The organism is Nonomuraea thailandensis (assembly GCF_024172165.1).
Taxonomy (GTDB): domain Bacteria; phylum Actinomycetota; class Actinomycetes; order Streptosporangiales; family Streptosporangiaceae; genus Nonomuraea; species Nonomuraea thailandensis.
Genome location: NZ_JAMZEB010000002.1, coordinates 4,020,571 through 4,077,292, shown reverse-complemented (window position 1 = coordinate 4,077,292; position 56,722 = coordinate 4,020,571). Strand labels below are relative to the sequence as shown.

Annotated in this window: 50 protein-coding genes (2 of these 50 running past the window's edge); 23 read left to right on the top strand and 27 right to left on the bottom strand. The window is 73.9% G+C overall.

All coding sequences use genetic code 11. From position 1 onward, the window contains the following. The 4 genes in view from HD597_RS22215 to HD597_RS22200 are tightly spaced (at most 31 nt apart) and all read right to left on the bottom strand, a layout consistent with a single transcriptional unit that may run on beyond the window. Positions 1-732: the 5' portion of an FAD-dependent oxidoreductase gene (locus HD597_RS22215; RefSeq protein WP_253744601.1), read on the bottom strand. The gene continues 465 nt to the left of window position 1, outside the view; 732 of the gene's 1,197 nt are visible here — the first part of the coding sequence; its start codon is at positions 730-732; its stop codon lies beyond the left edge, outside the window. 31 nt (positions 733-763) lie between these two features. Then, the gene (locus HD597_RS22210) at positions 764-2,155 is read right to left on the bottom strand and encodes an aldehyde dehydrogenase family protein (RefSeq protein WP_253744600.1); all 1,392 of its coding nucleotides are present in this window, start codon (positions 2,153-2,155) and stop codon (positions 764-766) included. Further along, positions 2,152-3,429: an acyl-CoA dehydrogenase family protein gene (locus HD597_RS22205; RefSeq protein WP_253744599.1), complete on the bottom strand. Its 1,278-nt coding sequence runs from the start codon at positions 3,427-3,429 to the stop codon at positions 2,152-2,154. The genes HD597_RS22210 and HD597_RS22205 overlap by 4 nt, the downstream gene beginning before the upstream one ends. Positions 3,430-3,438: 9 nt before the next feature. Beyond that, positions 3,439-5,001 carry a flavin reductase gene (locus HD597_RS22200; protein ID WP_253744598.1) on the bottom strand — a complete coding sequence of 521 codons (1,563 nt, stop codon included), beginning with the start codon at positions 4,999-5,001 and terminating at the stop codon, positions 3,439-3,441. 106 nt (positions 5,002-5,107) lie between these two features. On the opposite strand from HD597_RS22200, the gene HD597_RS65905 reads away from it, so the two are divergent. Next, positions 5,108-5,896 carry an IclR family transcriptional regulator gene (locus tag HD597_RS65905; protein ID WP_253744597.1) on the top strand — a complete coding sequence of 263 codons (789 nt, stop codon included), beginning with the start codon at positions 5,108-5,110 and terminating at the stop codon, positions 5,894-5,896. A gap of 82 nt (positions 5,897-5,978) precedes the next feature. Here the strand turns inward: HD597_RS65905 and HD597_RS22190 are convergent, their stop codons facing one another. Beyond that, a complete protein-coding gene (locus tag HD597_RS22190; RefSeq protein ID WP_253744596.1) occupies positions 5,979-6,686 on the bottom strand; it encodes a hypothetical protein in 708 nt (235 codons plus the stop codon). A gap of 245 nt (positions 6,687-6,931) precedes the next feature. Between HD597_RS22190 and HD597_RS22185 the strand changes: the two genes are divergently transcribed. Next, positions 6,932-7,780 (top strand): phytanoyl-CoA dioxygenase family protein, encoded by an 849-nt coding sequence (locus HD597_RS22185; protein ID WP_253744595.1) that lies wholly within the window; start codon positions 6,932-6,934, stop codon positions 7,778-7,780. Between the two features lie 3 nt (positions 7,781-7,783). Here the strand turns inward: HD597_RS22185 and HD597_RS22180 are convergent, their stop codons facing one another. After that, positions 7,784-8,146: a hypothetical protein gene (locus tag HD597_RS22180; RefSeq protein WP_253744594.1), complete on the bottom strand. Its 363-nt coding sequence runs from the start codon at positions 8,144-8,146 to the stop codon at positions 7,784-7,786. Between the two features lie 75 nt (positions 8,147-8,221). Between HD597_RS22180 and HD597_RS22175 the strand changes: the two genes are divergently transcribed. Next, positions 8,222-8,686 carry a MarR family winged helix-turn-helix transcriptional regulator gene (locus HD597_RS22175; RefSeq protein ID WP_253744593.1) on the top strand — a complete coding sequence of 155 codons (465 nt, stop codon included), beginning with the start codon at positions 8,222-8,224 and terminating at the stop codon, positions 8,684-8,686. Between the two features lie 71 nt (positions 8,687-8,757). Continuing rightward, positions 8,758-9,711 (top strand): LLM class flavin-dependent oxidoreductase, encoded by a 954-nt coding sequence (locus HD597_RS22170; RefSeq protein ID WP_253744592.1) that lies wholly within the window; start codon positions 8,758-8,760, stop codon positions 9,709-9,711. Here the strand turns inward: HD597_RS22170 and HD597_RS22165 are convergent. Together HD597_RS22165 and HD597_RS22160 are read right to left on the bottom strand one after the other, a co-directional pair. Continuing rightward, positions 9,681-10,220, bottom strand: coding sequence for an LOG family protein (locus HD597_RS22165; RefSeq protein ID WP_253744591.1), 540 nt, complete (start codon positions 10,218-10,220; stop codon positions 9,681-9,683). The genes HD597_RS22170 and HD597_RS22165 overlap by 31 nt on opposite strands. A gap of 42 nt (positions 10,221-10,262) precedes the next feature. Next, complete coding sequence (locus HD597_RS22160; RefSeq protein WP_253744590.1) at positions 10,263-12,152, bottom strand: S9 family peptidase; 1,890 nt, start codon at positions 12,150-12,152, stop codon at positions 10,263-10,265. Between the two features lie 191 nt (positions 12,153-12,343). Here HD597_RS22160 and HD597_RS65900 point away from each other — a divergent pair, with 191 nt between their 5' ends. After that, the gene (locus HD597_RS65900; protein ID WP_253744589.1) at positions 12,344-13,714 is read left to right on the top strand and encodes a cytochrome P450; all 1,371 of its coding nucleotides are present in this window, start codon (positions 12,344-12,346) and stop codon (positions 13,712-13,714) included. Positions 13,715-13,720: 6 nt separating this feature from the next. Here HD597_RS65900 and HD597_RS22150 read toward each other — a convergent pair whose 3' ends face one another. Then, entirely contained in the window at positions 13,721-14,422 is a 702-nt protein-coding gene (locus HD597_RS22150; RefSeq protein WP_253744588.1) for a helix-turn-helix transcriptional regulator, read from the bottom strand. 118 nt (positions 14,423-14,540) lie between these two features. Here HD597_RS22150 and folE point away from each other — a divergent pair, with 118 nt between their 5' ends. The 3 genes from folE (at position 14,541) to HD597_RS22135 (ending at position 16,768) form a co-directional block, all read left to right on the top strand. Continuing rightward, positions 14,541-15,191, top strand: coding sequence for a GTP cyclohydrolase I FolE (gene folE / locus HD597_RS22145; protein ID WP_253744587.1), 651 nt, complete (start codon positions 14,541-14,543; stop codon positions 15,189-15,191). An 85-nt stretch (positions 15,192-15,276) separates the two neighbouring features. Further along, the gene (locus HD597_RS22140; RefSeq protein WP_253744586.1) at positions 15,277-15,633 is read left to right on the top strand and encodes an ArsR/SmtB family transcription factor; all 357 of its coding nucleotides are present in this window, start codon (positions 15,277-15,279) and stop codon (positions 15,631-15,633) included. Positions 15,634-15,757: 124 nt separating this feature from the next. After that, positions 15,758-16,768: an alcohol dehydrogenase catalytic domain-containing protein gene (locus HD597_RS22135; protein WP_253744585.1), complete on the top strand. Its 1,011-nt coding sequence runs from the start codon at positions 15,758-15,760 to the stop codon at positions 16,766-16,768. A 207-nt stretch (positions 16,769-16,975) separates the two neighbouring features. On the opposite strand, the gene HD597_RS22130 is transcribed toward HD597_RS22135, so the two are convergent. The 5 genes from HD597_RS22130 to HD597_RS22110 form a co-directional block, all read right to left on the bottom strand. Further along, positions 16,976-17,350, bottom strand: a complete 375-nt coding sequence (locus HD597_RS22130) for a helix-turn-helix domain-containing protein (RefSeq protein ID WP_253744584.1) — start codon at positions 17,348-17,350, stop codon at positions 16,976-16,978. 29 nt (positions 17,351-17,379) lie between these two features. Then, the gene (locus HD597_RS22125) at positions 17,380-18,153 is read right to left on the bottom strand and encodes an isocitrate lyase/PEP mutase family protein (RefSeq protein WP_253744583.1); all 774 of its coding nucleotides are present in this window, start codon (positions 18,151-18,153) and stop codon (positions 17,380-17,382) included. Next, positions 18,146-19,558, bottom strand: a complete 1,413-nt coding sequence (locus tag HD597_RS22120) for an MFS transporter (protein ID WP_253744582.1) — start codon at positions 19,556-19,558, stop codon at positions 18,146-18,148. Before HD597_RS22120 ends, HD597_RS22125 begins: the two co-directional genes overlap by 8 nt. 21 nt (positions 19,559-19,579) lie before the next feature. Then, positions 19,580-20,635: a sigma-70 family RNA polymerase sigma factor gene (locus tag HD597_RS22115; protein ID WP_253744581.1), complete on the bottom strand. Its 1,056-nt coding sequence runs from the start codon at positions 20,633-20,635 to the stop codon at positions 19,580-19,582. Between the two features lie 115 nt (positions 20,636-20,750). Next, entirely contained in the window at positions 20,751-21,209 is a 459-nt protein-coding gene (locus tag HD597_RS22110) for a hypothetical protein (protein WP_253744580.1), read from the bottom strand. A 374-nt stretch (positions 21,210-21,583) separates the two neighbouring features. Here HD597_RS22110 and HD597_RS22105 point away from each other — a divergent pair, with 374 nt between their 5' ends. Beyond that, positions 21,584-24,724 carry an AfsR/SARP family transcriptional regulator gene (locus tag HD597_RS22105; protein WP_465263880.1) on the top strand — a complete coding sequence of 1,047 codons (3,141 nt, stop codon included), beginning with the start codon at positions 21,584-21,586 and terminating at the stop codon, positions 24,722-24,724. A gap of 38 nt (positions 24,725-24,762) precedes the next feature. On the opposite strand, the gene HD597_RS22100 is transcribed toward HD597_RS22105, so the two are convergent. Beyond that, positions 24,763-25,128, bottom strand: coding sequence for a YybH family protein (locus tag HD597_RS22100; protein ID WP_253744578.1), 366 nt, complete (start codon positions 25,126-25,128; stop codon positions 24,763-24,765). Positions 25,129-25,224: 96 nt separating this feature from the next. On the opposite strand from HD597_RS22100, the gene HD597_RS22095 reads away from it, so the two are divergent. Then, positions 25,225-26,124 carry a LysR family transcriptional regulator gene (locus HD597_RS22095; RefSeq protein WP_253744577.1) on the top strand — a complete coding sequence of 300 codons (900 nt, stop codon included), beginning with the start codon at positions 25,225-25,227 and terminating at the stop codon, positions 26,122-26,124. Between the two features lie 254 nt (positions 26,125-26,378). On the opposite strand, the gene HD597_RS22090 is transcribed toward HD597_RS22095, so the two are convergent. Then, positions 26,379-26,966: an RICIN domain-containing protein gene (locus HD597_RS22090; RefSeq protein ID WP_253744576.1), complete on the bottom strand. Its 588-nt coding sequence runs from the start codon at positions 26,964-26,966 to the stop codon at positions 26,379-26,381. Between the two features lie 256 nt (positions 26,967-27,222). Here HD597_RS22090 and HD597_RS22085 point away from each other — a divergent pair, with 256 nt between their 5' ends. Continuing rightward, on the top strand, positions 27,223-30,924 hold the full coding sequence (locus tag HD597_RS22085) for an nSTAND1 domain-containing NTPase (RefSeq protein WP_253744575.1): 3,702 nt from the start codon (positions 27,223-27,225) through the stop codon (positions 30,922-30,924). A gap of 10 nt (positions 30,925-30,934) precedes the next feature. Here the strand turns inward: HD597_RS22085 and HD597_RS22080 are convergent, their stop codons facing one another. Beyond that, complete coding sequence (locus HD597_RS22080; RefSeq protein ID WP_253744574.1) at positions 30,935-31,528, bottom strand: ankyrin repeat domain-containing protein; 594 nt, start codon at positions 31,526-31,528, stop codon at positions 30,935-30,937. A gap of 211 nt (positions 31,529-31,739) precedes the next feature. Next, on the bottom strand, positions 31,740-32,327 hold the full coding sequence (locus HD597_RS22075) for a GlcG/HbpS family heme-binding protein (RefSeq protein WP_253744573.1): 588 nt from the start codon (positions 32,325-32,327) through the stop codon (positions 31,740-31,742). 205 nt (positions 32,328-32,532) lie between these two features. On the opposite strand from HD597_RS22075, the gene HD597_RS22070 reads away from it, so the two are divergent. From HD597_RS22070 to HD597_RS22060, 3 genes are all read left to right on the top strand, one after another. Beyond that, positions 32,533-33,786, top strand: a complete 1,254-nt coding sequence (locus HD597_RS22070) for a sensor histidine kinase (RefSeq protein WP_253744572.1) — start codon at positions 32,533-32,535, stop codon at positions 33,784-33,786. Continuing rightward, the gene (locus HD597_RS22065; protein WP_253744571.1) at positions 33,783-34,406 is read left to right on the top strand and encodes a response regulator; all 624 of its coding nucleotides are present in this window, start codon (positions 33,783-33,785) and stop codon (positions 34,404-34,406) included. The genes HD597_RS22070 and HD597_RS22065 overlap by 4 nt, the downstream gene beginning before the upstream one ends. Before the next feature lie 97 nt (positions 34,407-34,503). Beyond that, the gene (locus tag HD597_RS22060; protein WP_253744570.1) at positions 34,504-35,718 is read left to right on the top strand and encodes an MFS transporter; all 1,215 of its coding nucleotides are present in this window, start codon (positions 34,504-34,506) and stop codon (positions 35,716-35,718) included. Between the two features lie 32 nt (positions 35,719-35,750). On the opposite strand, the gene HD597_RS22055 is transcribed toward HD597_RS22060, so the two are convergent. The 4 genes from HD597_RS22055 to HD597_RS22040 all read right to left on the bottom strand — a co-directional run bounded on the left by HD597_RS22055 (position 35,751) and on the right by HD597_RS22040 (position 41,617). Then, positions 35,751-38,240 carry an excinuclease ABC subunit UvrA gene (locus HD597_RS22055; protein WP_253744569.1) on the bottom strand — a complete coding sequence of 830 codons (2,490 nt, stop codon included), beginning with the start codon at positions 38,238-38,240 and terminating at the stop codon, positions 35,751-35,753. 79 nt (positions 38,241-38,319) lie between these two features. Next, positions 38,320-38,835 (bottom strand): pyridoxamine 5'-phosphate oxidase family protein, encoded by a 516-nt coding sequence (locus tag HD597_RS22050; RefSeq protein WP_253744568.1) that lies wholly within the window; start codon positions 38,833-38,835, stop codon positions 38,320-38,322. A 93-nt stretch (positions 38,836-38,928) separates the two neighbouring features. Beyond that, a complete protein-coding gene (locus HD597_RS22045; protein ID WP_253744567.1) occupies positions 38,929-39,927 on the bottom strand; it encodes a helix-turn-helix domain-containing protein in 999 nt (332 codons plus the stop codon). 46 nt (positions 39,928-39,973) lie between these two features. Further along, on the bottom strand, positions 39,974-41,617 hold the full coding sequence (locus HD597_RS22040; protein WP_253744566.1) for a serine hydrolase: 1,644 nt from the start codon (positions 41,615-41,617) through the stop codon (positions 39,974-39,976). 216 nt (positions 41,618-41,833) lie between these two features. Between HD597_RS22040 and HD597_RS22035 the strand changes: the two genes are divergently transcribed. From HD597_RS22035 to HD597_RS22015, 5 genes are all read left to right on the top strand, one after another. Further along, the gene (locus HD597_RS22035) at positions 41,834-42,772 is read left to right on the top strand and encodes a helix-turn-helix domain-containing protein (protein WP_253744565.1); all 939 of its coding nucleotides are present in this window, start codon (positions 41,834-41,836) and stop codon (positions 42,770-42,772) included. 203 nt (positions 42,773-42,975) lie between these two features. Further along, positions 42,976-44,199 (top strand): formaldehyde dehydrogenase, glutathione-independent, encoded by a 1,224-nt coding sequence (gene fdhA, locus HD597_RS22030; protein WP_253744564.1) that lies wholly within the window; start codon positions 42,976-42,978, stop codon positions 44,197-44,199. A gap of 225 nt (positions 44,200-44,424) precedes the next feature. After that, positions 44,425-45,774 carry a sensor histidine kinase gene (locus HD597_RS22025; RefSeq protein ID WP_253744563.1) on the top strand — a complete coding sequence of 450 codons (1,350 nt, stop codon included), beginning with the start codon at positions 44,425-44,427 and terminating at the stop codon, positions 45,772-45,774. Between the two features lie 29 nt (positions 45,775-45,803). Beyond that, a complete protein-coding gene (locus HD597_RS22020) occupies positions 45,804-45,956 on the top strand; it encodes a hypothetical protein (protein WP_253744562.1) in 153 nt (50 codons plus the stop codon). Positions 45,957-45,975: 19 nt separating this feature from the next. Then, positions 45,976-46,437 (top strand): hypothetical protein, encoded by a 462-nt coding sequence (locus HD597_RS22015; RefSeq protein WP_253744561.1) that lies wholly within the window; start codon positions 45,976-45,978, stop codon positions 46,435-46,437. Between the two features lie 63 nt (positions 46,438-46,500). Here HD597_RS22015 and HD597_RS22010 read toward each other — a convergent pair whose 3' ends face one another. Further along, positions 46,501-47,088 (bottom strand): GNAT family N-acetyltransferase, encoded by a 588-nt coding sequence (locus tag HD597_RS22010; RefSeq protein WP_253744560.1) that lies wholly within the window; start codon positions 47,086-47,088, stop codon positions 46,501-46,503. A 106-nt stretch (positions 47,089-47,194) separates the two neighbouring features. Between HD597_RS22010 and HD597_RS22005 the strand changes: the two genes are divergently transcribed. From HD597_RS22005 to HD597_RS21995, 3 genes are all read left to right on the top strand, one after another. Beyond that, on the top strand, positions 47,195-48,409 hold the full coding sequence (locus HD597_RS22005; protein WP_253744559.1) for a sensor histidine kinase: 1,215 nt from the start codon (positions 47,195-47,197) through the stop codon (positions 48,407-48,409). Continuing rightward, on the top strand, positions 48,406-49,068 hold the full coding sequence (locus tag HD597_RS22000) for a response regulator (protein ID WP_253744558.1): 663 nt from the start codon (positions 48,406-48,408) through the stop codon (positions 49,066-49,068). The genes HD597_RS22005 and HD597_RS22000 overlap by 4 nt, the downstream gene beginning before the upstream one ends. Before the next feature lie 97 nt (positions 49,069-49,165). Further along, complete coding sequence (locus HD597_RS21995; RefSeq protein ID WP_253744557.1) at positions 49,166-50,599, top strand: serine hydrolase domain-containing protein; 1,434 nt, start codon at positions 49,166-49,168, stop codon at positions 50,597-50,599. A 9-nt stretch (positions 50,600-50,608) separates the two neighbouring features. On the opposite strand, the gene HD597_RS21990 is transcribed toward HD597_RS21995, so the two are convergent. Beyond that, positions 50,609-52,531 carry a serine/threonine-protein kinase gene (locus HD597_RS21990; protein WP_253744556.1) on the bottom strand — a complete coding sequence of 641 codons (1,923 nt, stop codon included), beginning with the start codon at positions 52,529-52,531 and terminating at the stop codon, positions 50,609-50,611. Between the two features lie 267 nt (positions 52,532-52,798). Here HD597_RS21990 and HD597_RS21985 point away from each other — a divergent pair, with 267 nt between their 5' ends. Further along, complete coding sequence (locus HD597_RS21985) at positions 52,799-54,190, top strand: cellulase family glycosylhydrolase (RefSeq protein WP_253759444.1); 1,392 nt, start codon at positions 52,799-52,801, stop codon at positions 54,188-54,190. Positions 54,191-54,225: 35 nt separating this feature from the next. Here the strand turns inward: HD597_RS21985 and HD597_RS21980 are convergent, their stop codons facing one another. The 3 genes in view from HD597_RS21980 to HD597_RS21970 are tightly spaced (each overlapping or abutting the next) and all read right to left on the bottom strand, a layout consistent with a single transcriptional unit that may run on beyond the window. Further along, a complete protein-coding gene (locus HD597_RS21980) occupies positions 54,226-54,645 on the bottom strand; it encodes a lasso peptide biosynthesis B2 protein (protein WP_253744555.1) in 420 nt (139 codons plus the stop codon). Next, entirely contained in the window at positions 54,642-54,923 is a 282-nt protein-coding gene (locus tag HD597_RS21975; RefSeq protein WP_253744554.1) for a lasso peptide biosynthesis PqqD family chaperone, read from the bottom strand. The genes HD597_RS21980 and HD597_RS21975 overlap by 4 nt, the downstream gene beginning before the upstream one ends. Next, positions 54,920-56,722, bottom strand: the 3' portion of a protein-coding gene (locus HD597_RS21970; protein WP_253744553.1) for an asparagine synthase-related protein. The gene runs 30 nt beyond the window's last position; only the last 1,803 of its 1,833 coding nucleotides appear in the window; the start codon falls outside the window, past its right edge — the gene reads right to left on this strand; its stop codon occupies positions 54,920-54,922. Before HD597_RS21970 ends, HD597_RS21975 begins: the two co-directional genes overlap by 4 nt.

The window sequence follows — 56,722 nt, the reverse complement described above, 5'->3', positions numbered from 1 at the left end:
GACCGCGCGCAACCGCGCCGGCAGCCTGGCCAGCTCCTCGTCGTCGGCGCTGCCGTCCGGGGTGGGCAGCAGCACCCGCCAGTGGTCGGGGGTGCGCAGCAGGACCAGCCACTCGTCCGGGTCGAAGACGTAGTTGATCGGCGCCAGCCCCGGCAGCAGGGCCTCCAGGTCCTCGTGCACGGAGGCCACCAGGAACCGCTCCGGATAGGTGCGGCCCTCGAACGGGATGCCGAGGCTGCGGCGTACGGCGGAGTGGGCGCCGTCGGCCCCGATCAGCCAGTCACCCGAGAAACGCCCGCCGCCCGCGGCCGTCACCCGCACCCCGTCCCCGAGCGCGGTGACCTGCGCGACCTCCTGCCCGAACAGCACCTCGCCGCCGTGCCGCACGACGTGCTCACACAGGATCGGGGTGAGCTTGCTCTGCTCGCACTGCACGCGGAACGGGTACGGCGTGTCCCCTGCCAGCACCGAGAGGTCGAGCGTGGCGATCGGGCCGCCGCGCCGGTCGCGGTACTGGAAGGTCCTGGCGACCAGGCCCCGCGTCATGAGCTCGTCCAGCACCCCGAGCGAGGCCAGCATCTCCAGCGTCGGCGGATGGAAGGTGGAGGCCCGCGACTCGCCGGCCAGCCCCGCCCCGGCCTCCAGCACGGTCACCGGCACCCCGCCGCGCGCCAGCGTGAGCGCCGCCGCCAGCCCCACCGGCCCGGCCCCGGCCACGAGCACCCGCCTCACAGCTCCGCCTCCGCCGGCCGCCGCATCCGCCTCACGGCGCCCGCTCCACGCCCACCACCCGTGCCCCCGTGAAGAACAGGACGGTCTCCGCCGTGCCCTCCTCGCCCAGCCCCGACAACCCCCAGGCGGGCCGCGGCGTGAACAGGTGCAGGCTCATCACGCTGGAGCCGTTGACCTTCACCTCACCCGCCCTGACCCGCCGGGCCAGCGCCAGCGCCCGCTCCTCGTCCGCGCCCACCACGTATCCCTCCAGCCCGTAGCGCGAGGCGTTGGCCAGCGCCACCGCCTCCTCCACCGTGTCGTACGGCACCACGGCCGCCACCGGCCCGAACACCTCGCCGGCCAGATCCGCCCCGGTGATCAGCGTCGGCGGCACGAAGTTCCCCTTGTCCGGCACGTTCCCGTACGCCGTCGCCCGCCCTCCCGCCGCGGCCACCGCCTCCCGGACCCGTCGCACATGAGCGGAGTGCACCAGCGGCCCGAACTGCGTCTCCTCCGAGAGCGGATCGCCCGCCCGCAGCGCCGCCAGCCGCTCCCCGGTGGCCTCAACCAGCTCGCCGAGCCGCCCGCGCGGCACGATCAGCCTGCCCAGCGCCCTGCACCACTGCCCGTTGAGCGTGGTCAGCAGCTCGGCGGCGGACCGCGCGGCCGCCTCTGTCGCCGCGTCCGGCATCACGACCAGGGGATTGTTGCCGCCCAGTTCGAGCTGGGCGGGGCGCAGGCCCGCGGCGCAGGCCGCGGCGACCGACCGCCCGCCCGCCAGGCCGCCCGTGAACGACACCGCGCCGATCCTCGCGTCCCCGGCCAGCAGCGCGCCGGTGCGCGGCCCGCCGTGGACGAGCTGGAAGACCCCGGGTGGCAGCACCTCGTGCAGGACCTCGGCCAGCACCTGGGTGCCGTGCGGGGCGTACTCGCTCACCTTGACGATCACCGGGCAGCCCGCCGCGAGCGCGCTGGCGGCCTTGTGCGCGACCATCGGCGCGGGCGCGTTCCACGGCACCAGGCACAACGCGGGCCCCCATGGCAGCCGGTGCACCTCGACCCCGTCCCGCACCGACAGCAGCAGCCCCGCCCGCACCTGCGCGGCGGCCAGCGCGAACGCCCCATGGACGATCGCGCCCAGCGAGACGGTCTGCCGGATCGGCACCCCGGTCGCGAACGACTCCAGCCGGGCGATCTCCCCGGCCCGCCCGGCCAGCGCCCGCGCCGCCTCCTCCAGCACCTCGGCCCGCCGCCCGGCCTCCGCCCACGGCAGCGCCACCCGCCCGGCGGCGGCCAGCGCCTCCTCGACCCGATCCGGCGACGAGCCGAGCGCCCGCCCCCGGGGCTCGCCCGTGCCCGGGTCCTCCAGGTCGAAGCCCAGGTCGTCCGCGCAGTCCGTCCACACCCCGTCCACCAGGTCGCGGGTCCGCGGCGTGATCATGGCCGGTCCGCCACGGCGAACAGCTCGTTCTCCTTGGCCTGGGTGACGAGCTGGGCGACCTCCAGCCTGCCGCGCTCGGCGGGGAAGGTCATCACCAGCCCCATCGCCAGGTCACGCAGCGCCCGCCCGACGACGCCGCCCATCATCGCGCCGGACGTGCCCGACGCCTTGAACGCGCCCAGCGCCACCTGGAAGCAGCACTCCGTCACCGACCCCTTGCCCAGCCGCCACTGCAGGAACACCTCCTCCTTGGGCCGCAGCGGCGGCTGCGCCGTCTCCAGCAGCAGCTGCCTGCGCAACCACAGGTAGGCGGTCTCCAGCTGGACGGTCATCTCGCCGATGAGCTGCTGGTGCATGGGGGAGGAGGCGATCGGCCGCCCGGTGTCGGCGAAGGTCTTCCTGGTGAGCTGCTCGATGACGACGTCGTAGACGTTCTGCGCGCAGCCGGTGTAGACGGCCGCGATGGCGAGCTGGTTGCCGACGAAGCTGCCGCGGCTCATCCGCAACATCCGGGTGAACGCCCCCGGGACGGTGAGGGCCTCGTCCTCCGCGACGAACACCTCCTCCAGCCGGATGCCGTTGTTGGCGGTGGCGCGCATCCCGAGGCCGTCCCACGGAGCCCGCACGGACACGCCGGGAGCGTCGCGCGGCACGAAGAACGTCGCCAGCCCCTCGGCGTTGTCGTGGCCCTCCAGCCTGGCCGTGGTCAGGTAGTAGTCGGCCACCCCGGTCGCGCAGCCGAAGGACTTCTCGCCGTCGAGGATCCAGCCGCCCGCCGTGCGGCGGGCCGTGGTGGCGATCGTGATGTTGGCGGCGGCGCTCTTGACGGACTCGGAGGCGAAGTTGGCCAGCCACACGCCCGAGGCCATCCTCTTCAGCAGCTTCCCGGCGAACGCCCGGACGGCCGGGATCTCCGCGTCGGTGAACAGGCCCGCCTCGACCGCCTCCAGCGGGAGCAGCCCGCGCGAGGCGCTGGTGTTGTGGAAGAAGTAGGCCAGCGCGGTGGACGGGCAGGCGGTGCCCATGGCGTACGTGGCCGCCGCCAGGTCGCGCAGCGTGCCGCCGAGGCCGCCGTGCTCCTGCGGCACCACCAGCCCGAGCAGCCCGGCCTCCCGCAGCAGCGCCACGTGCTCGACGGGGAAGCGGGCCTGTTCGTCGGCCTTGGCGGCGGCGGCGCGCAGCGCGGGGAGCACCGACTCCACGCGCTGGGCCCGGTCACGTTCGGCCTCGGTCATGTCGTCGACGAGCCGTTCACCCGTCAGCCTGTCGGTCACGTTCTCCCCTTAGAAGTGCGGTCTGTGCGCTCGGTCCGCGAATCGATGGTTCTGTCCCGAACGATCGTCGGCCCTGTCCGCGGGCCGGTCCGGACGCTCGTCGGCCCTGTCTGTGATCCGTCCCGGACGCTCGACGGTCGCGTCCGCGGGCCGTCCCGGATGCCCGGCGGGTCCGTCCGCGGAACCGTCCCGGACGCCCGGAAGGTCCGTCCATGAGTCCGTCTCGGACGCGCGGCGGGCCCGTCCCGGCGATGCCGAGCCCCAGGAACGCTCCAGCTCCGCCGCGCCCGCGACCAGGGCCGCCCGGTCCGCGGCGCCGGCCACCTCCAGCTCCCCGGCCAGGAGCAGGACGTCCTCGGCCGGCAGCGCCCCGTCCACGCCGCCCAGCGTGGTGTCGAACCGCCACACCCCGCTCTTCATCGCCACCAGCGCGTTGACCAGGCCGATGCCGTGCCGCTCCCGCAGTCCGACGCGGAGCGCGGCGTCCCCTGCCGCGACGGCCGCCTCCTGCAGGAGGTGCCGAAGCCGGAGCGGCGTGGCGGGGGAGGCGCCCTCCTCCAGCGCGACCTCGTCGCACCCGAGCCCGGCCAGGCGCGCGACCTCCGCCACCACGTACTCCTCGCGGCCCGCGGCGAACGCGTCGGGCAGCCGCCCGACCACCGTCATCCCGGCCCGCCGCGCCGCCCGCACCAGCGCGCCACACTCCTCCGCCCGCACCCCCGCCTGGATCCCCGCCTGCGCGTCCGGCCCCGGGCTCGCTTGTGGCCGTCCGCCCGCGCCCGTTCCGGCGGCCGTTCGGGGTCGGGCCGTGTCGGGCCGGTGCCGCGGCGGAGGGGCGCAGGCCCGGAACTCCACCACCCCCGCGCCCGCCGCGGCCACGGCCGTGACCTGCTCGGGACGGGTGATCAGGGCGGACGCGGTGGCGGGGTCGAGGTCTCCGGGCGAGGGCGCGCCGCCGTACAGGTCGAGGAGCCGGACGCGGACACCGGCGGCGCGCAGCCGCCGCGCCAGCGCGGCCGCCCGCGGCGCGGGGACCCCGCGGGCGCGCAGGACGGCGAGCAGCCCCGTGTCGGCGACCGAGATCCGCTCGGGCAGCGGGTCGGCGAGCTGGCTCCAGGCCCGCGAGTGGAACAGCACGGGCGGCACCCGCCGAGGCGTCGCGGCGGCGACCACCGAACCGACGAAGATCGTGTGATCACCTCCCGGGTACGCGTGCGCGACCCGGCAGTCCAGCCACCCGACGGCGTCGGCCAGCACGGGCGACCCGGTCCGCCCCGGCTGCCAGGCGGCTCCGGAGAACCGGTCGGTGTCCCGCCCGGCGAACCGGCTGCCGAGCACCGCCTGGTCCTTGCCGAGGATGCTGACCGCGAACGTGCCGTTCCGGGTCACGAGGTCGTGGGTCCTGGTGCCGCGCGCCAGGCAGACGAGCACCATCGGCGGGTCCAGGCTCACGCTGGAGAAGGCGCTCGCCGTCATCCCGTGCCGGCGGTCACCGGCTCCGGTGGTCACGATCACCACGCCGCTCGGCCACTGCGCCATGACCGCGCGGAAGGCCTCGCCGTCAGTCGCCACTGCTCCTCGCTGTTCCAACAGAGGAAACGCCGTAACGCTGAAGGTAACGAGTCCTCAGTTTGGTGTCAATGTGACACCGTTTCCCTCACGGAAATAGACTGGGCGAGTGAGCGCGCAAGCCGAGACCGAGAGCCAGAGCAGGTCCATCGCGTCGGTGGAGCGGGCGATGGACGTCCTGCTGCTGTTCGGCCGCAGCAGCCGTGCCGACCTGGGCGTCACCGAGATCGCCACGGAGCTCGACCTGACCAAGGCCGCCGTGCACCGCATCCTCACGGCCCTGCGCAGCCGTGAGCTCATCGCGCTCGACCCCGTCACCCGGCGCTACTCCCTCGGTCACGCGGCCATCGCGCTCGGCCGCGCCTACATGGCCCGCACCGACCTGCGCGCCATGGCCGGCCCCGAGCTGCGCCGCCTGTCGCAGCAGACGGAGGAGACGGCCACCCTGTCCGTACGGCGCGGCGACACCCGCCTCTACGTCGATCAGGCCGTGCCCGCCCAGGAGCTGCGCATGGAGGTCTCGCTCGGCATCCCCTACCCGCTGCACGCGGGCAGCTCGTCCAAGGCGATCCTCGCCTTCCTCCGGCCTGAGGAGATCGAGGCGTACCTGGTCAGGCACGAGCTCGACGCCCTCACCCCGAAGACCATCACCGAGCCCGGGAAGCTGCAGGCCGAGCTGGCCGCCGTCCGGCGCCGGGGGTACGCCACCTCGCTCGGCGAGCGCCAGGAGGGCGCTGCCTCCGTCGCCGCGCCGATCTTCGACCACGACGGCCTGGTGATCGCGGCCGTGAGCGTCGCGGGCCCGGCCACCCGCTTCAAGCCGCGCCTGCAGGAGGCCGCGCGCCCGCTCCTGGAGACCGCCGCCCGCCTGTCCGCCCGGCTCGGCCACCACGGCTGATCCACTGCGCCCGCGCCACCGCCACCCCGGCCGCATCGGACCTCACCGCGCCCGGCCTCACCGCGCCCGGCCGCGTCCCGGCTCACAGGGTCGCGCCCGGTTTGAGCACCCCCAGCACGGCGGCGCCCAGGACGCAGGCCCAGATCGTCCAGACGAAGGGCAGGCAGCCGTCGACCGAGCGGCGCAGCGCCCGTTCCACCTCGGGCGTCGAACCGGACGCGGTCAGCGCCCCGAAGGCGGGCCCGAACGCGCGCAGCCTGAGCCGGATGCCCAGCCCCGCCGCGATGGCCAGGGCGTACAGCGCCAGCTTGGCCCCCAGCCAGCGCGGGCCGGTGTCCACGCCGAACGGGTGCTCGGCGAACATCGTGTAGGCCGCGCTGCCGGCGATCACGGCGACGAGGGTCAGCCTGATCGCCCAGTCGGCCCGCCGCACCAGCGGGAAACGCCCATGGGTGCGGTGGTCGGCCACCGTCAGCGCCAGCCACCCCAGCGCGAACGCCCACACCAGCAGCACCGACCAGAGCGGGAACAGCCGCACCCCGAACAGCTCGGCCCCGTGCGGCTCCATCGCCATCAGCGTGACCCCGCTGGGCAGGAAGAGCACCAGGCAGATCTTCGGCGCGAGGTCGAGGCCGCTCATGATCCGTAACGCGGTGGCCCGCGCCTGGGGCGTCGCCGCCGGGTCGAGGACGTGCCTGCTGGAGTGGAACACCCCCAGGTCGCCGCCGAGCCAGAAGACGAACAGCACCAGGTGAAGGACGATCCACCAGCCGTGCGGATGAGGTCCCATGAACGCCCCTTCCCAGCGGAATTGGAAACGACGTTACACGATAGGAAACGGCTCGGTGTCCCTGGACGTCGAAGCAGCTCTGGGAGAAGTCCCGCCTGGCCAGGTCGCCGGCGCGGAAGCCCCAGATGGGGTCGGCCGGCAGGTCACGCCATTGCATCGCTCCTCCTGCCGCCGCCGACCGTAGGACGTCCTGGCAGGCGCGTCAACGAAGAACGCGATGCCGGTGCGGTCGTGCGCGCGGTAGCGTGAAGCGAGGACGGCGCCCCGGGCTACGGGCGCCGCCGCAGGGCGTGCTCACCGGCCCGCCCACGACCGACCGTCGAGTCGGCGTGGGCGCCTGCCTGCCCGCACTCGGGGGTCACGGCCCGGGAGGCGACCGGATGGACCTCGACGCGCTGCGCGCCCACTACGACGAGCATGGATACGCCCGCCTGCCCCACGCCTTCCCCGCTGCCGCGGCGGCGGACATGACCCGCGCGGTGTGGTCGGCGCTGGCCCGCGGGCACGGCATCGACCCCGCGCGGCCGGACACCTGGAGCCCGGCCGAGCCTCGGGGGCTCGGCGGGCTGAGCAGGCAGGGCGTGTTCGACCGGCTGGGCTCGCCCGCCGTCGTGGCGGCGATCGGCGCGCTGCTGGGCCGCCGGGACTGGCCGCGGCCGTCGGGCTGGGGCGGCCCGCTGGTCACGTTCCCGACGCCGGGGCGGTGGGAGGTGCCGGCCGGCGGCTGGCACCTCGACTTCCCCGCACGGGGCGCGCACGGCATCACCCTGCTGCTGAAGTGGCTCGGCTACCTGGCCCCGGTCGGCCCGCGAGGCGGCGGCACGGTGGTGCTGGCCGGCTCGCACCGGCTGGTCGCGGCGTTCCTGCGGCAGGCCGGTGAGGCCGAGCCGGGACGCTCGGCCACCGTCCGCGACGCGATCCTCGGCCCGCGCCCCCGGCTCCGGGACCTCCGGCGGGCCACGGGGGCCAAGGTGGTGGAGCTCACGGGGGAGCCGGGGGACGTGGTCTTCCTGCACCCCCACCTGTTGCACGCCCCGGCGGCCAACCGTTCCCGCTCTCCCCGGTTCATGGTCACGGGCGGCCTGTTCGGCTGAGGTCTACGGGCGCAGCCACCGTAGTGCCGCGTCCGCGCAGTCCTCGGGGGTGCTGTTGAAGGCGATGGCGGCGCCCGGCGCATGCACCCGCACCAGGTTGACCACCCTCTCGAAAAGGTCGAGCAGCGGCTCGAAGGTGCGGATGCCGCCCCCGATCACCACGCAGCCGTGCTCCGCGCGGGTCAGGGCCGCCACGACGGCCGCCTCCGGGTCGTCTCCGGGCGTCACCAGGCACCAGTCGGCCTCGAGGCCGAGGTCGTCGAAGCGGGCCCGCCCGCGGGCGATCGCCGCCTGGACCGGCGCGGGGTCCCAGCCCTCGATCCCGGCAGGATCGAGGCCGATCACCAGCACTCGTGCCACTGTCACGCGTCCTCCCTCCGGCAGGCCACGAGTCTAACTCACGGAGTTAGTTCGTCTCACGAATTTTGCTATTCTTGGCCGGTGAATGAGCAAGTCGACGGCCCGATCGGGGTCGTGGCGGCCCTGGTGCGGTCCACGTTCCTGGTGAACGCGGTGTACGAGGCCTCCGCCCGCGAGTACGGCCTCACCCAGCAGCAGGGCCAGCTGTTGTGCGTGCTGATGGCGCGCTCCTACGGCATGGGCGAGCTGGGCGCGGTGCTCGGCCTGGCCAAGTCGAGCCTGACCGGCATGGTGGACCGCAGCGAGCGCAACGGCCTGGTGCGGCGCAAGCCCGACCCGCAGGACTCCCGCGCCGTCCGGGTGGAGCTGACCAGGCGGGGCGCCAAGCTGGCCGGCGAGTTCTACGCCGAGACCTGCCGCCGCGTCGAGGAGCTGACCTCCGGGTTCCCCGAGAAGGAGCGCGACGTGCTCGCCGGCCTGCTCGGCCGCATCGTGGCGGACAACAAGGTGCCCGCCGTCTTTGCGGAGCCGGATCGCCGGAACTGAACGCAGCTTGCAGTTCGTGTCGCGAACTAATATGGTTCGTGGCACGAACTGAGCGTTTCGGGAGGCAGAAATTGTCCGCACATGACGTCGTCTTCGGGTTCGGCACGCATCCCGGCATCGACGACATTCCTGAGCTGCTGCGCATGACCCAGCAGGCCGACCGTGACGGGCTGGACGTCTTCAGCCTGTCCGACCACCCCTACCTCGGCGGGCGCCTGGACGCCTACGCGGCGCTCGGCTTCGTCCTCGGGCGCACCCGGCACATCGCCGGCTTCGCCAACGTGACGAACCTGCCGACCCGGCCGCCTGCCCTGCTGGCCAGGACGGTGACGTCGTTGTCGGCGCTGTCGGAGGGCAGGGTCGTGCTCGGCATGGGCGCGGGCGGGCTGTGGGACCGCATCGCCGACATGGGCGTGCCGCGGCTGTCGCCCGGCGACGCGGTGGACGCGTTCGAGGAGGCGATCGTGCTGGTCAAGCTGCTGTCAGGCGGCGGCGCTCCGGTCACGTTCGAGGGCGCGCACTACCAGGTGCACCGGATCGACCCCGCTCCCGTGGCCGCGCCGCCCGTGTGGACCGGATCGGTCGGCCCGAAGTCCCTGGCCGCCACCGGCCGCGTGGCCGACGGCTGGATCCCCGGGCACGCGGCCGACTGGCTCAGCGAGCGCTACCGGTCCTCGCGGCCGATCATCGACGAGGCGGCGGCCGCCGCCGGCCGCGACCCCGGCGAGATCCGCACGATCTTCAACCTCCCCGGCAGCATCACCGACCGGCCGCTGCCCGCCACCCGCGACGACGCGGGCCGCTGGCTCGGCGGCTCTCCCGCCCAGTGGGCGGAGGAGCTGACCGGGGCCGTGCTGGAGTACGGCGCTTCGGGCTTCACGCTCTTCGCCGCCGGCCACGGCGGCGTCGACGCCACCACCCTGGCCCGCTGGGCGCAAGAGGTCGCTCCGGCCGTACGCGAGGCGGTGGCGAAGGAGCGCGGCGGCGAGCGGCCTCACACGACGCCGAGCGACTCCTCCAGATAGGCCATCGCCCCGACGGGCTCCTCGGCGAAGAAGACCAGGTCGATGAGGGGGCGCGGCAGGAAACCCTCGTCCTCCATCCGCCGGAACTGCTCCTTGAGGCCGTCGTAGAAGCCCGCCGTGTTCAGCAGCACGACGGGCTTGTCCGTCCGCCCGTGCTTCTTCAGCTCCAGGATCTCGGTGGCCTCGTCCAGCGTGCCCGTGCCGCCCACCATGATGACCACCGCGTCGGCCTTCTCCAGCAGCAGCCTCTTGCGCTCGGCGAGGTCGGAGGCGATGACCATGTCGTCCACGCCGCTGCGCGCCTTGGCGGCCAGGAAGTCCACCGAGACACCCATCAGCCGCCCGCCCGCCGCGTGCACCCCGTCGGCCATCACCTTCATCAGGCCCACGTCGGAGCCTCCCCAGACCAGCGTGTGCCCGCCCTTGCCGATCAGCTCGGCGAACTCGCGGGCGGGCCGGGTGTAGGTCTCGGGCAGGTCGGCGGCCGACAGGAAGACGCAGATGTTCATGTGGACCACCGTAAGGGGTGCCCGCGGCGCGGCGGGACGCGGTCAGAGGTGCCGCCCCCACCAGTCGAGGACGGCCTCGAAGCGGGCCACCCGATGGCTGGGCAGCCCCGAGCGGGACAGCTCGTGGCCCTCTCCCGGGAACAGCAGCATCTCCGTCTCCACCCCGCGCAGCCGGAGCTTGACGAACAACCGCTGGGCCTGCTCCACCGGGCACCGCCAGTCGTGCTCCGAGTGGATGATCAGGAACGGCATCTCGATCTTGTCGGCGTGCGTGAGCGGGCTCAGCTCCACCCAGCGCGCCGGGTCCTCGCCGTACAGGTCGCGGGTGAACGACCAGCCGATGTCGCTGCTGCCGTGGAAGCTGTCGATCGCGTTGAGGGCGCGCTCGCTGATCGCCGCCCTGAACCGCTCGCCGTGGTGCGCGGCCAGCCACGTGGTCATGAAGCCGCCGTGCGAGCCGCCGAGCACGCCGGCGCGGGAGGCGTCCAGGCCGCCGGTGGCCAGAGCGGCGTCCAGCAGCGCCAGCAGGTCGACGGCCGACAGGCGGCCGACGTCGCCGATGATGTGCCGGCCGTGCGCCTGGCCGTAGCCGGACGAGCCGCGCGGGTTGCCCATGACGACGGCGTACCCGGCCGAGGCGTAGACCTGTGCCTCGTCGAAGACGTGCCAGCCGTACTGGGTGAAGGGACCGCCGTGGATCATGAGGAGCACCGGGTGCGGGCCCTCGCCCGCCGGGCGGACGATCCAGCCGTGCACGGGGTAGCCGTCGGGGGCCGTGCCGGTGACCTCCTCGATGGGCAGCACGTCGAGGTCGCGGCCGAAGGAGGTGAGGGTCGTCTCGCCGCCGTCGCGCAGGGCGACCAGCTCGCCCGGGGTGCGGGCGTCGGCGACGGCCGCGACGGTGACGCCGCCGGCGTGGGCGACGGCGTTGACCTCCCGCCGGCCGCCGATCAGGACGGCCGGCTCCGCGCCTTCGTACGGCACCAGCAGCAGGTCCTTGGCCCCCCGGTTCTCCACGATGACCAGCACGCCGTCGGCGGTGGGCGTGTACGGGTCCTCGCTGACGTGGAAGCGCTCCTCGTCGGTGAGGCGGCGGGCCTGGCCGCCGGCGAGCGGCGCGAGCCAGAGCCCGAGGTTCCTGCAGACCAGGTGACGGCGCTCGGGGCCGGTGACGGAGCCGAGGAAGCACACGGACTCGCCGTCCGGCGTGAAGCGCGGCGCGGCCACCGCCAGGTCGGTGGCGGTCACCCGGCGCAGGCCCGAGCCGTCGGGGGCGCTCACCCACACGTCGTTGGCGAGCGAGGCGTCGCGCTCGTCGTGCCGGGCCGCCACGAACGCCAGCAGCGAGCCGTCCGGGCTCCAGGCCACCTCGCCGTGGTCGAAGTCACCCTCGGTGACCTGGACGGGCGCGGGCTCCTCGGCGAAGGGGTCGACGACGAAGACGTGCGCGCGCCGGTCGAGGACGAAGCCCAGGTTGTCCCAGCGGTAGTGGAAGCCGGTGATGCGGCGCGGCCGTTCCTTGTCCGGCTCGCCCTCGCCGTACCGGCCCTCCTCGGGCACCCTCGCGACGAAGGCCAGCCGCCGCGAGTCGGGGCTCCACACCGGCTCGCCGGCGCCGAGCGGCTGGTCGGTCACCTTGCGAGGCTCACCACCGCCGGTGGGCATCACGTAGAGCTGCGGCTTGGCGCCGTCGCCGCCGCGGACGAAGGCCAGCCAGGCGCCGTCGGGGGAGTACGCCGGCGCCGCGTCGCGCGGCCCTCGCGTCAGCCGGCGGGGCTCGGCCGAGCCGTCGGTCGGGATCAGCCAGAGGCCGCCGCGGTACTCGTCGGCCTCCAGGTCCGGCCGCGTGACGGCGACGATCGCATGCTTCCCGTCGGGCGAGATCGTCGGCGCGCCGAGAGCATGCAAAAGGGAGATGTCCGCAGGTTTCATGCGCTCGACCCTAACCGCAGCGCTTCGGCGGCCATAGCGGCGCCGAGATCACATCTTCCTGCACATCCCTGCCTTTGGTTACAATTCGTGATGCTGCACACCTTCTGCGTGAAACAGCCGTAAGCTCCCAGAACGCGTCACGCGTTCATGATCCGTGACGCGGAGCAGCGAGCAGAGAGGTAGTTCAGCACGTGACCCAAGGCCCGTGGCCCCAGCAACCCCCCGAGCCACTGCTGACCAGGGACTACGACGCGGACCCCGCACAAGTGCACGAGAGACTGCGCAAGATCTACGGCCCCGTCGCGCCGGTCGACCTCCTCGGGGTGCCGGTCTGGTTCGTGATGGGGTACGAGGAGGTCCTCCGCGTCCTGCAGAACTCCGGAGGCGTGTGGAGCAAGCGCGTGGACAGGTGGCGGGCGCACGCGGAGGGCCGGATCCCGGCCGACTGGCCGCTGCTGCCCGTCTTCCAGGTCAACAACTCGACGTTCCAGGAAGGCGCCGCCCTCAACGGGTTGCGCCACGCCTGGACCAGCGCGCTGGCCCCCTTCCAGAACCCCGGCCACCCCCAGGCGAAGCAGCTGGAGCAGGCCGTCGTGGATCATGCCGACGACCTCATCGGCGTGCTGGCCGAAGGCGGAGCCACGGGATGGGCGGACCTCGCCGCCCAGTACGCGCGGCCGCTCCCGCTCATGGTCGCCGAGCGCATGCTCGGCTTCCCGGCCGGCCGCGGCGAGGACGTCGTCATGGACATCTGGCGGATGATCGACGCCGGACCGGAGGCGGCCGCGGCGTTCGAGCGGCTGTACGCCGCCATGACCGACCTGGGCGCCGCCAAACGCGAGACCCCAGGCGACGACCTGCCGTCCTACCTGATCGAGGCCAAGCCCGACATCACCCTGGACGAGCTGGCCCGCGAGCTGCTCATGCTGCCCGGCCTGCTGGACTTCACCGCCAGCCTCGTCTGCAACGTGGTCGTCGAGGTCGCCGCCAACCCGGACGTGCGCGAGAGCCTGTCGGTCGGCGCCATCGACGAGACGGTGAACAGGGTCGCCCTGCTCAACCCGCCGATGGCCAACCTCACCTTCCGCTACGCGCTGACCGAGGTGAAGCTGGGCAACTACACCATCGCCCCCGGCGATCCCGTGATGCTCTCCGTCGCCGCCGCGCACCAGGACCCGCGCTTCGCCGGGGCGATCGACTGGCACGCCATCCGCACCACCCGCGCCCACCTGGCCTGGGGCGCGGGGCCGCACAACTGCCTCGGCCAGCTCCTGGCGACCCGGATCACCGCCATCGCCGTGCACCGGCTGTTCAAGCGGATGTCCAAGGTGAAGCTCGCGCTCCCGCCCGACCAGCTGCCCTGGCGTCCTTCCCCGTTCATGCGGGCGCTGCGGTCGCTGCCCATCCAGTACGAGCTCGCCGAGGCCCCGCGCCCCCCGAGGAGCGGCCCCGCCCCGGATCAGGCGCCCGCACCGCAGGAGCCCCCGGCGGACGAGCCCGCGGGCAGGCAGTCCCGCTCGCCGTTGTGGACCTTCCTGCGCGGGCTGCGCCGGCCACGATGAGGGCGCTCAGCGCGAAGGCGGGCCGGCCGGGTGGAGGCGGACGCAGCAGTGCCCGGGGGCGGGCTCCAGGCGGGCGGTGACGTCCGTTGCGCCGAGGCCTTCGAGGAGGCCGGTGACCAGGCAGAGGTTCATGCCGCAGACCAGCTCGGTGTGCTGCCTGGCCAGGCTGTGGAAGGGGCAGTTGACCAGGCCGATGCTCTCGCCGTCGGCGCGGGGCTCGAACCCGAGGGTCTCCAGCGCGCGCAGGACCGCGTCGCGGGGGCCGGACGCGGGGCGGGCCCTGCCGCCGAGCTCCCTGCCCAGCTCGCGGGCGCGCCGGTCGAGCGCGGCGCGGGGCGGCTCGCCCGAGGCCTGAGCCGTCTGGAGCGCGCCGGCGAGCAGGTGGGCGGCGATCTCGTAGTGCCGCTCGGGCAGGGAGATCGCGATCTGCCCGGGCGCGCGCCGGTAGAGCTTGGACGGGCGGCCCGCGCCGGGCCCCGTGCGGCCGGTGCGGCGCTGGTAGACGGCTTCGAGCAGCCCCTCGGCCACCAGCTTGTCGAGGTGGAACGAGACGGTGTTGCGGGGCGCCTGCACGGCGCCCGCGGCCTGGTCGCGGCTCACCGGCTCGGGCTGCCGCACCACGAACTCGTACAGGCGGCGCCGGGTCGGCTCGTCCAGCGCCGCGACGGCGGAGACGTGTGCGGGCCGGGCCCCCTCGACCTCGTCCATTCTAAAACCCACTTCTGTTGACTGAATTGCCGTGCCCCTTCTAATGTTAACGAAACTCGTCAATAGAAGAAGGGGTTCACATGATGCGCTGTGCGTGCGAGGACGGCGGGCGGGCGGCATGAGCGAGACCGTGACGCAGCCGGCCGGCGATCCCTCTTCCGTCGCGTCCCTCGACCATCAGCACAGACGCCTGCGGGTGGTCCGGGGGCGCGGCGGCGTGGACCTGGACGCCGCGGAACGGGCGGTGACGGACCTGCTGATCGCGCTGGGCCGGCAGGCCGAGTCCGAGCACCTGGCCGACACGCCGAGGCGGGTCGCCCGCGCCTACGCCGAGCTGCTGGCGCCGCGCGAGTTCGACCTGACGACCTTTCCCAACGAGGAGGGGTACGACGAGCTCGTCCTGGCCCGCGACATTCCGGTGCAGTCGTTGTGCGAGCATCACCTGCTGCCGTTCCAGGGGGTGGCGCACGTGGGCTACCTGCCCGGCGACCGCATTCTCGGGCTGTCGAAGCTCGCCCGGGTCGTCGAGCTGTTCGCCCGCGACCTCCAGGTGCAGGAGCGGCTGACCAAGCAGGTGGCCGGCTGGTTGCAGGAGCACCTGGCGCCGCGGGGCGTGGGCGTGGTGATCGAGGCCGAGCACCTGTGCATGTCGATGCGGGGCGTGCAGGCCCGCGGGTCCCGCACGGTGACGTCGGCGATGCAGGGGCTGCTCCGCGAGGACGCGCGCTCCCGGCAGGAGTTCTTCGCGCTGGCCGGGGTCAGCTCCTAGGCTCTTCCGGCGACGGGACCGTCCACTCCTTCGACGCCCGACGTACCATGGCGTGCCAGCCTTGATCCCGCCAGGAGGAGACCGCGTGGCCCGCCCGAAGACCACCCCGCGCACCGTGGACAACGCCTCGGCCGCCGAGGTCACGCTCCAGCAGCTCATGGAGGCGGTCGCCGACCCCGTCCGCCGCTCGGTGATCGCCCAGCTCGCCCTCGCGGGCCACGACCTGAGCTGCGGCACCTTCGACCTGCCGGTCTCCCGCTCGACCGCCACCCACCACTTCAACGTGCTGCGCGAAGCCGGCATCATCCGCCAGCACTACCAGGGCACCACCAAGATGAACAGCCTGCGCCCCGACGACCTCGACGCCCGCTTCCCCGGCCTCCTGCGGGCCGTCATCGATTCCTGCGTCCGGGAGAACGGCCAGGTCGCCGAGGCCCGCTGACCGCCTGAACGCGGCACACCGGGGCCGCGAACAGCCGGAACGCGACACACCGGGGCCGCCTCGCCCGCGCCCGCCGCGCCGGCCGCTTGAATGACAGGAGCCGAACAGAGATCGAGGTCCCGTCATGCTCACGGCCCTTGCCACCGCGGCCGGTGAGCCGCTGACGCTCACCGAGCGGGAGATCCCCGCCCCCGGACAGGGCGAGGTCCTCGTCAGGATCACCGCGTGCGGGATCTGCCACACCGACCTCGACGTGCTCCAGGGCCACTGGCCGATCGCCCGCTTCCCGGTCGTCCCCGGCCACGAGATCACCGGCGTGGTGACCGCCGCCGGCCCCGGCGTGTCGTGGCCGCAGGCGGGCGCGTGCGTCGGCGCGCAGTTCCTCGGCGACTCCTGCCGCCACTGCGATCACTGCGTGCGCGGCGAGCAGATCCTCTGCCCGGCCAAGCGCATCACGGGCATCGTCATGGACGGCGGCTACGCCGAGTACGCCGTGCTCAAGGCCGACTTCGTGACCCCGCTGCCCGAAGGGCTCGACCCGGTCGCCGCGGCCCCCCTGATGTGCGCGGGCCTGACCGCCTTCAACAGCCTGCGCCAGGCCGGGATCGCCGCCACCTCCCGCGTCGCCGTCATCGGCGCCGGCGGGGTCGGCGCGCTGGCCATCCGCTACGCCGTCGCCATGGGAGCCCGCGTGACCGCCATCGGCCGCTCGCGCCGCGGCGAGGCCGCCGCGCGGGAGATGGGCGCCGAGCGGTTCATCGCCACCCAGGACACCGATCCCGCCGAGGCGCTCAGAGCCTGGGACGGCGGCGCGAACCTGATCCTCAACGCCGCCCCGTCCACCTCCGCCGCCTCGGCGACCCTCACCGGCCTGGCACCCGACGGCACGCTCGTGCTGTGCGGGTACGGCCCGGAACCGCTGACCCTGCCCACCCAGCCGATGGCGCTCAACCGGCTGCACGCCATGATCAACCCGTCGGGCTCGCCGCACGACCTGCGCGACACCCTCGCGTTCTCGGTCGCGCACGGCATCCTGCCCGAGGTCACACCGGTCGGGCTGCGCGACGCGAACACGGTGCTCGACACCATGGCCGCGGGGCACGCGGGCAAGCGCTCGGTCATCACCTTCGGCTGACGGACGAGTGGCCGGAAGCACGCTGGATGCTGACAATCCGAGCTGGGAGACGGCGTCCGTCTCCGTCCCCTGGTGGCTGCGGTACTCGGAGACCGTCACCTGGGGGTCGCGCCTGGATCCGCCCTTCCGGCCGGGGAATGAATCGCCGGAGACACGCAGAAAGCCGGCTCGCCAAAGGCCGCGCGACCATCGCGCGGCCCTTCCGGCTCATTCCTGACGGAATTTCATGCGATAAGCCCGCGGCCCGATGCCGTGGCGTTTCGTGAACTGCTGGCGGAAGACCGCGACCGTGTTGTAACCGACACGCCGGGCGACTTTTTCGACGGACGGTTCCGTGGTCTCCAGTAATGCGGCGGCCCGCTCCAGCCGCCGCGTCAGCAGCCACGAGTAGGGCGTGGTCCCGGTGACGGCCTTGAAGCGGCGGTTGAAGGTGCGCTCGCTCATCAGGGCCCGCCTGGCCAGCTCGCCGATCGAGACCGGCCGGTCGAGGTTGGCCAGGAGCCAGTCGATGACGCCGGTGAGGGAGCTGTCACCCCCGCCCGGTGCGAATGCGCTCACGCCGTCCATCGCCACCGCCGCCACCGGACGGAACGGTGATCGCGCGCGGCGGCTCAGAGCGTGAAGGGGTTCTCGCCGGAGGCGACGGCCGAGAAGATCGCCGCGGCGAACGTGCCGTACAGGTGCCGTTGCAGCGCCGGCCCGAAGCTCACCCGCGCGACGCCCAGCGCGGCGAGCTCGGCCCGCGTGAGCTTCCCGTTCCCGTACGCGACGTTGACGGGGCCGGCAACGCCCCCGGACAGTGCCCGGATCACCTCCGGATCCCCGGCGCCGATCGGGTAGACGCAGTCCGCGCCGGCCGCCAGGTAGCGGCGGGCGCGCTCCAGCGTGCCGGAGAGCTGAGCCTCCGGCGGTACGGGCCGGCGCAGGAACAGGTCCGTACGCGCGTTGATCACCAGGTCCACGCCCAGCGACGCCGCCGTCTCGCGCACCGCGGACAGGAAGTCCGCCTGCTCGCCGACGTCGATCATGTCGCCGCTCGCCGGGTGCGAGTCCTCCAGGTTCAACCCGGCGGCCCCGGTCGCCGCGAACCGCTCGACCAGCTCGGCCGGCGCGAGCCCGTAGCCGCGCTCGAAGTCGACCGTCACCGGCACACGCACCGCGCGGACGATCCGGGCGGCCGCGGCCAGCACCTCGGCGACCGGCGCCCCCTCACCGTCGTCGTGACCGAGCACCGCGGCCGTGGCCGCGCTGCTCGTGGCCACGGCGGGGAAGCCGGCCGCCTCCGCCATCCGGGCCGAGGCGGCGTCCCAGACGTTGGGCAGCACGAGCGGATCACCGGGCACGTGCAGCTCCCGAAGGACTGCCGGGCGAGACGTGTCACTCATGAACTTCCTCCCTCTCTCGGGTCATCGGTGGTGCCGCCGCGGCGGCCGGTCGCCGGCCCGGCATGCCGAGGGCGACGAGCATGCCGAGGAACGCGAGCACGGTGACCGCGCCCATGCCCGCGGCGAACCCCGTACCGAACTCCTGGGGTGAGGCGTAACCGCCCGCACTCGCGAAGACCGCGACCGCGACGGACACGCCGAACACCCCGCCGAAGATGCGCAGCGTCATGAAAGCGCCGGACGCCTGCCCGATCTCGTGCGGGCGCACCGCGCCGACCACCGCCTTCTGCGCGGCCGGCATGGCCATGGTCAGCCCGGCCGAGCCGATGATCAGCGCGGGCAGCAGTTCGAGGTAGCCGGTGCCGGGGCCGGCGACCAGGGCGATCCAGCCCATGCCGAGCGTCTGGAGCAGCAGGCCGCTCACCACGAACGTGCGCTCGCCCACCCTGTCGGCCAGCCGGCCGGCGATCGGCGCGCAGATCATCAGCGTCGCGGTCCACGGCATCAGCCGCAGGCCGGCGACGAGCGGCCCGTCGCCGTGGACGATCTGGAAGTACTGCGCGAGGAAGAACATCGTGCCGTACAGCGAGGCGAACACCAGGAAGTTCGCCGGATTGGCGGTGGCGAACGCCCGCAGCCGGAACAGGCGCATCGGCAACATCGGCGCCTCGGCCCGCCGTTCCCACAGCACGAACGCCACCACCAGGGCGAGGCCCAGCAGCAGCGCCCCCAGCACCTCCGCGCTGCCCCAGCCCGCCGCGTTCCCGCGCACCAGAGCCCAGACCACGCCGAACGCGCCCGCGCTCACGAGCACCACCCCGCCCAGGTCGAACCGCCCGCCCGGGCCCCGGCTCTCCTCCACCCGCAGCGTCGTGAGCAGGATCGCGATCAGGCCGATCGGCAGGTTCACCCAGAAGATCCACTGCCAGGCCAGCCCCTCGGCGATGGCGCCGCCGACGAACGGCCCGCTGAACGTGGCCAGCCCCGTGATGCCCAGGTACAGCCCCATCGCCCTGCCGCGCTCCCGCGGCGGGAAGAGCGCGCTGACCAGGGTGAGCGACAGCGGCAGCACCATCGCGGCGCCGGCGCCCTGCAACGCCCGGGACACGATGAGCGTGCCGATGCCGGGAGACAGCGCGCACGCCGCCGAGGCGACGGTGAACACCGCCAGCCCGGCCGCGAACATGCGGCGGCGGCCGTACCGGTCACCGAGCGCGGCGCCGGTCGGCAGCAGCACCGCGAGCGTCAGGCTGTAGGCGTTGACCACCCACTCGAGTGCCTCGATCGAGGCCGTCAGATCCTGCCGGATGGTGCCCAGCGCCGTCGTCACCACCAGGCTGTCCAGGGCCATCATGAACGACGCCAGGGAGGCGAGCCCCAGCCCCCATGCCTGTTTCGATGTCATGTTCCCTCCGCGCTCGCGCGATCAGCGGCCGGGCAGCGACCGGGGCAGGCCGAACATCGGCAGGTACGAGTTGTCGTGGAAGCGCGTCAGCGCGCGGATGCGCTCCCCGGCCAGGGTCAGCACGAGCAGGCCGTGCGCGTGCAGGACCGGGGTGCGCGGGTCGCGCAGGTAGCAGCCGAACGCTGGCTGGCCGTTCGCCCTGGTCGGGACCAGCACGTAGCGCCGGCAGCCGCGCACCGCGACCGTGGCCAGGAACTGCCCGATGGCAGCCGGGCCCTGGTACTCCAGTGGCATCGGCGGCATCGTCAGCCACGCGTCGTCCGTCAGCATGGCGACGATGGCGTCCACGTCCCCGGCCTCGAGCGCGCGGCTGAACTCCTCCACGATCCGGCGTTCCTGCGGAGAGTCCGGCAGCGGGCCGCTCTCCCGGCCGGAGCCGGGCAACTCGCTCGCCAGCGTGGCCCGCGCTCGCTTCAGCGCCATCGTCACCGCGTTCTCGGTCGTGTCGAGCATGGCCGCCACCTCGGCGGCGCGGAAGCCCAGCACGTCCCGCAGCACCAGCACGGCCCGCTGCCTCGGCGGCAGCTGCTGCAACGCCGCCAGGAACGCCAGCGACACCGACTCCCTGAGCTCGTAGCGGGCCTCCGGCCCCGGCACCTGGTCGGCGAGCTCGCCGAGCAGCACATCCGGGTACGGCTCCAGCCAGCTCGGCTCCTCCCGGCGGCGTGACGGCTCGGGCATGGGCACCTCCGCCCGGTAGGCCGCCGCCACCTCCTGCGGGCGGCGCCCGCCGGCCCGCGACGCGTTCAGACAGCGGTTGGTCGCGATCCGGTAGAGCCACGTCCGCAGCGACGCGCGCTCCTCGTAGCCGCCGATGCCGCGCCACGCCGCCAGCAGCGTCTCCTGCAGCAGATCCTCGGCGTCCTGCACCGAGCCGAGGATGCGGTAACAGTGCACCTGCAGCTCCCGCCGGTACGGCTCGATCAGCCTGCGGAACGCCTCGCCGTCTCCTGCGCGCGCCGGCCCCAGCAGATCGGCGGGGGCGTCGGCGGCCCCGCCCGGCGGGATCCCTCGCATGGTGGCTCCTGGTCTCTCGTCATGCCTGTCCACGCATGGATGGACACCGGGAGCCGCGTGAACCGGTCGGTCTTCGCGCGGGATTTTTCCGGCGCCCGCGCTCCGCCGTGAATCCTCAGGCCAGGGCCGGGATCTCGATCCGGGTGTGGTCGGTGCGCGCCACCAGGCAGGGGAGCACCATGTTGCCCCGCTCCAGGCGTTCGCCCATGGACCAGGTGAGCCGGGCGGTGCGCTCGATCTCGTACGGGCCGCCGGCCTGAGGGGTGACGCGCAGCCGCAGCAGCCAGATGTAGCGCCCGTTGAGCTTGTTGGACGTCTCCTCGGCCCCCAGCACCGCCGCCTGGCACGGCATGGCCGCCCCGCGCTCCTGCTCCGTGAACGTCCGCAGCGCGGCTGCCTCCAGGCTGCCGAACGAGATGGAGCCCATGGCGAGCATGCCCGCGCCCAGGAACAGGACCGTCGCGCTGATGTACGCCCCGGCCCGGGTCTCCGGCTTGCGCCTCAGCCTGAGGAACAGCACCACACCCACGACCAGCGCGATCACGGCCGTGGTTCCGAAGACTGTCGACGCCATCCTGCTACCTCACGCTGAAGGGCCGGCTCGATGGGGGCCGGCCTGGTCCGTTCCGATGCGGCCAGTCGATCAGGCGGCGCTTGCACGGCGACTGCAATCCGCATGATCGCGGGAGCCGGAGGATGTGGCTCGGCCGGGCGCCGTACGCCCGGTCGGCGTCCCGGGCCCCGCCCGCCGGGTGATCGACTGGGAGTCGCCGAGGAATGAGTGCCCCGGCATCCCGCTCGTGGCTGCGGGCGATCCACGACCGGGTGGCGTCCTGGGGCCGCGGACCGGACGGCCGGTGATAACGGTCCGGTGAAGATCCGTCGTACCAGCAGGCTGGGAGCGGTGGCGGTTCGTCGGGATCGTCATGGTTCGGCACAATGGCTGGCGTGCGAGTCGGATTGCTAGGACCGTTCGAGGTCAGGGACCGTGACGGGGCCGTGGTGGAGGTCCCCGGAGCTCGGCTGCGCGGCCTGCTGGCCGCGCTCGCCCTGGAGCCCGGGCGGATCGTCACGCGGGCGAGGCTGGTCGAGTGGATCTGGGGGGAGCAGCCGCCCTCGGACGAGGTGAACGCCCTCCAGGCGTTGGTGTCGAGGCTGCGCAGAGTGCTGCCGGACGGTGTGATCGCGGCCGACGCGGGCGGGTACCGGCTGGTGGTCGCTCCCGAGGCCGTGGACGTGTGGCGGTTCGAGCAGTTCGTCGGGCAGGCGCGCGGGGCGGAGCCCGCGGAGCGGGCCGAGCTGCTGCGTTCGGCGCTGGAGCTGTGGCGGGGTTCGGCGATGGCGGACATCGCGCTGCGGGACAGCGAGCTGTTCGGCGCGGCCGTCGCGCGGCTGGACGAGCTGCACATGGCCGCGCTCGGCGACCGCGTGGACGCCGACATCCGGCTCGGCCGCGGCTCCGAGCTGGTCTCCGAGCTGACCGCGCTCGTCGCCACGTATCCGCTGCGCGAGGGGTTCGTGGCGGCGTTGATGCGGGCGCTGGCCGAGGCCGGCCGCGGGAACGAGGCGCTGACCGTCTACCAGCGCACGCGGGAGCTGCTGGCCGAGGAGCTGGGCGCCGATCCGTCGGCGGAGCTGTCGGCGCTGCACACCGCGTTGCTGCGGGGCGAGCTGGGCGAGCGGGCGGAGAACCGCAGGACGAACCTGCGCGCCGAGCTGACGAGCTTCGTCGGCAAGGACGACGACGTCGCCACGGTGGCCGGTCTGGCCGTCAAGCACCGGCTGGTCACGCTCACGGGGCCGGGCGGCTCCGGCAAGACGCGGCTGGCCACGGAGACCGCCCGCAGGATGCTGGCCGAGCTGCCGGACGGCGCGTGGCTGGTCGAGCTGGCGCCGGTGCGGGCGGGCGGCGAGCTGGCACAGGCCACCCTCACCGTGATCGGCCTGCGCGACCAGGCCGTGCTGGGCGGCGCGCGCGGCGGGGAGCCGATGGACCGGCTCGTCTCCGCGATCCGGGAGCGGACGATCCTGCTGATCCTGGACAACTGCGAGCACGTGATCGAGGAGGCCGCGGAGTTCGCGGACCGGCTGCTGGGAGAGTGCCGCCGGCTGCGGATCCTGGCGACGAGCAGGGAGCCGCTGGGCATCACGGGCGAGGTGCTGTGGCAGGTCGAGCCGCTCGCGCTGCCCGGGCGGGGGGCGGGCGCCGAAGAGGTCGGCGCCTCGCCGGCGGTGCGGCTGCTGCGGGACCGCGCGGCTCTGGTGCGCAAGGACATCGGCTCCGACACGCAGACCCTGGCGGTCATGGCGGGGATCTGCCGGGCGCTGGACGGGATCCCGCTGGCGATCGAGCTGGCCGCCGCGCGGCTGCGTACGATGTCCGTCGACCAGCTCGCCCGCCGGCTCGACGACCGGTTCCGCCTGCTGACCAGCGGCAGCCGGACGGCGCTGGCCCGGCACAAGACGCTGCGCGCGGTCGTCGACTGGAGCTGGGACCTGCTGAGCGAGGCCGAGCGCGGGGTGCTGCGGCGGCTGTCGGTGTTCTCCGGCGGGGCGAGCCTGGAAGCGGCCGAGCGCGTGTGCGGCGGCGACACGTACGCGGGCGAGCCGGTGCTCGACGTGCTGACCGCGCTGATCGAGAAGTCGCTGCTGGTCGCCGACGGCGACGACCTGCCGCGTTACCGGATGCTCGACACCATCAGGGAGTACGCGGCGCACCGGCTCGCCGAAGCCGGCGAGAGCGAGGCGGCGCGGCGGGCGCACCTGGCCTACTTCGTCGAGCTGGCCGAGACGGCCGATCCGCACCTGCGGCGGGCCGAGCAGATGGAATGGCTGTCCACGCTCCAGACCGAGCACGACAACATGAGCGTGGCCCTGCGCGGAGCGATCGCCGAGGGCTGGGCCGAGGAGGCCATGCGGCTGGTCGGGGCGTCGGGCTGGTACTGGTTCCTCAGCGGGCACCGGGCCGAGGGCACGGAGCTGGGCGTCGCGGCGGCCTCGCTGCCGGGTGAGGTGCCCGACGAGGTGCGGGCGCTGGCGTACACGGTGCTGGCGGTGTTCATCTCCTCGGGCCCTGGCGGCGACCAGTTCCAGGCGCGCCGGTGGATCGAGGAGGCGCACCGGTTCGCCAAGCCGGAGCACCGCAGCCCGATGGTCGGGTTCGTCGCGCCGCTGGAGCGGCTGCTGGAGAACCCGGCGGAGGTCCTGCCCGCGTTCGACCCGCTCGTCGCCGACGACGATCCGTGGGTGCGCGCGCAGGCCAGGCTCAGCCGCGCCAGGTTCCGGCTCACGCTGTACCGAGACGAGACCGACGTGGACACCGACCTCGAGATCGGCCTGAACGAGTTCCGCGCCCTGGGTGACCGGTGGGGGATCTCGCTGGCGCTGACGTTCCGGGCCGATCGGCTCTCTCTGCGCGGCGAGTTCGCGAGCGCGTGCGAGCACTACGACGAGGCCGCCGTGGCGCTGGCCGAGGTCGGCGCGGGCGAGGACGTGGTCGGGCTGCGGACGCGGGAGGCGCAGCTGTACTGGCTGCTCGGCGACGAGCGGGCCGGCGCGGCGGCCCTGGCGGCGGCGGAGCGGTCCGCGGCCGGGATCACCTGGCCGGGGACCCTCGCCGGGCTGGCCCTGTCGAAGGCGCAACTGGCCCGCTGGCGCGGCGAGCCCGCCGAGGCGCGCGAGCACCTGGCCGCGGTGCAGGCGATGCTGGGCGGGGCGGACGTGGGCGACGCCGTCCACATCCAGGTCATGGACATCCAGGGTTACCTCGCCGAGGACCTCGAGGAGGCGCGGGGGCACCGGGCCGCGGCGTTCCGCAGGGCCATGGAGCAGCCGTACCCGCCGATGATCGCCGAGTTGCTGGTCGGCATCGCCGACCTCGCGCTGCGGCAGGGGCAGGACGAGCAGGCCGTGCGGCTGCTCGCGGCGAGCGAGGCCGTGCGCGGCACGCCGGACCTCTCGCTGCCGGACGTCTCCAGGATCACGGCGGAAGCGCGCGACCGGCTCGGTGAGGCGGCGTTCGCCGAGGCGGTTCGTGACGGTCAGCAGCGGGACTGGCAGGAGCTGGCGGAGATCACGCTCGCTTCGTGAACGACGCGCGCCCCCGCCGCAGCCGATCGGCGGGGCCGTCAGCGGCCGGGGGTGACGAACTCGGGCTGGTCGAGCACGCGCAGCCAGCTCCCGTCCGGCTGGCGGCGGACGACCTGGGCCCGGGCGCCGGCCCCGTCCCGGGGCGGGGTGGAGGTGAGGGCGAGCTCGCCGCTGACCAGCGTCGGCAGCGGCTGCTCGGGCTCGAAGCGCGGCCTGCCTGCCAGGACCTTCTCCCACAGCTCCTGGATGGCCGCGCGGCCGACGGTCCGGCTGCCCGGCGGGTACGCGATCACCGCGTCCTCCTCGTACAGCGCGGCGACCCCGGCTGCGTCACCGGCGTTGGAACGCTCGACGAACAGCCGGGTGATGTCCTCCGGCCGCATGGCCTTCTCGTACTCGGTCATGGTGTCTGTCCTCTTCCTGTCTCGGTTCCTCCAGCCTGCCGACGCCGGATCCAGAAGTCCAACAGCTGGTTCTGATGGCATCTAGAATTCCTGGTTATGGAACTGAGGCAGCTCGAATACTTCGTGGCGGTCGCCGAGGAGCAGAGCTTCACCCGCGCCGCCGAGCGGGTGCACATCAGCCAGTCCGGCGTCAGCGCCCAGATCCGCCGGCTCGAACGCGAGCTCGGCGCCGAGCTGTTCGACCGTTCGGCCCGCGCGGCCACCCTCACCGTCGCCGGCAAGGCGGCGCTCGAGCACGCCCGCGCGGCCCTGGCCGCCGCCGGGGCGGTCGGCCAGGCCGTGGGAGAGGTCACCGGCCTGATCAGGGGGCGGCTGACGATCGGCATGGTGATCGGTTGCACGGTCACGCCGCTGTTCGACGCGCTGGCCGCCTTCCACGCGGCGCACCCCGGCGTCGAGCTCTCCCTGATCGAGGACAACTCCGACCGGCTCGCGGAGGCCGTCCGCGACGGCACCCTCGACCTGGCGCTCATCGGCACCACCACCGCCACCCCCGACGGGCTGGAGACGCTGACGATCATCGAGGAACGGCTCGTCGCCGCCGTCCCGCCGGGCCATCCGCTGGCGCGCGGCCGGGCGGTCACCCTGCGCGAGCTGTGCGAGCACGCGATCGTGTGCATGCCGCCGGGCACCGGCCTGCGTACCCTGTTCGACCAGGCGTGCGCCGCGCAGGGCCTGCGGCCCGTCGTCTCCCTGGCGGCCAGCGCCGCCGACGCCATCGCCGGCCTGGCCGTGCGCGGGCTGGGCGTGGCGGTGCTGAGCGAGTCGATGGCCGCGCACTACCGCGACCGGCTCACCGGCCTGCTCATCGACGACGTGGCGGCGCCCGCCCTGCTCGCCCTGGTCTGGCGGCCGTCGGACAGCCCGGCGGTGCGCGAGATGCTGCGCTGCGGCCGCCGTGCCTTCTTCCCCGCAGACGGCCCCGCCGCTCGTTGAGAGGCGGCCGCTCGGCGAGATCGGCGACGCGTCACGGCCGGTCGGCGGTCTCCGTGAGCGCCGGCGGCTTGAGGAAGCCGGTGGCCCAGGCGACCGGGACGGCGATCACCGCCATGGCCGGCCCGGCGGGCCCGCGACGCACGGGGCGAGCGCCCCGGCCGGAAGGGCGGCACTGACCCCGGCCTTACGACCTTCGAAGGACCGGGACCCGGGACCGGCGCGAGCGCCGGTCCCGGGCCGACGGCGATCCGTGCCTACTGGAAGTTCCAGTGCTGGTCCAGCCAGTCGCGGTTGCACGTCGTCGCGATCGCCGGCGACTGGCCCGTGCCGCGAGCGGCCAGGCAGTTGCCCGAGGCGCGGTTCTGCCACCTGTGGGTGCCGTGCCCCGCGTCGAAGAGGTAGATCCAGTGCTGGTCGCGCCACTCCTGGCCGCGGTCGCGGTCGCAGGCGGTCGCGAACGCCTGGGTCTCGCCGGAGCCGCGTGCCGACAGGCACAGGTTCAGCGCCACGTTCCTCAGGCGGTAGATCTCCGTGCCGGTGACCACGCGCTCCAGGGTCCAGTGCTGGTCAGGCCAGTACCTGCCGGCCTCGAAGTCGCAGGTGGTCTGGATGGCGGGCCGTTCGCCCGTGCCTGCCCGCGCGGCCAGGCACAGCCGCGAGTTCCGGTTGCGGATGCGGTTGCTGTCGAGAGCGCTGTCCGTCCTGCCGGCGGTCAGCTCCGCGCGCTGGCCGCCGGCCGACGCGGCGGCGGCCGGCAGGGACGGCGACACCAGCGCGGCGAGCAGCGTGAGCAGCGCCGCCGCGGCCAGGGCCCTGATACCTGTTTTCACCGATTCGTGCACGTTCATCTCCCTCGTGTGGTGGGTGAGAGCGCAGGCCAGGGGCGGTGGTCTTGAAGGAAGGGATGCCGGAGACGCGCGCCCCCGTCCGGCCGGCAGGTCTCCGCAGGCCGCCCCTGGCCCGCACCCTTTGATCTAATCGGCGCGAGGTTTGTCCGGCACGGCCGGCGCGGCAGGACAAACAACGCCGGACAATGTGCACAAGGGGCTCTGCTGTCGCATCGAGGGGGCGCGCGGGATGGGACGACCGGAACGACCCTTGGATCCCCAGGACGGCCCGGTGCAGGCGCTGGCGTGGGAGCTGCGGCGATTACGTGAGCAGGCGGGCCGGCCCAGCTACCGCCGGCTGTCGCAACGGGCCCATTTCTCGGCCAGCACCCTGGCGGAGGCGGCCAAGGGGGAGCGGCTGCCGTCCCTGACGGTGACGCTGGCGTACGTCACGGCCTGCGGCGGCGACCCGGCCGAGTGGGAGGCGCGGTGGCGGGCCGCGGCCCGCGAGCCGGTCGCCCCCGAGCCGCCCGGCGACCCAGCGGACGGCGAGACGCCCCCGTACCCGGGGCTGGTGGCGTTCCAGCCGGAGCAGGCCGAGCTGTTCTTCGGCCGCTCCCGCCTCGTCGGCGACGTGCTGGACAGGGTGGCACGCCGGCCGGTGGTCGCCGTCTTCGGCGCCTCCGGCAGCGGCAAGTCCTCCCTGCTGCGGGCGGGAGTGGTGGGGCGGATCGCCCGGGACCCGCGGCTGTCGGCGCGATGGCGGGTGGTCCTGATGACGCCCACCGCGGATCCCCTGGAGGCCCTGGCGCAGCAGGTGGCCAAGCTGGCCGGCACGGACGCGCCGGTCGGGCTCGGCGAGGACCCGCCGGCCCTGGACGTGGCGATCCGCAACGCGCTGGCGACCGGGCCCGACGACGTGCGGGTCCTGCTGGTCGTGGACCAGTTCGAGGAGGTGTTCACGCTGTGCGCGCGGGAGGACGAGCGGGCCCGCTTCATCGAGGCGCTGGTGGACGCGGCACACGGCCCGCGACGGCGGGCGACGATGGTGCTGGGCGTGCGCGCCGACTTCCTGCCGCACCTCACGCGGTATCCCGCGCTGGTGGAGGCGCTGGGGCACGACGGCCAGGTCCTGGTCGGGCCGATGTCCGAGGACGAGTTGCGCGAGGTCGTCGTCATGCCCGCCGCGGGCGCGGGGCTGGGCGTGGACGACGACCTGCTGGCCACGGTGCTGGCCGAGGCGGCGGCAGAGCCGGGCGCGTTGCCGCTGATCTCGCACGCGCTGCGCGAGACGTGGCGGCACCGTACGGGCGTCACGCTGACCCTGGACGCCTACCGCGGCACCGGCGGCGTGCGCGGCGCGATCGCCCAGAGCGCGGAGGAGACCTACGACGCCTTCACCGCCGCGCAACGGCGGACGTGCCGGGCCGTGCTGCTGCGGCTGTGCGCGCTCGGCGAGGGCACGCAGGACACCCGCAGGCCCATCGCCCGCGCCGAGCTGGACGGGGTGGCCGACGCCTCGCTGACGGCCACCGTGCTGCGCGGCCTGGTCGCCGCCCGGCTCGTGGTCGTGGACGGCGACACGGTGGAGCTGGCCCACGAGGCGCTGATCCGCGCCTGGCCACGCCTGCACCGCTGGCTCACCGACGACCGGGCCGGGCTGGTGGTGCACCGGCGGCTCACCGAGGCCGCACTCGTCTGGGACTCGCTGGACCGTGACCAGGGCGCCCTGTACCGCGGAGCCCAGCTCGAGGCCGCCACGGCGTGGGCCGAACGCCGTCCCCGCGAGCCGAACCTGCTGGAGCAGGCGTTCCTGCGGGCCGGCCACGAGCAGCGGCAGGCCGAGGAGCGGGCCGCGCGCCGCCGGGTCCGCCTGCTGCGCCGGCTGCTCGTCACGATGGCCGTGCTGCTCGTCCTGGCCCTGGTCGCCGGCGTGACGGCCGTACGGGGCGGCGTCGAGGCCCGCGAGCAGCAGGAGCTCACGCTCGCCCGCCAGCTGTCGGGGGAGTCGCGGCTGCTGTCCTCCTCCGACCCCGACCGGGCCGCGCTGCTGGCGGTCGCCGCCTTCCGCCTCCACCCCGACGCCGAGAGCAGGGGCAGCCTGCTCAGCGCCGCCGCGATCCCGCGCAGAGCCCAGCTCGACACCGGCGAGCGAGGCGCCTACGGCCTGGAGCTCAGCCGCGACGGCGAGCTGCTCGCCGCGGCGCAGGACGGCGGGGACATCAGCCTGTGGTCGCCGCGGACCCGCACCCGGGTGGCCACGCTCGACGGGCCCGGCCACTACGCCTTCCGCGCGGTCTTCAGCGACGACGCGACGCGGCTCGCCACCGCCGGTCTCACCTCCGAGGGCGGGCTGATCACCATCTGGGACGTGCCCGCCCGCCGCAGGCTGGCCCAGCGCACGTTCGCGGTCGCCCCGCTCGCCATCGACCTGAGCCCCGACGGCACGACGCTCGCGGTCGGCACCGGCAGCGGGGAGATCGCGCTGTGGGACTGGGCCCGCGGCTCCTGGGCCGCCCACCCGCGTCACGGGCCGGCGGACCCGGTCCGGGCGCTCGCCTACAGCCCCGACGGGCGGCTGCTGGTGTCGGTGGGCCTCGCCGGCGGCAGGCCGGTCGTGTGGGACGCGGAGACGGTCACGCCGCGGGCCGAGCTGGCCGCCGAGGAGGTGCACGAGCTGGCCTTCGCCACGGAGGGCCGGACGCTGGCCACGACCTCCGACCGCAACGGCGTGCTGCTGTGGGACCTGGACGACCCCGCCGACCCCGCCATGACCTGGCGGCTGCCCGGCCGGCCGACGTACGCCTGGAGCATCTCCGCCCCCGTACGCGGCAGGATCGCCGTGGCCGACGAGAACGGCGCCGTCACCGTCTGGGACATCGCCCGCCGCGAGCCGCTGTTCAGCCACCAGGACCGGGGCCTGACCGAGACCGCGGCGATCGCGCTGTCCGAGGACGGCACCATCTTGGCCACCGCCGGCTTCGGCAGGCACATCACGCTGCACAGCCCGATCCTGCCGCCGTTCGCCGGGCACACCGCCCCCGTGAACGACCTGGTGGCCGGCGGCCGGACGATCGCCTCGGCCGGGGACGACCGCACCGTACGGCTCTGGGACCCCACCGGCCGGCAGGCCACCGTGCTGGCCGGCCACGGCGACCAGGTGCTGGCCCTGGCGCTCAGCGGTGACGGCCGCCTGCTGGCCGCGCTGACCCGCGACCACACCATCACCCTGTGGGACGTCGCCACCCAGCGGCGGCGCGGGCCGGTGATCCGCTTCGCCGGCATGGGCGCCGCCACCGACGTGGCCCTGGACGCCACCGGCGACCGCGTCGCGGCGACGGCCGTGCGGCAGTTCCTGTGGGACCGGGGCGCCGAGGTCCCCGCCGCCGACGGGGCCGCGCGCGACACGGTCTCGGCGGTCGCGTTCCTCCCCGGCGGGCGGCTGCTGCTGTTCGGCTGCCCGAACGGCAGGCTCATCCTGCGCGACCTGGCCACCGGCCGGGACCACCAGGTGATCGAGACGGGGCAGGGCACGGTGCAGGACGTGGCGATCAGCCCGGACGGCCGGCTCGCCGCCACGGCCGGCGCCGATCGCACGGTCAAACTCTGGTCCCTGGACCGGGGCACGCCCGTCGCCACGCTGGGCGGGCACAGCAGGCCGGTCGCCGCGGTCGGCTTCAGCCCGGACGGGCGCCGCCTGGCCTCGGCCGGCGAGGACCGGACCGTCCAGGTGTGGGACGTCGCGAGCCGGCGGCGCACGGAGATCCTCTCAGGTCACCAGACGCCCATCAGGTCGCTGGCGTTCCTGGCCGACGGCGCGCTGATCGCGGGCGCGGACGACGGCCGGATCATCCGCTGGGCCTTCGACGCGGACGCGGCGGCGGCGTCGTTGTGCCGGGCGGTGGGGCGGGACGTGACCGAGGGGGAGTGGCGGGCGTACGGCGCGGTCACCACCCCCGACCCCGTGTGCTGACAGCCGGAGGTCAGCGGCCTCCGGCGGCGCGCAGCAGCGCGGCCACCTCGGTCTGGCCCTTGGCGAGCGCGTGGGCGAGCGGCGTCACCCCGTCGCGGTCGGCGAGGTTCACCTCGGCGCCCGCGGCGATCAGCAGGCGCACGATCTCCTGGTGCGGCCCGCCGCCGTCGCCGAGGATGACGGCCTCCAGCAGGCCGGTCCAGCCGAGGTCGTTGACGTGGTTCACGTCGATCCCGGTCTTCAGCACCTCGCGGACGTACTCGACGTGCCCCCGCTCGCAGGCCGGGATGAGGGAGACGCCTCCGTAGCGGTTGCGCACGGTCAGGTCGGGCCCGGCCGGCAGGAGCACGCGCAGCATGGCGACGCTGCCGGTGACACCGGTGACCAGCCAGGGCGTGTCCTGGCGGGCGTCCTGCGCGTCGGGGTCGGCGCCGGCCTCCACCAGCACCCCGGCCGCCTCGACGTGGTCGGCCGCGGCGGCGAGCAGGAGCGCCGTGCGGCGCTGGGCGTCGCGGGCCTCGATCTCCGCCCCGGACTGCAGCGCGTCCCGGACGGCGGCGGCATCCCCTCGTGCCGCGGCTGCCAGCAGTTCCTCGTTCAGCACAGCTTCTCCTTCCGCCTCGCGGCGGCCGCATGCGGCGAGCACCGATCCGAGCACCGATCCGAGCACCGGGCCGAGCAAGGAGGTAAGGACGAGCCTGCGCCCCGGCCTGCCCTGCCCCGCCGCCCTCAACGCCGCTCCTCCGAACCCGAACGCGAACCCGAACCCGAACCCGAACCCGAACGCATCTCCGGCTCCGGCTCCGGCGAGCCTCTCATCGCAGCCGGTCCGCGACCGCCTTGAGACCGGCGCGGGCGATGGCCTCGTCGATGTCGCCGCTCGGCGCCCCGCCGACGCCGATGCCCGCCACGGGCGCGCCCCCGGAGGCGACGGGAACTCCGCCGCCGAGGAAGAGCGTACCGGGGATGTCGGCGATGGTCGGGCCGCCCCCGTTCAGGCCCTTGGCGAGCTCGCTGGTCGCCCGGCCGAAGGAGACGGCCGTGAACGCCTTGCGCCTGGCCGACTCCTCGGTCTGCGGGCCGGCGCCGTCGCCCTTGACCACCAGCCGGGTCGCGCCCGAACGGTCGACGATCACGACGGTGACGCGCTGCTTCTGCCTGGCGGCCTCCTGCATCGCCGCCTCGGCGATCTCCAGGGCGGCGCTCGCCGACAGCACGTCGGTCCGGACGACCGGCTGGGCGGCGCGCGAGTCCCGTACGGACGCGGCGGGGGCCGCCTCGGCGGCGGTGCGCGCGACGGGTGCGGACGCCTCGGCGGCGGCGGGGCCGAGAGCCGCGCCCAGGAGGGCGAGGCCCGCGAGCGGGCCGGCGGCGATCAGGCGGATGCGGCGGGAACCGGTCATCGTCTCTTCCGTTCGTCAGGTTTCACGAGAGGTGTTCGAGCAGGTCAAAGCCTTTCAGTGGCAACGCCGCGCGGCATCGGGAGCACGGGCGACCCGGCGGCGTCAAGGGGTTGAGCCGCCGATCAACCGATCGGTTGATGTGCCGCCGTCCCGGTCCGGCCGGTCACCGGCACTGCATAAGGTCGGGGCAGAACGGACGGGGAGGATGATGAGGGAGCGCGTCTGGCTCAACTGGGCCATGCATGCGGGCTTCTACCTGCTGCTGGCCGCCTCGGCCTGGAGGCTGGTGTCCCGGCACGGCATGGTCGCGCAGACCGTGACGGCGCTGGTCGTCTGCGCGGTCCTCGCCCTGGCGTACCTGGCGGGCATGGTGTCGTGGAGCCGGCTCGGGCGCGGGAGGCTGGTCTGGCTCGGCTGCGTGGCGGCGCTCTGGCTGGGGCTGGTGGTGCTCGCGCCGTCGTTCAGCTGGTGCGCGGTGCCGCTGCTCTTCCTGTGCCTGAGGTTGCTGAACGCGCGCGCGTTCGCGGTGGCCGCGGCGGCGCTCACCCTGGTGGTGATCGTGGCCCAGACCAAGATCGCCCAGGAGATCGACCCGAGCCTGATCCTCGCGCCCATCGGGATCGCCGCCATGACGGCGGTGACGTTCTGGGAGCTCCAGCGCGAGAGCGCCGCCCGCCAGCTGCTCATCGACGACCTGATCGCCGCCCGGGAGACGCTGGCCGCCTCGCGGCACCGCACCGGCGTGCTGGAGGAGCGCGAGCGGCTGGCCCGGGAGATCCACGACACGCTCGCGCAGGGGCTGACCAGCATGGGCATCCTGCTGCAGGCCGCCGACCGCGTCTGGGCCACCGACCCGGGGCTCGCCCGCGCCCACGTACGGCGGGCCGCCACGGCCGCCGCGGAGAACCTCGACGAGGCCCGCCGGTTCGTCCGCGACCTCCGGCCGCCGGGCCTGGACGGCGGCACGCTGCCGGAGGCGCTCGCCCGCCTGTGCGCGAGCAGCGACGGCGACGGCAGCGGTGACGGCGGCGGGCCGCGCGTGCGGCTGAGGCTGGAGGGCGAGCAGTACCCGCTGGAGCCCGAAGTGCAGACGGCGCTGCTGCGCGTGGCGCAGGGCGCGCTGGCCAACGTCCGCGACCACGCGGGCGCCGCGAGCGCCACGGTGACCCTGTCCTACCTGGACGGCGAGGTCACGCTGGACGTCTTCGACGACGGGACGGGGTTCGCCGAGCCGGCCCCCGCTCCCGGGCGCGGATACGGCCTGCGCGCGATGCGCGACCGGCTGGACGAGGTGCGCGGCGTCCTGATCGTGGAATGCGCGCCGGGCGAGGGCACGGCGGTCGCGGCCAAGGTCCCCGTGCGCCTGCCGGAGGAGGGGGCGGCCGGAGTGCCCGTGCGCCCGCCCGAGGCGGAGGCGGCCGGGATGCCCGTGCGCCCGCTGGAGGAGGGGGCGCGGTGAGGCTGTTCCTGGTGGACGACCATCCGGTCGTCCGGGCGGGCCTGGTGGCGCTGCTCGGCGGCGAGGACGACATCGAGGTCGTCGGCGAGGCGTCCGGCGCCGACGAGGCGCTGAGCGGGATCGCCGAGCGCCGGCCCGACGTCGTGCTCATGGACCTGCAGCTCGGCGACGGCGTCGACGGGGTCGAGGCCACCCGGCGGATCCGGGCGCTGCCCTCGCCGCCGCAGGTCCTGGTCCTGACGACGTACGAGACCGACGCGGACGTCATGCGCGCCGTGGCCGCGGGCGCCACCGGGTACCTGCTCAAGGTGTGCCCGCCGGAGGAGCTGTTCCAGGGCGTCCGGGCCGCGGCCAGGGGCGAGAGCGTGCTGTCGGCCAAGGTGGCGGCGCGGATGATGCGGCGGCTGCGCGACCCCGGCCCGGCGCTGAGCGTACGGGAGGTGGAGATCCTGGAGCTGCTGGCGAGCGGCGCGGGCAACCGCGAGATCGCCAGGCGGCTGTTCATCACCGAGGCGACGGTCAAGACCCACCTGGTGCACATCTACGGCAAGCTCGGCGTGGACACGCGTACCGCCGCCGTCACCGCCGCCGTGGAGCGGCGCCTGATCAGGCTCCCCTGACCCGGACGGCAGGGAGAAGCGGTGGGCGGGCGGGGCGAAAAACGCGTTGCCCCGCAACATCGCGAAAACATATGGTCTTGCGCTCGTGATTACAGTCGTGGAGCGCGTTCTCCCTGCCCGGCTGGGGGCAGGATTCCGGTGGTTGCTGGCGTCGAGCTGGCTGACGAATCTCGGTGACGGGGTCGCGGCCGCGGCGGGCCCGCTGCTGATCGCGACGTTGACCCGCGACCCGCTGCTGATCTCGCTGGCGGCCCTGGTGAGCTGGGCGCCCCCGCTGGTGTTCGGCCTGTACGCGGGCGTGTTGTCGGACCGCTACGACCGGCGCGGCATCGTGCTCGTCGCGAACGCGGTGCGCGCGGTGGTGCTGGCGGCGCTCGTCGCGCTCATGGTGACCGGCACCGTGACCGTGGCGACGGCGCTGGTGGCGCTCACGCTCCGGTCGATCGCCGAGGTGTTCGCCGACAACGCCACGGCCACGCTGACTCCCATGATGGTGAGCAAGGACGATCTCGTCATCGCCAACGCCCGCCTGGGCACGGGCTTCATCACGCTCAACCAGCTCGCCGGGCCGCCGATCGGCGCGGCGCTGTTCGGCCTGGGCCTGACCTGGCCGTTCGCGAGCCAGCTGCTCCTGGTGGTGGCGGGGATGGTCCTGGTCTCCCGCATCACGCTGCCGCCGCACGGCCGGCAGGCCGGCGATCCCGCGCCCGACACCGTCCGGGAGCTCGTCGCCGGGTTCACCTGGACCGTCCGGCACGCGGCGGTCCGCACGCTGGCGCTCACCATCCTGATCTTCAACTTCACGTTCGGCGCGGCCTGGTCGGTTCTCGTCCTCTACACCCAGGAACAGCTCGGCCTCGGCGCCATCGGCTTCGGCCTGATGACCACCCTCGGCGGGATCGGCGGCCTGATCGGCACCGGCCTGTACGGGGCCATCACCCGCAGGGTGAGCCTGGGAGCCCTGATGCGGATCGGGCTCGTCATCGAGACGCTCACCCATCTGGGGCTGGCCCTGACCCGTTCGCCGTGGGTGGCCGGGGGGATCTTCCTGGTGTTCGGCGCGCACGCGTTCATCTGGGGGACGACCTCGGTGACCGTCCGCCAGCGGGCGGTGCCGCGCGAGCTGCAGGGCCGGGTGGGCAGCGTCAACACCATCTGCGTGTACGCCGGTCTGGTGGTCGGCTCGGTGATCGGCGGTGTCCTGGCCACCCGGTTCGGTGTGGCGGCTCCCTTCTGGTTCGCCTTCGCGGGTTCGGCGGTGTTCGTGGTGCTGCTGTGGCGGCAGCTCATGCACATCGCCCACGACGACTGATCTGCATCGTCAAGGGGGAGGGCGCGGAGGGCTCACACGTCCAGGAGCGGCAGGCCCGCCGCGTACCGGCGGAAGAACCCGGCTGTGGGGGTGCCCGCGGTCGCGACGGTGTCCGGGGTGCCCTCCGCGATCACCGCGCCTCCGTCCGGGCCCGCTCCGGGACCCAGGTCGATCACCCAGTCCGCGGACGCGGCGACGGGGATGTCGTGCTCGGCGACGACGACGGTGTTGCCCGAGTCCAGCAACATGTCGAGCGCGTCCACCACCCGCTGGACGTCGGACGGGTGCAGGCCCGAGACGGGCTCGTCGAGCACGACCAGGCCCGCCTTGCGGCCCGTGGCGCCGCGCTGGATCGCGGACGCCAGTTTGAGCCGCTGCGCCTCGCCGCCGGACAGCTCCGTGGCGCTCTGCCCGAGCTGGAGGTAGCCGAGCCCGACGTGGTTCAGGGCCGCGAGTGTTTCCGCGAGTTGCCGGGGCCGGGCGAACCGTTCCACGGCCTCGGCCACGGTCAGCTCCAGCACCTGGTCGATGGCCAGCCCCTGATAGGTGATCTCCAGGGCCTCCGGCCGGTAGCGCCGGCCCTCGCAGGCGTCGCAGACCACCCACACGTCCGGCAGGAAGTGCATGTCGACCAGCTTGCGGCCGTAGCCGGTGCAGGTTTCGCAGCGGCCACCGCCCGCGGTGTTGAAGCTGAACCAGGAGGCGTTGACGCCGCGCCCGCGCGCCAGGCCGGTCTCGGCGAACAGCTTGCGGATGATGTCGAAGGCCTTGCTGTAGGTGGCCGGGTTGGAGCGCGGTGTCCGCCCGAGCGGTTCCTGGTCGACGACGGCGACCCAGTCGAATCCCTCCAGGCCGCTCACGTGCCGCACGGCGTCGGTGCTGGTCGCGTTCAGGGCGGCTTGCACGCTTGTCGCGAGTGCGCCGAGCAGGCTGCTCTTGCCGCTGCCGCTCACGCCGGTGAGGCAGGTGAGCCGGCCGGTGGGGAAGCGGACCAGGTCCGCGGTCACGTTGTGCGCGCGCAGGCCGTGCAGCTCCACCCAGCCGGTGTCCTGCCCGATCGGACGGTGGGGCCGGCGCAGCCGTGGTCCCCGGCCGGCCAGGTAGCGTCCGGTCAGGGAGGCAGGGTGGGCGGCGGCGTCGGCGGGAGGGCCGGACACCAGGACTTCGCCGCCGAGGCGGCCCGCGCCGGGTCCCAGGTCGATCACCCAGTCGGCTCGGGCGATGAGTTCGGGGTCGTGCTCGACGAGGAGCACCGTGTTGCCGGCCTCGCGGAGCTCCAGGGCGATGCCGAGCAGGTGGGCCTTGTCCGCCGGGTGCAGGCCGGTGCCGGGTTCGTCGAGGACGAAGACGATTCCGCTCAGTTCGGTGCTGAGTTGCGCGGCGAGGCGGGTTCGTTGCAGCTCGCCTCCGGACAGCGTCGCCGCGCTCCGGGACAGCTGGAGGTGGGCCAGGCCGAGCCGGTCGAGGATGCCGAGCCTGCGGCCGAGGTCCTGCAGGAGCGGCTCGCCGACCTCGCGTTGCCGGGTGTGCAGGTCGCGCGTCACGCGGGTCGCCCAGTCGCGTACCTCTCGTACGTCCACGTCGAGGAGGTCGGGGTAGGTCAGCCCGGCGAGCCGCACGGATCGGGCCGCGTGGTCGTATCCGCTGCCGCCGCAGGTGGCGCATGGCCGCTTGCGCATGTACGGCAGGTAGCGCTGCTTGGCGGTGGCGGTCCGGGCGTTGAGGAACACCCGTTCCACCTCGGCGAGGGCGCCTCGTAGCGGCTGGCTGGAGGTGTAGGTGACCGAGACCGTCTCCTTCTTGCTGGACATGTCGACGGTCGCCTCGACCTTCTCCTCGCCGGTGCCGTGCAGCACGCAGTGGCGGAATTCCTCCGGCAGGCTCTGCCATGGCCGGGTGAGGTCCACGCCGCGTTTGCCGGCGAGCGCCGGGATGAAGGCGTGCTCTCCTGAGCGCCATTTGGCGTACCAGGGTGAGGCTCCTTCGAAGAGCGGGAGCTCGGGGTGGGTGATGATCAGGTCTTCCTGCGCCTGCCAGCGCCCGCCGACGCCGTGGCAGTCCGTACAGCTTCCTTCGGGTGTGTTGCGGTCGAAATGGGCGGTGGTCAGGTTGTTCGCGGCCGGGTCGGCGCCGATGGCCGGGAGGCGCGAGTACAGCAGGCCCAGGTGCCCGTCGATGCCGGTGATCGTCGCGACGGTGGAGCGGGGGTTGCGGTTGAGGCGGCGTTGGTCGACCGCGAGTGTGGCGCCGAGTCCCAGGATGCGGTCGACCTTCGGCCGGTTGCGCTGGGTGATGTACTGCCGGACGAACGGCGAGAGGCCTTCGAGGTAGCGCAGTTGGGCCTCGTTGTGCAGGGTGTCGATGGCCAGCGAGGTCTTGCCGCTGCCGCTCACTCCGGTGAAGGCGGTGAGCCACCCTTTGGGGATGCTGACGGACACGTCGCGCAGGTTGTTGGTGCGGGCCCCCACCACTTCGATGGTCTCGCACCCCATGGCGGTGACGTCTCGTACGAACGCGGTCAATCTTGGTCCATTCCTTCTCGGCACGGCGGAGCATGGGCGGGCAGGCGGCCCGCCCATGCCGGGCACGTCGATCACGTCACTACGCGGTGAGTTTTTCGAGGTCGGGGGCGTAGGCGGTCATCCAGTGGGGGTGCAGCCGGTAGTAGACCACCTCGTTGTCCCAGTCGAAGAGGTCGTCGCCGTAGAAGTCCTTGAAGTAGGCGAGCAGGTACGGCCAGTCCGGGGCCGGCTCGCCGTGCGGCGGGTTGAGGATCTCCACGGTGCCGTGGGTGAACACGCCCAGGTCCTCGCCGCGCAGGTGGGCGGCGCTGACGGCGGGGCGGGCGGCGAGGTGGCGGGCCTTGGCGGCGCCGCGTGCTGTGCCGAAGTGCCATTTGCCGTGCAGGAAGTGCCCGTCCACGCCGCTGATCCGCGGCTCGCCCTTCGCCGTCACGGTGGACAGGGCGAGGGTGCGCATGCCGGTCAGGATCCGGGTGAGCCGCTCGGCGGTCACGGTGTTGCCGGTGACGATCGAGCGCAGGTGTGAGGTGGAGCGGGAGAGGGAGGCTTCGAGGAGAGCCTGAAGCTCCTTGAGCTCGTCGGGCGTTTCGCGCATGGAGGTCCTTCTGTCGTGGTCCGCACCCGTTTCGGTGCTGACCCGGTGGATCCACGATCGCTGGAAAACCCGACGTCTTGTGTCATGTTTTTTTCAGTCGCGCATGGCCTCGGCGATCCAGGTGTAGGGGAGGGAGTCGTGGTCCTCGTCGGTGGGGGTTCCGTTGATGAGGGCCACCAGGGACAGGTAGCGGCCGTGGGTGGCGTCGTAGAGGGGGCGTCCGGAGGTGGCCTCCTCTTCGGCGAGCCGGCGGAGGATGCCGGGGATCTGCCGGTATCCGTCGGCCATCCGGTTGCGGAGCTCGGGGGTGAGCGGTGTGCCGGACAGCGCGGCGGCCGCCCGCATGAAGCGGGTGACGGCCTCCTGGGCCCGGGGGGAGCGGGGGGACTGCCCGGCGCGGTGGGCGGCGAGGAGCTCTGCCATGAGCGGGGCTCCGCTGACGTGCACGAAGTGCTGGAACGGCTCGGTGGCCAGGGTGCGGGCCTCAGGTGCGGAGTAGGTGTCCCGCAGATAGGCGCGGACGGCGTCGCGGAAGGCCGGGCCGGTCACCAGGTCGGCCAGCTCGATCCAGGCTTCGAGCTGGGCGGCCGTGGGGTCCGGGGGCAGGACGGGGCGCATGGCCCGCAGGCGGTCGACGAAGCCTTCTGGGACGTCGAGGTCCCGGCCGACGTCGTTCCAGAAGTCGTCGATGGTCTGTTCGCGTTCCTCGTCGGTCATCGAGACGAGTTTGTGCATCAGGCCGGCCTGCGCGGTCGTGCCGCCCTGTTTGATGAGGGTTCTGAGCACGGCCCGCCTGGCGCTCAGGGTGCGTCCCTGGCGTTCGACGATCCGCAGGTGGGTGGTGAGCAGGTCGTGCAGGGTGGTGCCGCCGTCGAGCAGGCGGCGGATCTCCTCCAGGTCGGTGTCGAGCTCGCGCAGGGTACGGACGAGTTCGAGCCGGGCGATGGCCTGGATGTCGTACATGCGGTGGCCGGCCTCGTTGAGGCTCGTGGGCGGGATGAGGCCGGTGTCGGCGTAGAAGCGGACGGCGCTGACGCTCAGGCCGCTGCGGCGGGCGGCGTCGCCGATGGCGTACAGGTCGTGGTCGGTCATGAGGCCACTGTGGTACCTCAAGCCGCTTGAGACGCAAGCGGGTTGTTCAGGCCATGGGGAGGCCGACGGCGTTGGCGGCGTCGGCCTCGAAGTATTCCGTGGTGGCGAAGGGGGCGGTGTGGTGGTCGAAGAAGGCCCTGACGGTGTCGACCGAGTCGTGGACGATGACGTTCACGGCCTTGGCGCCGTCGGTACCGGCTACGGCGAGTGTCCAGCTGGCGCCGCTGGGGAGCCGGCCGTAGGCCTGTTTCAGCGCGTCCCAGAAGCCTTCGTGGTCGGAGATCGTGGAAATGGCCATGACGTGCACGGTGGCGCCCTTCTGTTCGGTTCTCGGATGGACTCGGCAATTGGTGTGCAAATACTGGGCGGAGCCGTTCTCGAAGCCGTAGATCGCGACGGTCTGGGGGTCTTCGAGCGGATCGTCGGAGGGCATCAGGAAGTGGGTGTCGCTGATGGGGAGCAGCTTGTAGTCGAGGTGCGGGGGTTTGCCGAGGAGCTGCGCCTCCATGGGGTTGAGGGTGAACCTCAGGTGGAGCTCGCCGTTCTCGGCGGCCACGTCGTAGCGGGTGCCGGGGCGCTCGTAGGAGCCTTCGTAGCGGGACAGGTCGAGGGTCAGGGCGGGGTCGGGCTCGGGCAGGGCGGGGATGGTGACGGCGCCGAGGTCGGTCAGGATGTGGTTGAACACCTTGCGGTAGAAGGTGTCGCGGGGGCCGGCGTTGGCGAGCATCGCGATGGCGATGCCCGCTTCGGGCAGGATCCGCAGGCGGGCGCTCTGGCTGACCGCGCTGCCGTCGTGGGCGTAGACGGTGTGGCCGTGCCAGTCGCACACGATGAGACCCAGCGCCCATTCCGGTCCGAACAGGTACGGGTCGGGGACGGGGACGCGCGACTGCGTCATCTCGCGGATGATGGCGGGGGAGACGATCCTGGTGCCGTTCGGCGCCGTTCCCTCGTTGAGGAGGACGTGCGCCATGGTGAGCAGGTCGCGGGCGGTGGTGTTGATGGTGCCGCCGGGGCCGAAGGCGCGTGGCAGGTGGGCCAGGGGTGACTCGACGGGGCCTTCGGCGAGGGAGCGGACGAGGTATCCGGTCGCGGTCCGGCTGTGGTCGGCGTGGTCGTGCCGGGTGGTCGTCGAGGTGAGGCCGAGGGGGTCGAACAGGCGGGTCTTCATGATGTCGTCCCACCGCGCGCCGTCGATCACCTCCATGATGCGGGCGAGGATCGCGTAGCCGAGGGCGGCGCTGTAGCCGTGGGTGTGGCCCAGAGGGTGGACCTGGCGGGCGCCGGCGATGTTGGCGACCATGCGCTCGTACACGTCGTCGTCCTCGCCCGGGTCCGCGTAGTCCTCCTCGATGCCGCTGGTGTGGTTGAGGAGGTGGCGGGGGGTGACCGTGGCGCTGACGCCGGGGTCGGCGACGCGGAAGCCGGGCAGGTAGGCGCGCACCGGCTCGTCGAGGGCTGCCTTGCCCTCGTCGACGAGCTGCATGAAGGCCAGGGCGGTCCAGGTCTTGGAGACGGAGCCGCACTGGTAGACGGTGTCGGGGGTCGCGGGCCGGCGGGTGGTGGTGTCGCGGACGCCGGCGGCGAAGTCGGTGATCTCTCCGTTGGCGAGGACGCCGATCGCGGCGCTGGGGATGCGGTATTCCGCGAGCAGTTCGGAGACGCGTGCTCGCGTCCGGGTCACGTCCATGAGGGATTTCCTTGTTCGGCGGATTCTTTCCGGGCGGGAAAAGGCTACGTTGCGTTTCAGATATCGTCAACGATAGATCCCTTCAATATCGCTGTTCACCTGGGATTTTGTCAGCAAATCGTTGCAACAGCATTGTCGTGAAAGGCAATTCATGTCGACGGATCGTTGCAATGTACTGTGGGTGAACGCACCCGTGAACCGACAGGAGGCGATGCGATGCCCGGAGGCAGGCTGACGCACGAGGATCGCCGGCGGATCGCCGGCTGGCTGGCCGAAGGGCTGGGATACGCCGAGATCGCCAGGCGGCTGGGCAGGCCCACCTCCACGATCAGCCGCGAGGTGGCGCGCAACGGCGCGCACGGCGGCTATCTGGCCGACCGTGCCCAGCAGGCCGCCGGGCGGCGTGCCCGCCGCCGCAGGCCGGCGCAGGCCGTGGAGCCGCCGGTGGGCGGGCGGCAGGAGTCGCTGCGCGGGTTCGTGGAGCAGTTCGCCGCGCTGCTGGCCGGGGTCGGGCTGCCGCGGATGCCCGCCCGGGTGTTCGTCTGCCTGCTGGCCTCCGGGCCGGGGAGCCTGACGTCGGCCGAGCTCGTACGCGGGCTCCAGGTCAGCCCGGCGTCGGTGTCCAAGGCCATCGGCTACCTGGAGGAGATCGAGCTGGTCAGGCGCACGCAGGAGTCGGGCCGCCGCGAGCGGTACGTCATCGACGACGACGTCTGGCTCCGGGCGTTCAAGGCCGACACCGGGGCGCACGCCGAGGTCGCGGCGGCCGCGCGGCGCGGGATCGAGCTCTTCGGCGCAGGCACGCCCGCCGGCGCCCGGCTGGAGCGGATGGCCGGTTTCTTCTCCTGGATCAGCGACCAGATGAACGGCAGCGACCTCACCGACGCCGTCGTCCGTGACGCGCTGACCGTGGTGGCCGCGCTGGTGCACGCCGCCCGGCCGCTCACCGTGGACGCGCTCGCCGCGGCGCTGGAGTGGCCGGTCCGGCGGGCGGCCGGCGCCCTGGAGGCGATCGGCCGCCGGGCGATCCTGGCCGATCCGCTCATGGTGGAGCGGGCGGGGCCCGGCGCGTTCGCCGTCGTCCCGCGGCCGGACCGGCTGAGCGCGGCTCAGCGTGCCGCGCTGGCCGCCGGTCCGCGCCCGGCGCGGGCCTGACGGCCTGGTGTCCGCCCGCCCGGGCGCTGCGGGCAAAACAGTGAAAAATCAACAAATCGGATTTAGGGCGAGCTCTCGGGATATATTCGAATATTGGGGACAAAACGCTTGCCGGTGTCCTCCGCCCCTCCGGAAGGGAGGTGATCTCCGAGCCTGTGCAGCGCACCGTACGTCCATCACTTCCGATCGAGGGAGATCACCACATGCCTGGCAACAAGGGAGTCGTGTACGAAGGCCCGGGCAAGGTAGAGGTTCACGAGATCGACTACCCCGGGTTCGAGCTCAAGGACGGCCCCGGGGTGAACCCGGCCAACGTCGGGCGCGAACTGCCGCACGCCGCGATACTCAAGACGGTCGCGACCAACATCTGCGGCAGCGACCAGCACATGGTCCGCGGCCGGACCACGGCGCCCCCGGGGCTCGTCCTCGGCCACGAGATCACCGGCGAGGTCGTCGAGACCGGCCCCGGCGTGGAGTTCGTCAAGACCGGCGACCTGGTGTCCGTGCCGTTCAACATCGCCTGCGGCCGATGCCGCAACTGCAAGGAGGGCAAGACCGGGATCTGCGAGAACGTCAACCCGGACCGGCCCGGCTCGGCGTACGGCTACGTCGACATGGGCGGCTGGGTCGGCGGGCAGGCCGAGTACGTGCTCGTGCCGTACGCCGACTGGAATTTGCTGAAGTTCCGCGACAAGGACCGGGCGATGGAGAAGATCCTCGACCTGGCCATGCTCGCCGACATCTTCCCCACCGGCTTCCACGGCTGCGTGACCGCGGGCGTCGGGCCGGGATCGACGGTCTACATCGCCGGCGCAGGCCCCGTGGGGCTCGCCGCGGCGGCCTCGGCGTTCCTGCTGGGGGCGGCCGTCGTCATCGTCGCCGACCTCAACAAGGAGCGCCTGGAGCAGGCGCGCAGCTTCGGCTGCGAGACCGTCAACGTGGCCCTCGGCGAGCCGAGGGACCAGATCGAGCAGATCCTCGGCGAGCCGGAGGTCGACTGCGCCGTGGACGCGGTCGGCTTCGAGGCCCGCGGGCACGGCAGCGAGGCGGACGTGGAGCGCCCCGCCACGGTGCTCAACGCGCTCATGGACGTCACCAGGGCGGGCGGCGCGATCGGCATCCCCGGCCTGTACGTGACAGGCGACCCGGGAGCCTCCGACGAGGCCGCCAAGCAGGGCTCGCTGTCCATCCGCATCGGGCTGGGCTGGGCGAAGTCGCACGGCTTCGCGACGGGCCAGTGCCCCGTCATGCGCTACAACCGCCAGCTCATGCAGGCGATCCTGCACGACCGGGTGCAGATCGCCAAGGCCGTCAACGCCACGCCGATCTCCCTTGAGGACGCGCCGCGGGGATACCACGAGTTCGACCAGGGCGCGGCGCGCAAGTACGTGCTCGACCCGCACGGCCTGCTGTCCCGAATGTCCTGACCGATGGATCGGGCAGGGCGAACGGGCCGGGTGAACGGGACCAGCGCCGGCTCCGGTGCCGGCGGCCGTGACCGCGTCGCGCGCACGGCCGCCGGCGTGCCCGGCCTCCGCTTCGTCATGCTCCGGCCGGATGCGGCCCTTCGCCTGCCTCCCGGGACGGCCCGGTTATGTCGCAGCGCGTGACTGCGATGTGACCGGAGGTGTTCGTGGCCGTACGGAGGTGACATGCCGACCCTCGCCCGCCCGGGTTCGGTCCGGGCCCGATGCACGCTGATCGCGGCCCTGTTCGCGATGTGCGTGCTGGTGGTGCTCGGCGCGACCGTGGACCTCGCCATCCGCTGGCGGGTGCAGTCCGACGCCTTCCGCCAGGCCGAACGGGTGGCGAGCCAGTGGAGCCCGATCGCCCGCGACGGATACGTGCCGCATCCGATCCCGGCCAACCCGCCCGTCGATCTCATCCAGGTCGTGGACGCCCGTAACCGGGTGGTCAAGGCCAGCCGGGAGGCCTCGCCGACCGTGCCGCTCAGCAGGCTGCGGCCGCCGCCGGACGCTCGTTTCCAGCCGCGCACCGAGTGCCCGCCGCAGGGCAGGTGCATCCTGCTGCAGGCCATCCGCCTGTCCCCGGCACCGGACGCGCCCGTCGTGTACGCCGGCATTCCGGAGCCGGACCTGCTGGCCACGCACGAGCTGGAGTACGCCGTCGTGGCCGGGACCGCCCTGTTCACCGGCCTGGCGGCCTGGACCGCGTGGGTGCTGGTGGGGCGGGCGCTGCGGCCCGTCGAGGCGATCAGGGCGAGGATCTCGCAGATCACGGTGAGCGACCTGAGCATGCGCGTGCCGGTGCCGCCGGGCCGCGACGAGATCACCCGGCTGGCCACCACCGCCAACCACACGCTGAGCCGGCTGGAGGGCGCGGTGGAGCAGTTGCGCCAGTTCGCCTCCACCACCAGCCACGAGCTGCGCACCCCGATCGCCGGGCTGCGCACGCAACTGGAGGAGGCGCTGCTCTACCCCGAGGACGTCGATCCCCGCGAGACGCTGTGCAGCGCGCTGGCCACGGCCGGCTGGCTGGAGGCGATCGTCAACGACCTGCTGCTGCTCGCCCGCCTCCGCGCCGCCGACCCCTCGCCTCCCGAACGCATCGATCTCGGCGAGCTCGTCGCCGCCGAGGCCAGCGAGCAGCCGGGCCCCGTGCCGATCCGCGTCCACGCCCCGAGGGGGCTGGAGATCCGCGGCTCGCGCATGCAGCTGATCCGCGTGCTCGACAACCTGCTGACCAACGCCCAGCGGCACGCCGAATCCTCCGTCGAGGTCGGCGTCGAACCGGCCGACGACGGCGTCGCGGTCACCGTGACCGACGACGGGCCCGGCATCCCGCCCGCCCACCGGGAACGCGTCTTCGAACGGTTCGTCCGCCTCGACGAGGGCCGCCGCCGCGACCCCGGCGGCAGCGGGCTCGGCCTGGCCATCTCCCGCGACATCGCGCACACCCACCACGGCACCCTCACGGCCGAGGACTCGCCGCGCGGGGCCAGGTTCGTCCTGTGGCTGCCGCTCGTCAGCGGGGGTCACTGACCTGCCCCGTCCGGCTAGTGTTGCTCCGCATGACGCACACCGTGATCGGGATCAGCGCGCAGGCCGCGCGGGAGCCGCTGCGCGACCGGCACCCCGACCCGACGGCGCCGCGCCGGCCCGCCCCCGCCGGCGCGCCCGCCCGCGACGCCCTGCGCCGCCTCACCCGCACGGTCCGGCACTGATCAGGCGAAGGAGCCGCTCATGACCACCGACCCGACGATGGCCCGCATCGGCCAAGGAGTGGCGCTGCACCACCAGCAAGGCCGGCGGGACGCCGCCCGCGAGCTGTTCGCCCAGGTCTGGGATGACATCGGCGGCGAGCAAGGCGATCCGCTGCACGTGTGCGTCCTGGCCCACTCGATGGCCGACGTTCAGGACGACCCGCACGAGGAGCTGAAGTGGGACCTGCGGGCGCTGGCCGCCGTCGACCTGGTCACCGACGAGCAGGTGGCCCAGGCAGGGGTGCCGCTCTCCGTGGCCGGCCTCTACCCGTCGCTGCACCTCAACCTGAGCGAGTGCTACCGCAAGCTGGGCGATCTCGGCCGCGCCCGCGAGCACCTGCGGCAGGCGCGGGCCACGATCGGCGCGCTCGGCGACGACGAGTACGGACGGCTCATCAGGGGCGGCCTGGAGCAGCTGGCCGGGCAGCTGGACGAGCGCTGACCTGCGTGGACGACGCCGACCTGTCCATCGCGGCGGCGTTCCGGCTCGCCCAGCGGAGGCTGCTCAACGAGGTGTTCGGCGCCACTCAGCGTGCTGGAGGCGGAACGCCGAAAGGTCGGCGGCGCAGAGGGTCTGCTCGGCGCCCCACTCCTCGAACGTGCCGACGGGGCGGAAGCCGAGGCGGGCCGCGAGCGCCAGGGACCGTTCGTTCGCGGTCTGGGTCACGAGCACGACCGGCTGGTCGGGGAGCTCGCCGGCCGCGGCGCGCAACGCGGCCGTCGCGGCCTCGAAGGCGTACCCCGCGCCCCAGGCGCCGCGCCGCAGCACGTAACCCAGCTCCAGCTCCTCGCCGTCCTCGGTGACGTGCCCGGGCAGGTCCCTGGCCCGGCGGCCGAGCATCAACGTCCCGAGCAGGCGGTCCGTCGCGCCGTCCGCGATGACGAAGTTGCCGGGCCTGGGGGCGCCGGTGGCCATGACCGTGTCGAACTGCTTCTCCACGTCGCCGCGCGGCCGGGGGCCGCCGAGGTGGGCCTGCACCTCGGGGTCGGTCATGAGCTCGACGATCGCTTCCCGGTCGGCGGCGTGCGCCCTGCGCAGCAGCAGCCGTTCCGAGCGGACTTCCGTGGCGGACAAAGTGCGCGAAGGGCTCATAGGCGCATGATCATAGAACACGGGAGCGGCTCACCGCTGGCTATCCTGGGGCACCTCGAGCCGGGGCACGGCTCCCTGACCGTGAGCCTGCCTGGAGGCGACGACCGTGACAGCCGCCGAGCGCCGGAGCATGTGGGCGGTGGCGACGCCGGTGGCGCACGTGGTGCTGGCCCCGCTGACGGTGATCACCCTGGTGGGCGTCCTGCACCTCGGCGGGGGCCTGTGGCAGATCCTCCTCGCCGCGGCCGCCGCGGGCCTGCTCCACGTGGGGGCGTCGCTGGCCGGGCGGCGGCCCTGGGCGGGGTACGGGTGCGCAGCGGTGGCGATGCTGGTCCTGGCGGTGACGCCGTTTCCGGGCTGGTCGCCCAGCGTGCTGCCCTCGGCCGCGTGTTTCCCGCTCGTGTTGTGGCGGCTGACCACCCTGGTGCCGGTCAGGTCGGCGGTGGCGGCGCTGGCCGTCGCCGTGACGGGGATCGTCTTCACCGAGCTGGTGACGTGGGCCAGGTCGCTCCCCGGCGTGCCGGGATGGACCCGGCCGGCCGAGGGCGGGCTGCTGATGCTCGTCGTCGTCAGCGGGTGGCTGGCGGCGCTGGCGGCGCGCCGCAGGCGCGAGGCGGGCCTGCGCGCCGAACGGGAACGCCTGGCGGCGGCGGTGGCCGGCGAGCGGGCCGGCATCCGGCGCGACCTGCACGACGTGATCGCCCACACGGTCACCGTGATGGTCGCGCGGATCGAGGCCGCGGCGGTGACGACGACGGACCCGGCGACGCGCCGCGAGCTCGGTGACATCGCCGAGACCGGCAGGGACGCCCACCAGGGCCTGCGGGCGATGCTGTCCACCCTGGGCCGGGCCGCCCCGGGCGGGCCGGAGGCGGGCGCGACGGAGCCGGGCGGGACGGAGCCGGGCGGCGATCCCCGGCCCCGGGAGGTCCCGATCTCGATCGACGCCATCCCCGCCCTCATGGCCTCGGCGGCGAGCCCGCTGCACGCCGTGACGTACGCGGAGACGGGGGAGCGGCGGCCCCTGAGCCTGAGCGCCGAGGTCGCGGTGGTCCGCACCGTGCAGGAGGGCGTCACCAACGCGCTGCGCCACCTCGAACCCCCCGTCGAGGTGGCCGTCCGCCTGCACTGGAGCCCGGCCGAGGTGACGGTGGAGGTGCGCGACGACGGCGGCAGGACCCGCCGCGGCGGCGGCGGACCGGGAACCGGGCTGATGGGCATCAGGGAACGCGTGCACAACGCCGGCGGCACACTGTCGGTCGACGACGGGGACGACGGGTGGGTGCTGCGGGCGCGGCTGCCCACGAAGGAGGGGGCATGAGCGGGATCCGCGTCATGCTCGTCGACGACCAGGCGCTGCTGCGGACCTCTCTCCGCACGGTGCTGTCGGCCGACGAGCGCATCGAGGTCACCCACGACGTCGCCGACGGCGGCGAGGCGATCGAGGTCGTCCGGCGGCACCGGCTGGACGTGGTGCTGATGGACGTCCGCATGCCGCGCGTGGACGGCGTCGCCGCCACGACGGAGATCGTCAGGATCGCGCCCGCCACCCGGGTGCTCATGCTGACCACCTTCGACGACGACGAGCTGGTCGTGGCGGCCGTCCGGGCCGGCGCGAGCGGCTACCTGACCAAGGACGTCCGGCCCGCCGCCCTGGCCCAGGCCGTGTGCGACGTCGCCTCCGGGACGGCGGCCCTGGCCCCGGGGGTGGCCGCGACGATCCTCGATCTCGTCCGCCGGGTGCCGGCGCGGCGGGCTGCGGCGCTGGACGGCCTGACCCCGCGCGAGGCCGAGGTCTACGGGCTGCTCGCCCGCGGCAGGTCCAACGGCGAGATCCGCGCGGAGCTGGTGCTGAGCGAGAACACCGTCAAGACGCACGTCCGGGCCGTGCTGCAGAAGCTCGGCCTGCGGGATCGTGTGCACGCGGTGATCCACGCGTACGAGAACGGGCTCGTCGGCCGCAACGACCTGCCCGGTTGACGAGGCCACCCCAAGGGCGAGGCCACCCCAAGGGGTGGTCACGGCTCACTCCCCGGGGTGATGCCGGGCGCTGATCGCCCTCCCTAGGTTCGACATCGTGCGTTCCCGACATCTCCTCCTCCTTCCCGCGGCCTGTCTACTTCTCGCGCTGCTGCCCGGCTGGACGGCGCCGGCCCATGCGGCCAGCGGACGGCTGGTCGACGACTACCGCTCCGTCTACGGCACGCCGGGCGTCGCGGCGGCCGTCATCGACGGCTCTTCGATCGAGACGATCACCCGCGGCCGGGACGGCGACGGCAACCCCGTGACGCCCCGGACCCGGTTCCGGATCGCGTCCATGAGCAAGTCGATGACGGCGGCGGCGATCATGCTGCTGGCCGACCGCGACCGCGTCTCCCTGGACGACCCGGTCGTGCGCCACCTGCCCGCCTTCACGATGGCCGACCCGCGCTTCACCCGGATCACCGTGCGTCAGCTCCTCAGCCACACCTCCGGGCTGTCGATCAGCACGAACGACGAGTACGTCTTCCCGCCCCCGCGCACCGCCCGTGAAGTCGTGGCCGGGCTGGCGGGCAAGACCCTGGCCGCCGACCCGGGGACCCGCCCCGAGTACCACAACACCAACTACTCGATCGCGGCCCGGATCGTCGAGGTGGTGTCCGGCCGGGACTTCGACGCCTTCCTGCGCGCCGAGCTGTTCGAGCCGCTGGGCATGACCGGCACCGGCTCGACGCTCGGCTGCTCCGACCGCGCCGAGGGGCTGTCGTCCGGGTACGAGGTCGTCCTCGGCCTCGCCGTCGCGACGGCGGAGATGCCGGGCAGCTGCGTCGGCAACGGCGGGGTGATCTCCACCCTGGACGACATGGTGCGCTGGCTCCGGTTCAACCAGGGCACCCTCGGCACGAGCCTGCTGAGCGCCCGCTCCCTGGCCGAGATGCACACCGTCCAGCCGCGAGCCGCCGGCTACGCCCTCGGCTGGCAGGCCCGCCCCGCCAGTGCGGGCTCCCCGGCGCCGGTGATCGGTCACGGCGGAACCCTGGCGACCTGGACCGGGGACATGGCCTTCGCGCCCGCGACCGGCGTGGGTGCCCTCGTCCTCACCAACAGCGGCGGCGCGCCCGGCCTGCTGGCGGCCAACCTCCTCGCCGAACGCGCCGGCGCCCCGGCCACGCCGATGGACAACCCGCTGACCGTCGTGAACGCGGTCCTGCTCGGCCTCACGGTGGTGATGGCCGCGCTGCTGGTCACCGCCGCCGTCCGGGCGCGCCGCTGGGCCACGCGACGCCGTGCGGCGCGCCGGCCGCGGCTGGTCCTGCGGCTGGCGCCCCTCGCGCTGGTGACGGTCTCGGGCGTGCTGCTGCCGGCGCTGATCGGCATCCAGAGCGGGGCGTTCAGCTTCCAGTACTGGATCGTCGTGGCCTGGCTGATGCCGCTGCTGGCGCTGTTCTCCCTGACCTGCTGCGCGCTCGGGGCGGTCGCGCTCGCCCGCCGCCTGTGGTGCCTGCGCCGGGCGGCCACGGCGAGCGGCTGACCGGGGCGATCAGCCCGTGGCAGGCGGGTACGGCGCCTCCAGGCTCCACACCCGCACCTTGCCGTCGTCACCGCCGGACACCGCCACCGGCCGGTCGTCCAGCAGCCCGACCGCCACCGACTCGATCAGGCCCCGATGGCCGAGGAAGGGCCCGCCGAGCTGCTTCCCCGCGGCGAGGTCCCACACCCGCACCGTCTCGTCCCTGTAGCCGCCGGAGACCGCCACGGCGCGACCGCCGGGCAGCTCGCCCGCCGCCAGGCCCAGGGCCCAGCTCCGGTGGCCGGCCAGCGGCGCGCCGACCGGCGCGGCGGTTGCCAGGTCCCAGACCCGCACGGTGTGGTCGCCGTCGCCGCCGCCGGAGATCGCCACGGGCCGGTCACCGACCTGCCCGACCGTCATCGACTCCACCGGGCCGCGGTGGGCCCGGGCGCGCCCGGCCATCCGGGCGCCGGTGGCCAGGTCGGAGACGAGGACGGCGCCGTCATGGCCGCCCGAGGCCACGACGGGACGGTCGCCGAGCCGTCCCACGGCGACCGCCAGCACCCAGGACGCGTGGTCCTCGGCGGGTGCGCCGACCGGAGCGCCGTTCGTCAGGTCCCACACGCGCACGGTGCCGTCGGAGCTGCCGGAGGCCGCCACGGGCCGGGCGCCGAGCCGGCCGACGGCCACCGACTCCACCGAGGCCCGGTGCCCCGTGAGCGGTCGCAGGAGCGGAGTGCCGGTCGTCAGGTCCCACACGCGCACGGTGCCGTCGGAGCCGCCGGAGACGGCGAAGGGACCGCCGGGTAACCGGCCCGTCGCCACCGACCAGACCGGCCCCCGGTGGCCCAGCAGCGCGGCGCCGACGGGAGCGCCGGTGGCCAGGTCCGCCACGGCGAGGGTGCCGTCGTAGCCGCCGCTGACCACGACCGGGCGGTTGTTCAGCAGGCTCAGCGCCACCGACAGGATCCACTTCTGGCGGCCCGCGACCGGCTCGCGCACGAGGCTCCCGAACGGGACGGTGGCACCGGGGGAGAACAGGCTCACCAGCCCGTACGCCGCCGGGACCGCGGCGACGACGGCGCCCGCCGCGAGCGCCCGCACCAGGCGGCGGCGTGGCAGGGCCGCCCGGGGGCCGGGCAGGGAGCGTTCCTGGGTGAGGGCGGTGAGCAGGCCGGCGACGGCGGGCCGGGAGGCGGGATCCTTGGCCAGGCAGGCGGCCAGCAGCGCGCGCAGGTGGCCGGGCACGCCCGTCAGGTCGGGGTCGCGCGTCATGATCGCGTTGAGGACGACCGCCGTGACCGCGCCGGGGAAGGCCCGGTGCCCGGTGGCGGCGTAGACCATGGTGGCGGCCCAGGCGAACACGTCCGAGGCCGTGCCGGCGGGGTCGCCGTTCAGCAGCTCGGGCGACAGGTAGGCCGGGGTGCCGACCAGGCCGGAGCCGGTGGTGGACTGTTCGAGGACGCGGGCGATGCCGAAGTCGATGACCACCGGCCCCTCCGGCCCCATGATCACGTTGCTCGGCTTGAGGTCCCGGTGCACGACGCCGGCCCGGTGGATGGCCTGCAGCGCCGTCAGCGTGGTGATCGCCAGCCGGTCCAGGCCACCGCCTGCGCGCGGCCCGTCCCGGGCCACGAGCCCCTCCAGGGACGGGCCCGCCACGTACTCGCTGACCAGGTACGGCCGACCGTCCTCGACACCCGCGTCCAGCACGCGCGCGGTGCAGAACGCCGCCACCCGCGCGGCGATCGCCGCCTCCCGCAGGAAGCGCTCCCGGGCCTCGGCGTCGCCCGCCAGGCGGGCGTGCAGCGTCTTGACGGCCACCGGCCGCCCCTGCGGCGTGCGGCCCAGGTAGACCACGCCCTGGCCGCCGGCCCCCAGCACGCCGGTCAGCAGGTAGCCCGAGATCCGCCGGGGATCGCCCTCGGCCAGCGGACGCGGATCGGACGTCACGGCACCCCCACCCGGCTCCACAGGTGAACGGTACAAGACCGGGCACCGCCCGGACACACCCCGAAAGGCCAGGAGTAGCGGCCGGACCCTTTCTGGAACTTTGGGTCTTGCGTAAGGCCGGTTGTCAACTTAGGCTGCGCCGCAAGTTAAGAAGCCTTCCTAACCGGGTGGAGCCTGGACGGCTCCCTCTCCCCGCCTGTTCCCGGAGAATCGGAGTCGTTCGTGAGGCGAAGCGCAGTAGCGAGGATCTTAACGATCGCGGCCGTGATGGCGCTGCCGCTGGCGGTGCCGTCCGGCGCGGGGGCGCGGCAGGCGGCCGATCCCCTGGTGTCGCAGGGCAGGCCCGTGACGGCCTCCTCGGTCGAGGCCGCCGGACTGGAGCCGGGCAAGGCGGTGGACGGCAGCACGTCCACCCGCTGGGCCAGCGCCGAAGGGGTGGACCCGCAGTGGATCCGGGTGGACCTCGGCGCCGCGCACGACGTCTCGCGGGTGCGGCTGACCTGGGAGGCCGCCCACGCCACGGCGTACCGGGTGCAGACCTCGCCCGACGGCTCCACCTGGAGCGACGTCTACGCCACCACCTCCGGCGACGGAGCCGTCGACGACCTCACCGTCACCGGCGCCGGCCGGTACGTCCGCGTGCACGGGACGCAGCGCGGCACCCCCTACGGTTACTCCCTGTGGGAGCTGGAGGTCTACGGAACCCCCACCGGAGGCGGAGGCGGCACCCCCGTGCAGGCGAACGGGCAGCTGCGCGTGTGCGGAATCAAGCTCTGCAACGAGCACGGCAAGCAGATCCAGCTGCGCGGCATGAGCAGCCACGGCATCCAGTGGTACAACCAGTGCCTCAACACCGCGTCGCTCGACGCGCTGGCCGGCGACTGGAAGGCCGACGTCCTGCGCATCTCGATGTACATCCAGGAGGGCGGCTACGAGACCGACCCCCGGCTGTTCACCGACCGGGTGCACTCCCTGATCGAGATGGCCACCGCCCGCGGCATGTACGCGATCGTGGACTGGCACATGCTCACCCCGGGTGACCCGATGTACAACCTCAGCCGGGCCAGGACGTTCTTCACCGAGATCGCCCAGCGGCACAACGGCAAGAAGAACGTCCTGTACGAGATCGCCAACGAGCCGAACGGCGACGCCGTCACCTGGCCCGTCATCCGCGACTACGCGCACCAGCTCATCCCGGTGATCCGGCAGCACGACCCCGACGCCCCGATCCTGGTCGGCACCCGGGCGTGGTCGTCGCTCGGCGTCTCCGGCGGCGGCGACGAGTCCGAGATCGTCAGCAACCCGGTCAACGCCGCCAACATCATGTACACGTTCCACTTCTACGCGGGCTCGCACGGCGCCGAGTACCTGACCACGCTGTCCCGGGCCGCCGACCGGCTGCCGATCTTCGTGACCGAGTTCGGCACCCAGAGCGCCTCCGGTGACGGGGCCGACAACTTCGCCAGGTCGCAGCAGTACCTCGACCTGCTGGCCCAGAAGAAGATCAGCTGGGTGAACTGGAACTTCTCCGACGACTTCCGCACGGGCGCCGTCTTCACCACCGGGACCTGCCCGAACGGCTCCTTCGCCGGGACGGGCAACCTCAAGGAGGCCGGCGTCTGGATCCGCGACCGGATCCGCACCGCCGACGACTTCTGACGCCGCCGGGCACGGGGCCCTCCTGGCGGGCCCCGTCACCCGTCGGCGCCGAGCGGCTCGACGACGATCGTGCGGTGGTAGTGGACGGGAGGCTCGTCGACGGGACGGCCGCCGGCCTCGATCCAGGCGTGCGCGGCGAACGGGTGGACGCGCACGCCGGTGCACCAGGTGGGCCACGTCCCGCGCAGGCGGCACAGCAGGGCGGCGGCGATGGAGCGGGGCAGGCAGCCCTGCCCGGCGCAGGAGAGGCTGACGGCGATGACCGCGTCCCGGGCGGCCTTGGCCTGCGCGGCGGTGGCGGGTGCGGCGCCGCGGCGGGCGAGACCCAGGACGGCGCGGATCCGGGCCGGCGGCAGGCGGGCGATGAGCAGCGCGGCGGCCACCGCGGCCAGGGCGGGCGGGCGGTGGCGCCAGGGCAGGCGGGGACGTTCGGCCGGCGTCATGGGGACGCTCATACCGGCCTCCGGTGGGCGGGCGTCCCGGTGACGAGGCCGGCGGCGCGCAACCGGGCCAGGAGGGCGGCGACGTCGGCCCCGGCCGTGGACGCCGCCTCCGGGCAGGCCCGGGTGAGGGTCCCGGCGATCCCGGCGGGGGTCTGTCCGGCCAGCAGGCCGCGCAGCACGAGGACGCCGGTGGCGTTGAGCTGCCAGTAGCGGCCGGTGCGCTCGTCCAGCAGCACGGCGGTCTCGCCGGTCGGGGTGAGGGTGACGCCGGCGCGCAGTCGCAGGCTCATGGGCACTCCAGGGTCAGGCGGGCGGGCAGGGCTCGAAGCCAGTTCTCGGCGGCGATGAACCGCTCGACGTCCCTGCGGGGATCGTCCTCCAGGAAGGCGCGCCGGCAGGCCCGATCGAGCAGCGCCGCGTCGGCCAGGCCCAGGCCGGCCAGGCGGGAGTCGCCGGCCAGGGCGAGGATCTGGTCGCGGTGGCGGCGCAGGCCGGTGAAGGCCTCGCTGGAGAAGTCGGCCTTGGTGGTGCGGCGCAGGCACTGCGCGGGCATCCGGCCGGTCATGGCGGCGACGGTGAGCGGTTTGAAGGCGCCGGGACGGGCGCGGTGGTCCAGGCGGGTCGCCAGGCAGGCGTCGATGACGGGGGTGTCCAGGTAGGGCAGGTGCAGGGCGGCGCCGTGGCGGGCGGTCAGCCGGTGGATCTGCCCCATGGAGGTGGCCAGGTGCCGGATCGCGGCCAGAGTGAGGTGCTGCGCGCGCGACCCGGCCAGCGGCCGGGCGTGCTCGCCGGCCTGGCGCAGGAGGTGGGCGGCGCGCGCGGCGGCGTCGCGGTGGATCCAGGACGGCAGCCGCAACGGCCCGTCCCAGCCGAGGTAGGGCTGGTGGGGGCGCGGGAACGGCGTGGTGAGCAGGCCGGCCTGGCGGGCCAGCCATGCGGGGTAGGAGCGGCGTTCGGCCAGCGCGGTCAGGGTGGCGGCCAGGGGCCAGCGGCGCTGCGCGCGGAGCTGGCGAAGCTGCGGCCACCATGCGCGCGGACGCGGCCCCACCAGGTCGTGCAGCATGTTGGAGGGCAGCGTGGTGACCTGGTCGCCGCCGTGCCCGGCCAGGTGCACCCGCGCGCCGTGCCGGGCCAGCAACGCCGCGCACGCGGTGAGGCGGGGCAGCGTGGACAGCTCCATGAGCGGCTCGTCCAGGCCTTCTACGGGCACGGCGACGGCGGCGTAGCGGGCGGGCAGTTCGGCGGGGGCCACGGTCAGGTGCTCGCCGTCCAGCAGCCCGGCGGCCGGACGGGCCCACAGCTCGTCGTCATGGGCGGCGTCGTCGACCAGTTGCCGTACGGTGATCAGCCGGGCGCCGCGCTCCCGGGCGGCCGCCTCGGCCAGGAAGCACAGCGGGGTGGAGTCCAGGCCGCCGGACAGGTCGGCCGCGATCGGCTCGCCGGGGCGCACGCGGCAGGCGACGGAGCCGGCGAGCGCCCGGCCCAGCAGGGGAGCCGTCCGATCGATGCCCAGAGCCGGCTCCGGAGGTCGCCACCACCGGCTGTGCACGGCCGGCCCGCGCGGGGACAGCCGGACGGCCTCGCCGGGCGGCACGGCGTGGACGCCCTTCCACATCGCCCCCGGCAGGGACGGCGGCGGGCACGGCAGCAGCCGCAGCAGGAGCTGGTCGGGGTCGAGGCCGGCCGCGTCCAGGGCGGCCAGCAGCACGGCCCGGTCGGCGGCCACCGCGGCGGGCCCGTTCCCGGCATGGAAGACGCGGCGCAGACCGGCGGCGTCCCCCCGCACCCGCACGGCCCCGGCGTGCGCCACGACCAGGTGGAAGCTGCCCGGCAGCCCGGCCACGAGGTCGTCGGCGCGGTCGAGGCCGGTGCACCCGGCCGCGCGCCGTTCCAGGCCGGCGGCGGTGACCGGGCAGGGCCCGATCACCGCCACCAGGGTCGGCCCCGCTCGCGCGCAGACCGGCGCATGCGTGCCGAACGCCCCGACCAGGCACGGCCGCCCGGAGGGATGACGCAGCCTCACCTCCGCCCGCGGCAGCGCGGCCAGAGCGGCGGCGTGCGCGTCCGCCGCGGCGCTGTCGGGCAGCGC

Bases quoted from the DNA above. Each gene is read 5' to 3' on its own strand.
- HD597_RS22210 (WP_253744600.1), bottom strand. From the start codon at position 2,155: ATGATCACGCCGCGGACCCGCGACCTGGTGGACGGGGTGTGGACGGAC.
- HD597_RS22190 (WP_253744596.1), bottom strand. From the start codon at position 6,686: ATGGGACCTCATCCGCACGGCTGGTGGATCGTCCTTCACCTGGTGCTG.
- HD597_RS22165 (WP_253744591.1), bottom strand. From the start codon at position 10,220: ATGAACATCTGCGTCTTCCTGTCGGCCGCCGACCTGCCCGAGACCTAC.
- HD597_RS22160 (WP_253744590.1), bottom strand. From the start codon at position 12,152: ATGAAACCTGCGGACATCTCCCTTTTGCATGCTCTCGGCGCGCCGACG.
- HD597_RS22150 (WP_253744588.1), bottom strand. From the start codon at position 14,422: ATGGACGAGGTCGAGGGGGCCCGGCCCGCACACGTCTCCGCCGTCGCG.
- folE (WP_253744587.1), top strand. From the start codon at position 14,541: ATGAGCGAGACCGTGACGCAGCCGGCCGGCGATCCCTCTTCCGTCGCG.
- HD597_RS22135 (WP_253744585.1), top strand. From the start codon at position 15,758: ATGCTCACGGCCCTTGCCACCGCGGCCGGTGAGCCGCTGACGCTCACC.
- HD597_RS22125 (WP_253744583.1), bottom strand. From the start codon at position 18,153: ATGAGTGACACGTCTCGCCCGGCAGTCCTTCGGGAGCTGCACGTGCCC.
- HD597_RS22120 (WP_253744582.1), bottom strand. From the start codon at position 19,558: ATGACATCGAAACAGGCATGGGGGCTGGGGCTCGCCTCCCTGGCGTCG.
- HD597_RS22115 (WP_253744581.1), bottom strand. From the start codon at position 20,635: ATGCGAGGGATCCCGCCGGGCGGGGCCGCCGACGCCCCCGCCGATCTG.
- HD597_RS22110 (WP_253744580.1), bottom strand. From the start codon at position 21,209: ATGGCGTCGACAGTCTTCGGAACCACGGCCGTGATCGCGCTGGTCGTG.
- HD597_RS22100 (WP_253744578.1), bottom strand. From the start codon at position 25,128: ATGACCGAGTACGAGAAGGCCATGCGGCCGGAGGACATCACCCGGCTG.
- HD597_RS22095 (WP_253744577.1), top strand. From the start codon at position 25,225: ATGGAACTGAGGCAGCTCGAATACTTCGTGGCGGTCGCCGAGGAGCAG.
- HD597_RS22075 (WP_253744573.1), bottom strand. From the start codon at position 32,327: ATGACCGGTTCCCGCCGCATCCGCCTGATCGCCGCCGGCCCGCTCGCG.
- HD597_RS22070 (WP_253744572.1), top strand. From the start codon at position 32,533: ATGATGAGGGAGCGCGTCTGGCTCAACTGGGCCATGCATGCGGGCTTC.
- HD597_RS22050 (WP_253744568.1), bottom strand. From the start codon at position 38,835: ATGCGCGAAACGCCCGACGAGCTCAAGGAGCTTCAGGCTCTCCTCGAA.
- HD597_RS22045 (WP_253744567.1), bottom strand. From the start codon at position 39,927: ATGACCGACCACGACCTGTACGCCATCGGCGACGCCGCCCGCCGCAGC.
- HD597_RS22040 (WP_253744566.1), bottom strand. From the start codon at position 41,617: ATGGACGTGACCCGGACGCGAGCACGCGTCTCCGAACTGCTCGCGGAA.
- HD597_RS22035 (WP_253744565.1), top strand. From the start codon at position 41,834: ATGCCCGGAGGCAGGCTGACGCACGAGGATCGCCGGCGGATCGCCGGC.
- fdhA (WP_253744564.1), top strand. From the start codon at position 42,976: ATGCCTGGCAACAAGGGAGTCGTGTACGAAGGCCCGGGCAAGGTAGAG.
- HD597_RS22025 (WP_253744563.1), top strand. From the start codon at position 44,425: ATGCCGACCCTCGCCCGCCCGGGTTCGGTCCGGGCCCGATGCACGCTG.
- HD597_RS22020 (WP_253744562.1), top strand. From the start codon at position 45,804: ATGACGCACACCGTGATCGGGATCAGCGCGCAGGCCGCGCGGGAGCCG.
- HD597_RS22015 (WP_253744561.1), top strand. From the start codon at position 45,976: ATGACCACCGACCCGACGATGGCCCGCATCGGCCAAGGAGTGGCGCTG.
- HD597_RS22010 (WP_253744560.1), bottom strand. From the start codon at position 47,088: ATGAGCCCTTCGCGCACTTTGTCCGCCACGGAAGTCCGCTCGGAACGG.
- HD597_RS22000 (WP_253744558.1), top strand. From the start codon at position 48,406: ATGAGCGGGATCCGCGTCATGCTCGTCGACGACCAGGCGCTGCTGCGG.
- HD597_RS21985 (WP_253759444.1), top strand. From the start codon at position 52,799: ATGGCGCTGCCGCTGGCGGTGCCGTCCGGCGCGGGGGCGCGGCAGGCG.
- HD597_RS21980 (WP_253744555.1), bottom strand. From the start codon at position 54,645: ATGAGCGTCCCCATGACGCCGGCCGAACGTCCCCGCCTGCCCTGGCGC.
- HD597_RS21975 (WP_253744554.1), bottom strand. From the start codon at position 54,923: ATGAGCCTGCGACTGCGCGCCGGCGTCACCCTCACCCCGACCGGCGAG.